This is a genomic window from Neisseria sp. RH3002v2f (genome assembly GCF_014596375.1).
Lineage (GTDB): Bacteria > Pseudomonadota > Gammaproteobacteria > Burkholderiales > Neisseriaceae > Neisseria > Neisseria cinerea.
In genome coordinates this window covers 114,990-170,095 of sequence record NZ_MAYZ01000021.1, presented here as the reverse complement: position 1 = coordinate 170,095, position 55,106 = coordinate 114,990, and the positions used below count along the sequence as shown (strand labels likewise).

Here is a 55,106-nt window from a genome sequence, read left to right as displayed (position 1 = left end):
TCGGCAATACGGATATTACCGAGGAAAAATATATTCAAGTAATCCAATATAAGACGGCAAAATTGTTCGAAGCGGCCGCACAGGTCGGCTCGATTTTGGGAAATGCCCCTCCTGAATGCGAACAGGCGTTGAAAGACTACGGCATGTATGTCGGTACTGCTTTCCAAATCATTGATGATGTACTGGACTATTCAGGCGAAACAGAAGAAATCGGCAAAAACGTCGGTGACGACTTGGCGGAAGGAAAGCCGACCTTGCCTTTGATTTATTTGATGAGGCAAGGGTCTGAACAGGTTGCAAACGATGTGCGTTCGGCTTTGGAAAATGCCGACCGCAGTTATTTTGCAAAAATCCATGAGTATGTCGTCCGTTCGGATGCGTTGGCATATTCGATAGGTGAGGCGCGCAAAGCAGTCGATTGCGCAATTGCCGCTTTAGATGCCTTACCTGACAGTGAGGCGAAAGAAGCGATGATCCGGTTGGCGCAGGAATCTTTAGTCAGGGTGTCTTGACCCGATGAATGTTAGTTTTGTTTCCCTATTTTTAGTTACGCTGATTTTTCTAGGAGTAATCAGCCAAAACAATTCGATTACGATTTCGGCAACCGTATTGCTGCTGATGCAGCAGACAGCATTGGTGCAATTTGTTCCTTTGGTTGAGAAACACGGGTTGAATATCGGTATCATTTTTTTGACTGTCGGGGTGTTGAGTCCGCTGGTTTCCGGTAGGGTGCAGGTGCCACCGGTTGCCGAGTTTTTAAATTTTAAAATAATAGCCAGTGTTCTTATCGGTATTTTTGTGGCTTGGCTGGCCGGACGTGGCGTATTTTTAATGGGGCAACAGCCGGTGTTGGTGGCAGGTCTGTTAATCGGCACGGTTATCGGGGTTGCGTTTATGGGTGGTATTCCTGTTGGCCCGCTGATTGCAGCAGGCATCTTGTCTTTTGTCGTCGGAAAGGTTTAAAATCTCCCTTTTCATTTTGGCTCGCCATAGTTCAATGGATAGAACGTATGCCTCCTAAGCGTAAAATACAGGTTCGATTCCTGTTGGCGAGGTTTAATGATTTATATTGATAAATTTTCCGTATTTAGAAATGTATGATAGGAAGCCTTTCAGTATTGGAAGGCTTTTTTGTTGGTTGGAAACGTTTTTTGCTTGAGAAACCGACCGTTAGGGCGATAAAATTATAAATTGTCTTTTGGGGTTCTAAAGGGTGTGCCGGTTTTCGGGTGGTTTTTTATTGCTGTTCCGTCAGTCGTTTATGATAAAAGTTGTATCGGTATAACAATAAATAAATTCAGGGGTAGGTCGTATGAGTGTTGGTCTTTTAAGGACTTTGGTACAAAACCAAGTGGTTACTGTCGAACAGGCAGAGCATTACTATAAGGAGTCGCAGGCAGGGAAGGAAGTTTTGCCGATGTTGTTTTCAGACGGCATTATTTCCCCAAAGTCGCTTGCTGCATTGATTGCCAGGGTGTTCAGTTATTCGGTGCTTGATTTGAGTTACTATCCGCGCCATAGGGTACTGATGGGCGTGCTGACCGAGGAACAGATGGTAGAGTTCCGTTGTGTGCCGATTTTCCGACGGGATAACAAGGTATTTTTTGCGGTTTCTGATCCGACGCAGATGCCTCAGATTCAGAAGACCGTTTTTGCGTCAGGGATTTCGGTTGAGTTGGTGATTGTCGAAGACGATCGGCTGGCCGGGCTGTTGGAATGGGTGGGTTCGCGCTCGACTGCGTTGCTTCAGGAAATCAGTGCGGAACAGGAAGAGCAGGAAAGCCATACTCTGTATATTGATAATGAAGAGGCGGAAGACGGTCCTGTACCGAGGTTTATCCATAAAACTTTGTCGGATGCTTTGCGCAGTGGGGCATCGGATATTCATTTTGAGTTTTACGAACATAATGCGCGTATCCGGTTCCGTGTGGACGGGCAGCTTCGCGAGGTAGTCCAACCCCCGGTTGCGGTGAGGGGGCAGCTTGCTTCTCGGATTAAGGTAATGTCGCGCTTGGATATTTCCGAAAAACGCATACCTCAGGACGGTAGGATGCAATTGACCTTCCAAAAGGGTGGCAAGCCTGTCGATTTCCGTGTCAGTACGTTGCCGACGCTGTTTGGCGAAAAGGTTGTGATGCGGATTTTGAATTCTGATGCTGCTTCTTTGAATATCGATCAGCTTGGTTTCGAGCCGTTTCAGAAGAAATTGCTGTTGGATGCTATCCACCGTCCTTACGGCATGGTGTTGGTAACCGGTCCGACAGGTTCGGGAAAGACTGTGTCGCTCTATACCTGTTTGAATATTTTGAATACGGAGTCGGTAAACATTGCAACGGCGGAAGATCCTGCCGAGATTAACCTGCCGGGCATTAATCAGGTTAATGTTAATGAAAAGCAGGGGTTAACTTTTGCCGCAGCCTTGAAGTCTTTTTTGCGTCAGGATCCTGACATTATCATGGTCGGTGAGATTCGTGATTTGGAAACTGCCGATATTGCGATTAAGGCGGCACAAACAGGGCATATGGTGTTTTCTACCCTGCATACTAATAATGCGCCGGCAACATTGTCACGTATGCTGAATATGGGTGTTGCGCCGTTTAATATTGCCAGTTCGGTCAGCCTGATTATGGCGCAGCGCCTGTTGAGGAGACTGTGCCCGAGTTGTAAACAGGAAGTGGTACGTCCGCCTGTTTCTGCGTTGAAGGAGGCGGGTTTTACAGATGAAGACCTTGCAAAGGATTGGAAGCTCTACCGTGCGGTTGGTTGCGACCGCTGTCGGGGCAAGGGTTATAAGGGGCGTGCCGGTGTCTATGAGGTTATGCCTATCAGCGAGGAAATGCAGCGTGTCATTATGAACCATGGTACAGAAGTGGATATTATGGACGTTGCTTATAAGGAAGGTATGGTTGATTTGCGCCGTTCCGGTTTGTTGAAAGTTATGCAGGGTATTACTTCGTTGGAAGAGGTAACGGCAAATACCAACGATTAGGTTTAAGAATGAAAATGCCGTCTGAAACATGTTTGTTTCAGACGGCATTTATTTTGAGCAGTAGAGGGGGCGGTCAGGCGGATTTTTTAAAATCAGCGGTATATACACTCAAATTCGGATATTTCCAATAAACCTTCTTCTTGGGCTGTAACCGTATATTCCTCATCTGCCCATCCGCCTAAGTCTGTCAGTTTGCAGCGTTGCGAACAGAAGGGGCGGAATGTGTTTTCCGGTTTCCATATTACTGATGTTCCGCATGTCGGGCATTTAACTGACAGGCATGTTTGTTCCGGTTCAGCCATGGTGTTTTTCCTGTATCTGTTGCATGGTGAAGATGCTTGAGTAAAATGTGTGCAACCGCCTTATTTTATCATGCAGGTGTTTAATGTTGCCATCATTAAGCAGTGCATCATCCGTAAGGAGCAGGCGGTCCCGGTCTTCGGCTTGATGGCGGATAATGTCCGATACTGCCTTACGGGACAGGCCGCTGCGTTTCATGACTCTGACAATACGCTCTTCCAAAGGGGTGCTTATTGTCAGCACGCGCTGTATTAATTTCATGAATTGACGTTTTTCTGTCAGCAGTGGGATTTCGACAATGCCGTAGGGTGCGTCGTTAAATGTTTCTTGCTGTTTTTTGATTTCTGAGAAAATCAGCGGCAACATCACAGATTCAAGCAGGGTTTTTTGGGTGTTTGAGGCAAATACTTCTTTACGCAACATGTCGCGTTTCAACACACCTTGATCATCGAAGAAGCGGTCGCCGAATAATTGTCTGATTTTTGGAAGGGCAATGCCGTCTGAATCTGTCAGTGCATGTGCTACCGCATCCGCATCGATACGCGGTACGCCTAAATCTGCAAAATATTGTGCCGCCGCCGATTTACCGCTGCCGATTCCTCCGGTCAGTCCGACCCATATAGCCATATCACAGTCCCGAATGGGTAAGCCACCAATTGACCGCACGAAGTACGGAATCGTTTGCTGCGAAGATAATCCAGCCTGAGATTGCCAGTGCGGGACCGAAGGCAAAATATTGCCCTTTGGAGATGCGCATGATGACTGCCATTGCCAAGCCGACCAGTGCGGCAAGGAACACCAGAACGGGTAGTACGGATATGCCGAGCCACGCTCCTAATGCGGCAAGCAGTTTGAAGTCGCCGTTACCCATGCCGATTTTTCCTGTAAGCAGTTTATACACTGCACATAAGAGCCATAATGAACCGTAGCCGGCAACCGCGCCTGAAACCGCCGATTGTAAAGACACGAAATCCCCGTTAAAGTTGAACAGCAGCCCCAGCCAAATTAAGGGTAAGGTCATTGAATCGGGCAGATATTGGGTATCTGCATCGATGAGGGTAAGGGAAATCAAAAATGCGGTCAGTATCAAACCACCCAGTGTAATCCAAGACCAGCCGTATTGCCATGCGACCAGGCCGAACAATATGCCGGTCAATAGTTCGATTAAGGGATAGCGTATGCTGATTTTGGTTCGGCAGGAGGCACATTTCCCGCGCAGGAATAGGTAGCTGACAATCGGAATATTCTGCCATGCGCGTACTGGTGCGCGACATTTCGGGCAACAGGAATCCGGTTTCATCAGGTTGAAGGTACGGCTTTCCTCATCGGTCAGCGGCAGGTTTAAATGTTCTTTGGCAAATGCCGTCCAACCGCGCTCCATCATGACCGGTATGCGGTAAATGACGACGTTTAAGAAACTCCCGACCAGCAGCCCGAACACCGCTGCCAACGGTACGACAAATGCCGACAATATAGACAAATCAGACATATTTTGTTCTCAGTGTATTCAATACAAAAACAAACCGGCGCAGAATGAGTCCGCGCCGGGTTTGTGCGGCAAATCAGCCGATCACACTACCCAAGTTGAACAATGGCAGATACATTGCTACTAGGAGCGTACCAATAATCAGACCTAAAACTACGATAATAATCGGTTCCATCATGGCGGACAGGCGGCCGACAGCATTGTCTACCTCGTCTTCATAAAACTCAGAAGCTTTATTGAGCATGTCATCTAAAGAGCCCGATTCTTCACCAATGGATGCCATCTGTACCATCATGTTGGGGAAAAGTTCCGTTGCACGCATCCCGGAGGTCATCGACAGGCCTTGGATTACGCGTGTGCGGATTTCATGGGTGGCCTCCTCATAAATTATGTTGCCTGCCGCACCAGCCGTAGAGTCCAATACGTCAACAAGCGGTACGCCCGCTGCAAACAATGTTGCCGTCGTCCTACCCCACCGTGCAATGGTTGCTTTGCGTACGATTTCTCCGAAAATCGGCATACGAATCAGCAATGCGTCCATACGGCGTGTATTTTGGGTGAGCGCTCTTTAAGTTTGAGGAAGCCGTATATTGAACAGCCAAGCGCAATCAGGATTATCCAGCCGTATGCGACAAAAAACTCGGAAATATCCATGACGGCCTGAGTCAGCGCGGGTAATTCGGCACCCATATTGGAATAAACTTCTTTAAACGCCGGCAGTACGAAGATCATCATGACAAATACCAAGCCGATGGCGACGGCAATTACCGATATCGGATAAGTCAGTGCAGTTTTTACTTTTTTACGGATGGATTGGGTTTTTTCTTTATAGACTGCCAGTTTATCCAGCAGGCTTTCCAATACGCCGCCCATTTCACCTGCAGAAACCAGATTGCAGTAGAAGCGGTCGAAGTATTTGGGATAGCGTGAGAATGCGCGACTCAGGGTGGTGCCCTGTTCTACTTCACTACGGATTTCCATCAACATTTCCGTCATGGACGGGTTGGCATGACCGCGCGCCACAATCTCAAATGCCTGCATCAGCGGTAGGCCCGCTTTCATCATAGTTGCCAACTGGCGAGTGAAGACGGTAATGTCTTCTTGCGTAATTTTGCGTTTTGAAGTTGTTTTTATACGGCTAATCTGTAACGGGCGGATGCCGCGTTTTGTCAGTTTCTTGCGTGCCTCTTCTTCGGTAAACGCAGATACTTCGCCGTTGACTATTTTGTCGGAGGCAGAATGCCTGCCTTCAAAGATAAAGCGTTTTTCTTTCTTTGAAAATAAAGAAAGTCCCCCGTTTTTAGCCATATCCCAGCCCCGTAAAATAATTGGAATAAAATAAATATAAGAAATACCGTTAAAACAATAATATCGGTATTTTACCGATTATATGTAACCATGAGTATGCCCATATGCGGTCGGCAAATGGGGCGTACCCGAGCGAGATTATACCTTATTAAACGGTTGTCTGGCATCTATGCGCATGCAATAAATCTTGTAGGATGTTGTTGTGGGTTAAATTCCGACCGGAGGGTATTTCGCTATATGGAAATAAGGTGCTATTGAACGCGGAGGGTGGTGTTTCGGAGATTCGCCAAAGCAGCTTTCGTTTGTTACACTGCATTCTGTTATATTTTTAATCCGAATCTAGAATCAAGGAAAATTATGGATGCTTTTACCCGGGCGTGGCGGGTGCTTGAACAACATCATCAGGATACGAGACATATTCTTTTGCGCGACCGTTTTGCCTGCGAACCGGACCGCTTTGACCGTATGCACGAACGTTTGAACGGCATGTTGTTCGATTACAGCAAGAACCGGCTTGGGGAAGATACGCTTCAACTGCTCTGTAACCTTGCAGATGCGGCAGGGCTTGGACGGAGAATGCATGATTTGCGGACGGGCGCGAAGGTTAACGGCAGCGAAGGGCGTGCCGCGCTGCATACGGCTTTGCGCCTGCCCGACGGTGCGGATGCCGTTTATGTGGACGGTAGGGACGTGTTGCCCGAAATCCGCCGCGAACTTGACCGTGCTTTGGATTTTGCACGTGGTTTGGACGACGGTTCGTACAAGGGGGCGACGGGCAGGCGGATTACGGATTTTGTCCACATCGGCATAGGCGGCTCCGATCTCGGGCCGGCAATGTGCGTTCAGGCGCTCGAGCCGTTCGGACGGCAGATTTCCGTCCATTTTGTTTCTAATGCCGACCCTGCCTGCCTGGATGAGGCCTTATGCCGTCTGAACCCTGAAACAACGGTGTTTTGCGTTGCCAGCAAGTCCTTTAAAACGCCGGAAACCCTGCTCAATGCACAGGCGGTAAAGGCGTGGTACCGCGATGCGGGATTTTCGGAATCGGAAACGGGATGTCATTTTTGCGCGGTATCGGCCGACACGGCGGCAGCGGCGGCTTTCGGTATCGCGCCGGAGCGCGTATTTGCGATGTATGAATGGGTGGGCGGACGCTATTCCGTCTGGTCGCCTGTCGGGCTTCCTGTGATGGTCGCCGTCGGCGGGGCGTGTTTTCGGGAATTGTTGGCGGGGGCGCACGCGATGGACAAGCATTTTTTCAGTACGCCGCCGCGTCATAATATCCCCGTTTTAATGGCGCTGATTGCCGTGTGGTATAACAATTTCCAACATGCGGACGGTCAGACGGCCGTTCCGTACAGCCACAACCTGCGCCTGCTGCCGGCGTGGTTGAGTCAGCTCGATATGGAGAGTTTGGGTAAAAGCCGTACTTCAGACGACAGCCCCGTAGCGTGCAAAACGGGCGGCATCGTGTTCGGAGGGGAAGGGGTTGATTGCCAGCATGCTTATTTCCAGCTTTTGCACCAAGGCACCCGGCTGATTCCTTGTGATTTTATCGTCCCTATGACTGTGCAGGGCAGGGAGGACGAACGCAGCCGGTTTGTTGTTGCCAATGCCTTTGCACAGGCTGAAGCCCTGATGAAGGGCAAAACCTTAGACGAAGCCCGTGCCGAACTGGCAGGCTTGCCCGAAACTGAGCGGGAACGCCTCGCGCCGCACAAAGAATTTCCGGGTAACCGCCCCAGCAACAGCATTTTGATTGACCGTCTTTCGCCCTATAATTTTGGTATGCTGATGGCGGCTTACGAGCACAAAACTTTTGTACAAGGCGTAATATGGAACATCAATCCCTTTGATCAGTGGGGGGTTGAGTATGGCAAACAGTTGGCAAAAACCATAGGCGGCGAATTGCAGCACGGCGCATCGGCACACGATTCCTCGACCGAAGGGTTGATGGCGTTTTATCGGGAATGCCGTCTGAAAAACGACGGCGCGGCATGAAGGTGCTGCTGTTGTTCTGTATTGATTCGGGAGCGGAAAAAGGCATATGCCCGCCGTCTGCCCGATTCCGGAACGCTAATGTTTGGCAACCGCCCGCGTATTGCTGACGAATATGCGTTTGCATGGCACAATAGCGCATTAATTCCCAATAAACGTACTGCCTGAAAATAACGGCAAACGTTCTGAAACATTTCAAATAAGGAAATACCATGTCTTTGCAAAACATCATCGAAACCGCCTTTGAAAACCGTGCGGACATCACCCCGACCACCGTTACCCCCGAAGTCAAAGAAGCTGTGTTGGAGACCATCCGCCAACTCGATTCAGGCAAACTGCGCGTTGCCGAGCGCTTGGGCGTGGGCGAGTGGAAAGTCAACGAATGGGCGAAAAAAGCCGTTCTGCTTTCCTTTCGCATCCAAGACAACGAAGTCCTCAACGACGGCGTGAACAAATACTTCGACAAAGTGCCGACCAAGTTTGCCGACTGGTCTGAAGACGAATTCCGCAGCGCAGGTTTCCGTGCAGTTCCGGGTGCGGTTGCCCGCCGCGGCAGCTTTGTGGCGAAAAATGTCGTTTTGATGCCTTCTTATGTCAACATCGGCGCATACGTTGACGAAGGCGCGATGGTCGATACTTGGGCGACCGTCGGCTCTTGCGCGCAAATCGGTAAAAACGTCCACTTGAGCGGCGGCGTCGGCATCGGTGGCGTACTCGAGCCCCTGCAAGCCAGCCCGACCATTATTGAAGACAACTGCTTCATCGGCGCGCGTTCCGAAATCGTCGAAGGCGTGATTGTCGAAGAAGGCAGCGTGATTTCTATGGGTGTGTTCATCGGTCAATCCACCAAAATCTTTGACCGCACTACCGGCGAAATCTATCAAGGCCGTGTACCGGCTGGTTCGGTTGTCGTATCCGGCAGCATGCCTTCCAAAGACGGCAGCCACAGCCTCTACTGTGCGGTTATCGTCAAACGCGTGGACGCGCAAACACGTGCGAAAACCAGCGTGAACGAATTGTTGCGCGGTATCTGATTCTGGACGGTATGTGCTCTGTTGCAGGCAATGCCGTCTGAACCCGCATCCGGATTCAGACGGCATTGCCGTTTCGTGCAAACAGGGGTATGCATACAGACAAACGGGCAATTTGCTATAATCTGCAGTTTAAGATGAACCAAACACTATCTTTAAAGGACAAAAAATGGGTTTTCTGCAAGACAAAAAAATTCTGATTACCGGCATGATCTCCGAGCGTTCCATCGCTTACGGCATCGCCAAAGCCTGCCGCGAACAAGGCGCGGAATTGGCATTTACTTATGTTGTCGACAAACTGGAAGAGCGCGTCCGTAAAATGGCGGCCGAACTCGGCTCCGAACTCGTGTTCCGCTGCGACGTTGCCAGCGATGACGAAATCAACCAAGTTTTCGTTGATTTGGGCAAACACTGGGACGGCTTGGACGGCCTCGTCCACTCCATCGGCTTCGCCCCCAAGGAAGCCTTGAGCGGCGACTTCCTCGACAGCATCAGCCGCGAAGCGTTCAACACCGCTCACGAAATCTCCGCATACAGCCTGCCTGCGCTGGCCAAAGCCGCACGTCCGATGATGCAGGGCCGCAACGCCGCAATCGTTGCACTGAGCTACTTGGGCGCCGTTCGTGCCATTCCTAACTACAACGTTATGGGCATGGCCAAAGCCAGCCTTGAAGCCGGCATCCGCTTCACCGCCGCCTGCCTGGGCAAAGAAGGCATCCGCTGCAACGGCATCTCCGCAGGCCCGATCAAAACCCTGGCCGCTTCCGGCATCGCCGATCTCAGCAAACTCTTGGGCCACGTCGCTTCCCACAACCCATTGGGCCGCAACGTTACCACTGAAGAAGTCGGCAACACAGCCGCCTTCCTGCTGTCTGACCTGTCGTCCGGCATTACCGGCGAAATTACTTATGTTGACGGCGGTTACAGCATCAATGCCTTGAGTGTTGAAGATTAAACTGATCATATAGGGATGCCGTCTGAAACGGATTCTCTGTTTCAAACGGCCTCGGTTTTTTGATCCAGAAGTATCTATATACCTCAAAATTAATAAATATCATATTGTTTTATTTAAGATTTATTTGCAAACATATTAGGAGTTAAAGATGTCTATCGCTTCAGAATTCAAACAGTTTATTATGCGCGGAAACGTTATCGACCTTGCTGTCGGTATGGTGGTCGGTACGGCGTTCAGCGGTATTGTCAAATCATTGGTGGATGATGTCATCATGCCTCCTATCGGTCTGCTGATCGGCGGCGTTGATTTCTCCAACCTGTTCATCACGTTGAAAGACGGCGCAAGCGTTCCGGAAGCCGGTTATTCGACGCTTGCCGCCGCCCAGGCAGCCGGCGCGGTTACCCTCAATATCGGTCTGTTTGTCAATTCGGTTATCAGTTTTTTGATTATTGCCGCTGCGATTTTTGCTGTGGTTAAGGTGATCAATTCGATGAAAAATGCCTCCGAATCGGAAAAGTCCGAACCTGCGGGACCAAGCGAGGAAATATTGCTGTTGCGAGAGATTCGCGATGCCTTGAACAAAAAATAATCCGGATACAAAAATGCCGTCTGAAGTTGTTTCAGACGGCATTTCCTTATTCGAAATATCAGCACACGCGAACCAGCCAGCCGTGTTTGTCTTCTGCCAAACCGTACTGGATGTCGGTAATCGCCTTACGGATGGCATAGCCGCGTTCTTGGTTCTTCACTTCGATTTCTTTGCCGTCAATCACGAAAGAAGTTACCGGGGAAATGACTGCGGCCGTACCGGTCAGAATTGCTTCCGCACCGTTTTCCACTGCAGCTTTCAGTTCGTCAACTGTGAAATTGCGTTCGCTGACGGTATAGCCCAAATCTTTGGCAACAGTCAGTACGGAATCGCGGGTAACACCGTGGAGGAATTCGTCGGTCAGCGGTTTGGTAATGATTTCATCGCCGTTAATCAAGATAAAGTTAGATGCACCGGTTTCTTGTACGTCGCCGTTCGGGCAGAACAGGACTTGATTTGCGCCATATTCGGCTTTCGCCTTCAGCACCCAGTGCATGGCGGAAGCGTAGTTGCCGCCGCATTTGACGCGTCCCATGTGCGGGGCGCAGCGGATGTGTTCGGTTTCCACCAGAATATTTACGGGGGAGCCGACTTTGAAATAGTCGCCGACGGGGGAAGCTAAAATATACAGCAGGGCGGTTTCGGAAGGAGAACCGGCTTTGCCGATAACGGGATCGGTACCGATTAAGGTCGGGCGCAGGTACAGGGCGGCAGGTGCATCGGGAATTTCATCGGCGGCGCGTTTAACCAATTCAACCAGCGCATCTAGATAAGCTTGGGTTTCGGGGCGCGGTAGGTGCAAAATGTCCGCACTTTGCTGCATGCGCGCGATATTGGCAGTCGGACGGAACAGTACGATTTTACCGTCTGCCTGACGGAAGGCTTTCAGTCCCTCGAAACATTCGCTGCCGTAGTGCAGGGCGTGCGCGCCGGGTGCGAGGGTGAGGTCTTGCGAGGATTGCCATTCGGCAGCCTGCCATTTGCCTTCGCGGTATGCAAGGACGGGCATTTGGGCGTGAAAAACGCTGCCGAATACGGCGGGTACGGGTCTGCTCATGATGAAAAGCCTTTCTTATTCTGATATGAACGGTTTAAATTTGAAGACTGTAAAGATACGCCTGCAAACGGGGTTTTGACAAGTGTGCCGTGGGTTTTTCTGTTGTCTGGATATTCAATCCTTTTCTTTTCAAATGGAAAGATAAGAGCGGTTTGAAAAATTGTCGGTAATTTTTGATGTTTATAAGGCAGGGGTGGCAGGCGGATGCCGTTCGAAACACGCTTGCGTGTCCTATCCGAAACCGTTTAAATCGTTTAAACTAGCACAACCCTTAGTCAGAATGTAAAGCTGTCTGCGGCGGCATTTTTATTTGTGGAGCAATCATGAAACTTATTTATACAGTCATCAAAATCATTATCCTGCTGCTCTTTTTGCTGCTTGCCGTTATTAATACAGATGCGGTTACCTTTTCCTATCTTCCGGGGCAGAGTGTCAATTTGCCGCTGATTGTCATATTGTTTGGCGCATTTGTAGTCGGTATTGTTTTTGGAATGTTTGCATTGTTCGGACGGTTGTTGTCGTTACGTGGCGAGAACGGAAGGTTGCGTGCCGAAGTAAAGAAAAATGCGCGTCTGACGGAGAAAGAGCTGACCGCACCACCGGCGCAAAATGCGCCCGAATCTGCCAAACAGCCTTGAGAAAGCCGATATGGACAATGAATTGTGGATTATCCTGCTGCCGATTATCCTTTTGCCCGTTTTCTTCGCGATGGGCTGGTTTGCCGCCCGCGTGGATATGAAGACCGTATTAAAGCAGGCAAAAAGCATACCGTCGGGATTTTATAAAAGTCTGGATGCACTGGTTGACCGCAACAGCGGACGTGCCGCCAGGGAATTGGCAGAGGTCATCGATCAGCAGCCTCAGTCATACGACCTGAACCTCACCCTAGGTAAGCTTTACCGTCAGCGTGGCGAAAACGACAAAGCCATCAATATGCACCAAACATTGCTTGACTCTCCCGATACAACCGGAGCCAAGCGTGCGCGCGTGTTGTTTGAATTGGCTCAAAACTATCAAAGTGCTGGGTTGGTTGACCGTGCCGAACAGATTTTTCTCAGTCTGCAAGACGGTGAAATGGCGCGTGAAGCCAGACAGCACCTGCTCAATATCTACCAGCAGGACAGGGATTGGGAAAAAGCGATTGAAACCGCCCAACTCCTCAGTCACGACGAACAGACATATCAGTTTGAAATCGCGCAGTTTTATTGCGAACTTGCACAGGCTTCATTGTTTAAGTCCAATTTTGATGTTGCACGTTTTAATGTCGGTAAAGCCCTTGAGGCCAACAAAAGATGTACCCGTGCCAATATGATTTTAGGCGACATTGAATACAGGCAGGGCAATTTTCCTGCATCGGTTGAAGCGTATGCCGCTGTCGAACAGCAAAATCATGCCTATTTGAGCATGGTTGGAGAGAAACTTTATGACGCTTATGCGGCGCAAGGAAAGCCTGAAGAAGGATTAAATCGCCTGATAGGGTATATGCAGACCTTCCCGGAACTTGATTTGATTAACGTCGTGTACGAGAAATCCTTATTGCTCAGGGGGGAGAAAGAGGCTGCACAAACTGCTATCGAGCTTGTTCGGCGCAAACCGGACTTGAACGGTGTTTACCGCCTGCTCGGTTTGAGAATCAGCGATATGGATCCGACTTGGAAAGCCGATGCGGACATGATGCGTTCTGTGGTGGGCAGGCAGCTCCAACGCAGCGTGATGTACCGGTGCCGAAACTGCCATTTCAAATCCCAAGTCTTTTTTTGGCATTGTCCTGCCTGCAGCAAATGGCAGACGTTTACACCAAACAAAATTGAAGTATAAAACATAAAAGGAACATAAAGAATGCGTTTACTCCATACCATGCTACGTGTGGGCAATCTTGAAAAATCCCTTGATTTTTACCAAAACGTCTTAGGTATGAAATTGTTGCGCCGCAAAGACTATCCCGAAGGCAGGTTTACCCTTGCCTTTGTCGGTTATGGCGATGAAGCCGACAGCACTGTTTTGGAGCTAACCCACAATTGGGATACGGAGCAATATGATTTGGGTAATGCCTACGGACATATTGCCGTTGAAGTCGACAACGCCTACGAGTCTTGCGAACGTGTTAAAGAAAAAGGCGGAAAAGTCATTCGTGAAGCAGGTCCGATGATGCATGGCACTACAGTCATTGCCTTTGTTGAAGACCCGGACGGTTACAAAATCGAATTTATCCAGAAACAAAGCGGGGATGATTCGGTTGTTTATACGGATATCTGATACAGGTTGAGAAATGCCGTCTGAAATCTGATAGGGTTTCAGACGGCATTTTTATTTGCAGGTCTCGGTTCTAGGGTATCAAACATAAAAAAGATGCCGTTTAAAGCGGCATCTTTTGTTTGTGAAAGGGTGGTTTGGGGTGATTACATAATGCCCAATTCTTGCGCCAATGCTTGAGCACGTTTGAGTATGTCGCCCTCTGCTTCTTCCAGCAATTCTTTCACTGTTTCGGCAGCGGCATCACGATCGTCAATTTCAAGATACATTTTGGCAAGATCGTATTTCGCTTCGAGTGGTGCGTCGGAACCTACGGATTCCGAGGTAATTGCTGTTTTGTATGCACCGTTTTGGATATTTTCTTCAGGGAGTGAAATGTTCCAGTCTACCGTTTCTGTTTCACTGTCTTTTAGAAAATCGTGCAAATCATTTTCTGCAGTTGTGTTGGACTTAAATACTTCAGAAATATTTTCTGGTGCAGCATCTTCGACGGCAGGTGTTGCAAAAGGTTGCAGCAGGGCGGATAAGTCGTCTGCGGCAGTATTGAAGTTAGCTGCCTTTTCAACGTTTTCACCGATTGCCTCCTTGGTTTCACCTGTTTTCAGGAAGTTATTTAATTCTTCCTGTGTCGGGGCTTCAGCGACAGGTTCTTCCAAGACGGTTTCTGATGAAGATGCCTTCAGGAAGCCTGACAGTCCGGATAGAGCATGTATGTCTGATGCAGGTTCTTCAGCTTCTGTTTTTTCCGAGACAAGGGTGTTGCTTGGGAACAGGTTGTTGTAGAAATCAGTGTCGATTTCCGCCTGTACGCTTTCCTGTTCGGCAGGTTGTGGTTGAGGTGTATCGATTATGATCTCGACAGGGTTATACGGATTGACGGGTTCGGGCTCGTACACGCTGTCAGTGGATTCTATATCGTTCCAATCGGCATGTTCACGTTTTTGGGTTTCTTCATCCTGAGTGAGCGCACTGGACAAGATGCCGTTTTGGGCGGTTTCCAAATTATCGAAATTTAAGTCGATGTGGTTGGAAGGTGTATCACTCTCTAAATTGAATGTTTGCGTTTTCGATAATTCTTCTTCGGATTCTTCACTTAATGCGAGAGGGATATTTCCGCCGGTTTCTTGGGTGGGTGTGCTTTCGGTTTCGGTAAAGGTAATTTCTATGCCGTCGTCAGCCGCGTCGTCGAGGCCAAACCCTGCTTCTTTTTCGAAAACAGGTTCTTCCGTACGGCGTGCGCGTTTGGATTGTGCAAGGCGCAAAAGCAACAGCAGGATAATCAGAGCCGCACCGCCGCCGGCAAGCAGCATGGTGTACGAGCCGTCGAACAGTTCGCTCAACAGTCCGTCGGCGGTTTCCCCTTCGGCAGATGCCTGTTCGACAGGTTCGGCAGCAACTTCGCTGGCAGGTTCGGCAATAGGCTCAGATACGGCATGATTGGTTTCGTCAGCCAATGCATTGATAGTAGAAGCGGCAGTTTCCCCGGATGCGGGTTCGGCAGTGATGGCAGACGCTGCTTCCGGTATTGCGGTGTTTTCGGCAGGTACGGGGTTGCGTTCAACCGCTGCCGAAGCAGGCGCTTCCGTGGCGGCAGGTTTGGCGGCGGGTTGGACAACCGGTTTGTCTGTTTTTTCTTCGGTAGGTACCGTTGCTTGTTTTTCAAGAGGTTTTTCTGTCGGAGCCGGTTGAGATATTTCAGACGGCATGGTGTCGGTTTTGGATTTTTCCGTTTGCGGCTTGCTGTATTCTTTTCTAACTTTTTTGGGGGCTGCCGCTTTAATTTTGTTCAAATTCGGAATCTGAAGCATGCTGCCTGCACGCAGTTTGCCGTGTCGGGAAATATCCGGGTTCGCTTTAAGCAGCGCATCGATAACTTGTTCGATTGTAAGGTGTTTCGGACGGATGGCGGCAGCTATCCCTTTGACTGTTTCACCTTTGCGGACGGTATGGGTTTTGCTGTTGCGTACCGGTTTTGCGTGTTGTACGTTGGTTTTGCCGGCTGTATTTGCCTCATCTTTTTTATTGGTTTCGCGGTAGGCTTTGTCAGTTTGGCTTTCTTTGGTTTCTGTTCCCGGTGCGGTTTTATGGTTTGCAGAGTGGTTGTCCGAAGAGGGCGTGGGTTTGGTTGTGGCGGATGAATAGCCGACAGGGTCGAGGATGGCGGTGTATTCGCGCACTTGGGCACCTGCGTTAACGCGGAATACCAAAACAGGATCGCGGACGGCTTGCGAGGAGGAAACGGTAATGACGGCTTTATTGCCGAGTTTACGGACTTTGGCGGTCATGCCTTTTTCGGAAACGGTAACGCTGCCGCCGTTGAGCAGGGCTTTGGCTTCTTCTCCGGTTACGGCAATATTGCCGGAAAAGGGTTCGTCAAGATTGGAACGGACATCAAGCCCACCCAGTCCTGCATATGCCTGGAAGGATGCCGCCATGGCAATGGAGGCGGCAATCAGTTTGATTTGTATGTTTTTTTTCAAGATGTATCCCCTAATAGGTTGGCGACTGAATACGGTCTGGACGCGTACAGCCTCATAATTTGGCATTGAAACACAGTCGGGCGGCAGGATATTCGGTATGTGAATGTACTGACCGAAGCTGCATCTGGATGACGGTAATGCACCATTTTTACAAATTATGACATATCTCCATCTTTTTTCAAAAACATCTGTACAGATTTGCACAGGTCAAAACAAAATTTGTTGGTTTTGCAGGTGCAAAAGCAGGGTTCTGCCTGTATGATTAGCGGTTATTTGATTTGCTTTATCATTTGGATATGAAATTTGTCAGCGACCTTTTATCCGTCATCTTGTTTTTTGCTACTTATACCGTTACCAAAAATATGATTGCTGCTACGGCGGTTGCCTTGGTTGCAGGCGTGGTTCAGGCAGTTTTCCTGTATTGGAAGCATAAAAGGCTGGATACGATGCAGTGGGTTAGTCTGCTGCTGATTGTCGTATTCGGCGGCGCAACCATTATTTTTGGCGACAGCCGCTTCATTATGTGGAAGCCGACAGTATTGTTCTGGTGCGGGGCGTTATTCCTGCTGGGCAGCCACCTTGCGGGCAAAAACGGTTTAAAGGCGAGTATCGGCAGGGAAATCTCACTTCCGGATGCCGTATGGGGAAAATTGACGTATATGTGGGTCGGTTTTCTGATTTTTATGGGTATTGCCAACTGGTTTGTGTTTACTAGGTTTGAAGCGCAATGGGTTAACTATAAGATGTTCGGTTCGACTGCGCTGATGCTTGTTTTCTTTATTATTCAGGGTATTTATCTGAGTACCTATCTGAAAAAGGAGGATTGACTGTGGAATATTTTATGTTGCTGGCAACAGACGGGGAGGATGTGCATGAAGCGCGTATGGCGGCACGTCCCGAACACCTCAAACGGCTGGAAACGCTGAAATCGGAAGGACGGCTGCTGACCGCAGGCCCGAATCCTTTGCCGGAGGATCCGAACCGCGTTTCGGGCAGTCTGATTGTGGCGCAGTTCGAGTCTTTGGATGCGGCGCAGGCTTGGGCGGAAGATGATCCCTATGTTCATGCCGGCGTGTATAGCGAAGTGCTGATTAAGCCGTTTAAAGCCGTGTTCAAGTGATGCAGACGGTCGAGCTGATACGCGAACGCCTGCAGGCGCTTGCTCCCGACATCTTGGAAATCGGCGATGAAAGCCACCTTCACAGGGGGCATGCCGGAAATACGGGCGGCGGGCATTATGCCGTACTAGTCGTCAGCCGGCATTTTGAAGGCGTAAGCCGCCTGAACCGTCAGAAAACGGTGAAATCCCTGCTTAAAGATTTGTTTGCAGACGGCATGATTCACGCGCTCGGCATCAGGGCGGCTACTCCTGACGAGTATTTTCATGTTCCGGACTGACTTTGTCCGTCCGAATATTTCAATTAAAGAGAGAAGACTATGAAAGCAAAAATCCTTACTTCCGTTGCGATGCTTGCCTGTTCAGGCAGCCTGTTTGCCCAAACACTGGCAACCGTCAATGGTCAAAAAATCGACAGCAGCGTCATTGATGCCCAGGTTGCCGCGTTCCGTGCGGAAAACAGCCGTGCCGAAGATTCTCCCCGGTTGCGCCAAGCACTGCTGGAAAACGAAGTGGTCAATACCGTGGTTGCGCAGGAAGTCAAACGTTTGAAACTTGACCAGTCGGCAGAGTTTAAAGACACGCTGGCCAAATTGCGTGCCGAGGCGAAGAAGTCGGGTGATGATAAAAAACCGTCTTTTAAAACCGTCTGGTCGGCAGTGGAATATGAATTGAACGGTAGGGCATACGCGCTGCATATCGCCAAAACCCAACCGGTTTCAGAGCAGGATGCAAAAGCCGCATATGACAATATCAGCGGTTTTTATAAAGGTACGCAGGAAGTACAGCTGGGCGAAGTCTTGACCGACAAGGAAGACAATGCGAAAAAAGTGGTTGCCGACCTGAAGGCGAAAAAGGGTTTCGATGCCGTCTTGAAACAATACTCGCTCAATGACCGTGCCAAGCAGACCGGCGCGCCGGACGAATATGTGCCTCTGAAGAATTTGGAACAAGATGCCCTTCCGCTTTATCAGGCAGTGAAAGACTTGAAGAAAGGTGAGTTTACGGCAGTTCCGCTGAAAAACGGCGACTTCTACGGCGTTTATTATGTCAACGACCGCCGCGATGTGAAAGTGCCTTCTTTTGATGAATTGAAAGAACAGATTGCCGGCGATCTTCAGGCAGAACGGATTGACCGTGCCGTCGGTGCATTGTTGAACAAGGCGGATATCAAACCTGTCAAATAAATTTGACAACAGGGTACGGCGGCAAAGACGGCAGGCGAGCGTCCTGCTGCCGTATGAAACCGGGAGTATTATGAAACAGAAAAAAACTGTTGCCGCCGTTCTTGCAGTCGTGTTGGCGGGTATAGCGGCAGCCAAAGCACCCGAAGTCGATCCGGCTTTGGTGGACGAGGTAGTGGCACAAGTCATGCGGCAGCCGGACCGGCATACGGAACAATCCCAAAAACCGGACGGACAGGCAATCCGAAACGATGCCGTCCGTCAACTGCAAACTTTGGAAGTTTTGAAAAACGGGGCGTTGCAGGCCGGATTGGATAAGGATAAAGGCGTTCAAAACCGCTTTAAAATTGCCGAAGCGTCTTTTTACGCCCAAGAATACGTCCGCTTTTTGGAACGTTCGGAAACGGTTTCCGAAAGCGAACTGCATCAGTTTTATGAGCGGCAGACCCGCATGATTAAATTGCAGCAGGTCGGTTTTGCCACAGAGAATGAGGCGCGTCAGGCGCAGCAGCTCCTGCTCAAAGGGTTGTCTTTTGAAGGGCTGATGAAGCGTTATCCGAACAACGAGCAGGCGTTCGATGATTTCATTATGGCGCAGCAGCTTCCTGAGCCGCTGTCTTCCCTATTGGCCGACATGAATCGCGGCGACGTAACCCGAGATCCGGTCAAATTGGGCGAACGCTATTACCTGTTCAAACTCGGCGCGGTTGAGAAAGACCCGGAAGCGCAGCCTTTCGAATTGGTCAAAAACCAATTGGAGCAGGGTTTGAAACAAGAAAAAGTCCGCTTGAAAATCGATGCCCTTTTGGAAGAAAACGGTATCAAACCGTAATGGCATTTTCGATATCGATGCCGTCTGAATCCTTTTCAGACGGCATTATCCGCTTTTAGACAAGGAGGACGGCCGATGCGTGCGGTCATACAGAAAACGGTAGGTGCAAAGGTGGATGTCGTGTCCGAAGCCAGCACGGAAACCTGCGGCAAAATTGACGGCGGGTTTGTCGTGTTGCTCGGTGTAACACATGATGATACCGAGAAAGATGCGCAATATATTGCCGACAAAATTGCCCATTTACGCGTGTTTGAAGACGGTGAGGGCAAGTTGAACCTGTCTTTGAAAGATGTCGGGGGCTCCGTGCTGCTGGTGTCGCAGTTTACGCTTTATGCCGATGCGACAAGCGGCCGGCGGCCGTCATTTTCGAAAGCCGCACCTGCAGAACAGGCAAAACGGCTTTATCTGCATACGGCAGAACTGTTGCGCGGGCACGGGATTCATGTCGAAACGGGACGTTTTCAGACGCATATGCAGGTATCGCTCTGCAATGACGGGCCGGTAACCATCCTGCTGGATTCCGGCAGGCTGTTCTGACTGGATTCCCGGTCGGCCGTATCCTCAAACCTATTTCATCATACCGATAATGAACGACAATACACACACCCTTCCTCCCCGCCGCCTGTCCGTTGCACCGATGCTCGACTGGACGGACCGGCACTACCGCTACCTCGCCCGCCAGATTACCCGCAACACATGGCTTTACAGCGAAATGGTCAATTCCGGCGCGATTGTTTATGGCGACAAAGACCGCTTTTTGACGTTCAACGAAGGCGAGCAGCCCGTCGCCCTGCAACTGGGCGGCAGCGATCCGTCCGATTTGGCGAAAGCGGCCAAAGCCGCCGAAGAATACGGCTACAACGAGGTCAACCTCAACTGCGGCTGTCCCAGTCCGCGCGTGCAGAAAGGTTCGTTCGGCGCGTGCCTGATGAACGAAGTCATGCTGGTTGCCGACTGCCTTAACGCCATGCAGGACGCGGTCGGCATCCCCGTTACCGTCAAACACCGCATCGGCGTGGACAGGCAGACCGAATACCAAACCGTTTCCGATTTCGTCGGCACGCTGCGCGACAAAACCGCCTGCAAAACCTTTATCGTCCACGCCCGCAATGCTTGGCTGGACGGTCTTTCCCCCAAAGAAAACCGCGATGTTCCGCCCTTGAAATACGATTACGTTTACCGTCTCAAGCAAGAGTTTCCCGAGCTGGAAATCATCATCAACGGCGGCATCACCACCAACGAAGCCATCGCCGGACACCTGCAACACGTTGACGGCGTGATGGTAGGGCGCGAGGCATACCACAACCCGATGGTCATGCACGAATGGGACAGGCTGTTTTACGGCGATACCCGCAGCCCGATCGAATACGCCGATTTGGTGCAGCGCCTCTACATATACAGCCAAGCCCAAATCCAAGCCGGACGCGGCACAATCTTGCGCCACATCGTCCGCCACAGCCTCGGGCTGATGCACGGTCTGAAAAACGCCCGCACTTGGCGGCGTATGCTTTCTGACGCAACGCTCTTGAAAGACAACGACGGCAGCCTGATTCTTGAAGCATGGAAAGAGGTTGAGCGGGCAAATACGCGCGAATAGGGCGGGGCTGTATGTGTGAAATGCCGTCTGAAGGTTTCAGACGGCATTTGTGCGTTTGTCGGGCGGTGTTTAGGGAGCGGTAATGGCGTGTTTCGGCACTTTGTCCATATCCCAGTGTGCCACCGCCCAGTCGAGCAGTTCGGCAGGGCGGTCGGTTTCCGGTGCTTCGGGCAGGTTGAGGTAACGGAACACTTGGCGGAGGAGTTGTTCGCGGCGGTTTAAATCCAATGCGGGGGCGAGCGTCTGTTTCGACCATTTCTGCCCTTGTGTGTTGGTCAGGAGCGGCAGGTGGGCATATCGCGGTGTCGGAACGCCCAAACACTGCTGCAAATAGATTTGGCGCGGCGTGGAAACGAGCAGGTCTTGTCCGCGGACGATGTGGGTAACGCACTGTTCGGCATCGTCGGCAACGACGGCGAGTTGGTATGCCCAGTAACCGTCTGCACGAAGTAGGACGAAATCGCCGATGTCGCCGGCGAGGTTTTGGGCGTAACCGCCGACAATGCCGTCTGAAAAACTGATAACGCGGTCGGGGACGCGGATGCGCCACGCCGGCTGTTTGCCTTGCAGTGCAGGGCGTTGGTCGAGGTGGCGGCAACGTCCGTTATAGACGAACCCGTCTGCGCCACGCTTTGCCCCGGCCTGCCAGTCTTTGCGGCTGCAATGGCAGGGATAGACCAGTCCGGCGCTTTTCAGACGGCATAGTGTTTCTTCATACAGGGCGTAACGGCGGCTCTGATAGGCGACTTCTCCGTCCCACTCGAATCCGAATGCCTCAAGCGTGTGCAGGATATGGCTTGCCGCCCCCGGCATTTCGCGCGGCGGATCGAGGTCTTCCATGCGGACTAGCCATTTGCCGCCGTTTGAGCGTGCATCGGCATAGGAAGCGACGGCGGTCAGCAGCGAGCCGATGTGGAGCAGCCCGGTCGGGCTGGGGGCGAAACGTCCTGTGTACATATCCGGTACAGCCCCTTTATTTAAGACTATTAATCAAAACCATTATCTCATCTTTATTCAGTTCCATCCCGGGCTCTTCAAGCAAGGTTAAATCATATAGGGCATTATATTGCTCTTCGGTAGCTGAATCATCCATAAGACCGGGAGAGAAAAAATCGAAGGTTCTATCTGCAATTCTCTCATTACTTGCATTTCTACCAACCAGTTTCATCAATTCTGTATATATTGTATGGGGAGATACCGGATCCTTAAAAATCAGATCTGAATAAATTTCATTGGGTGAAATGATTTCGAGTGCTTTTGCCATGATTCTATTTCCTTTTGTGTCGGCTGATAATGTCGTGCATTAACTTCTTGTTGATTAATATTTTTAGGGAGAATCCTTGATATGCCGCACTGTGTCCGGTCAAAAGGGCGATGCCGTCTGAAAGCCTTTCAGACGGCATCGGGGATGAAAAGTTTAAACCAACGGTGCGAGCAGTTTTTCAAACGCTTCTTCAAATTGTTTCAAACCGTCTTCCTGCAAACGCGCCGCCAAGGTTTCGACATCTATGCCGAGCGCGGCGGTTTCGGCGAGCCGCGCCCGTGCTTCATCCGCACCTTCGGTCAGCGAGGCTTTGGCTGTGCCGTGGTCGATAAAGGCTTTGAGCGTGGCATCGGGAACGGTGTTGACGGTGTGCGCGCCGATCAGGCTGTCAACGTAGAGCGTTTCGGGATAGGCCGGGTTTTTCACGCCGGTAGATGCCCATAAAAGCTGCACGCGGTTTGCGCCTTTGGTTTCCAGCGCGGCAAATTCCGAGCTGCCGAAGTATTGCGCCCAGTCTTGGTAGGCGGCTTTGGCAAGGGCGATGGCGATTTTGCCTTTGAGGTGGTCGGGCAGTGTTGTGTCCAGCGCGCCGTCCACACGGGAGATGAAGAAGCTGGCGACGACGTGGATATGGGCAACGCTTTGTCCGGCTGCCAAGCGTTTGGCAATGCCGCGCGCGTAGGCGGCGTAGGCTTTGAGGGTTTGGGCGCGTGAGAACAGCAGGGTCAGGTTCACGCTGATGCCGTCTGAAACGAGGGTTTCGAGCGCATCGATGCCTGCGTCGGTGGCAGGAATTTTAATCATGGCGTTTTTACGCGCGATGGCGGCATGGAGGCGGCAGGCTTCCTTTACCGTGCCTTGCGCGTCTTTGGCAAGCTCGGGAGAGACTTCGAGGCTGACGAAACCGGTTTTGCCGCCGGTGGATTCGTGTTCGGCAAGGCAAACGTCGCAGGCTGCCCGTACGTCGGCAACCGCCATGGTTTCGTAGCGTTGTTTGGGGCTGAGGTTTTGCTGCTTGAGGACGGCGATTTCATCGGCGTAAAGCGCGTCGCCGGCGAAGGCTTTTTGGAAGATGGCGGGATTGGAAGTGACGCCGCACACGCCTTGTTTCAGCATTTGCGCCAATTCGCCGCTTTGCACGAGCGAGCGGGAAAGGTTGTCCAGCCAGATTTGTTGTCCTAATGCTTTAACGTCCGATAAAATAGTCATTTCTGATTCCTTTGGACAGATGTGTATGTTTCAAAGGTTTATGCTACCCCGATTCGGAAATTTTGGGTAGTTTTATTACAGCAAAGGCGGATGGCGATGGCAGGAAACGAAAAATATCTCGATTGGGCGCGCGAAGTGTTGCACACCGAAGCGGAAGGCTTGCGCGAAATTGCAGCGGAATTGGACGAAAACTTCGTCCTTGCGGCAGACGCGTTATTGCACTGCAAAGGCAGGGTTGTTATCACGGGCATGGGCAAGTCGGGACATATCGGGCGCAAAATGGCGGCAACCATGGCCTCGACCGGCACGCCTGCGTTTTTCGTCCACCCTGCGGAAGCGGCACACGGCGATTTGGGCATGATTGTGGACAACGACGTTGTCGTCGCGATTTCCAATTCCGGCGAAAGCGACGAAATCGCCGCCATCATCCCCGCACTCAAACGCAAAGACATTACCCTCGTCTGCATCACTGCCCGCCCCGATTCAACCATGGCGCGCCATGCCGACATCCACATCACGGCGTCGGTTTCCAAAGAAGCCTGCCCGCTGGGACTTGCCCCGACCACCAGCACCACCGCCGTCATGGCTTTGGGAGACGCGTTGGCGGTCGTCCTGCTGCGCGCACGCGCGTTCACGCCCGATGATTTCGCCTTGAGCCATCCTGCCGGCAGTCTCGGCAAACGCCTGCTTTTACGCGTTGCCGACATTATGCACAAAGGCGGCGGCCTGCCTGCCGTCCGACTCGGCACGCCCTTGAAAGAAGCCATCGTCAGCATGAGCGAGAAAGGTTTGGGCATGTTGGCGGTAACGGACGGGCAATGCCGTCTGAAAGGCGTATTCACCGACGGCGATTTGCGCCGCCTGTTTCAAGAATGCGACAACTTTACCGGTCTTTCGATAGACGAAGTCATGCATACACACCCTAAAACTATCTCCGCCGAACGCCTCGCCACCGAAGCCCTGAAAGTCATGCAGGCAAACCATGTGAACGGGCTTCTGGTTACCGATGCAGACGGCGTGCTGACAGGTGCGCTGAATATGCACGACCTGCTGGCGGCACGGATTGTATAAGGCGTTGCAGCCGTTTCAGACGGCATTTGTGGTAAGATATGCCGTCTGAAAATAAGGAAATCCCATGCAGGCAATTTCTCCCGAATTACAGGCGCGCGCCGCCAAAATCAAACTGCTGATCCTGGATGTGGACGGTGTTTTGACCGATGGGCGCATCTTTATCCGCGATAACGGCGAAGAAATCAAATCGTTTCACACACTGGACGGACACGGTCTGAAAATGCTTCAGGCAAGCGGCGTGCAGACTGCGATTATCACAGGTCGGGACGCGCCCTCCGTCGGCATCCGCGTCAAACAGTTGGGCATAAATTACTACTTCAAAGGCATTTCGGACAAACGCGCCGCGTATGAAGAGCTGCGCGTTCAGGCAGGCGTGGAAGAAGCCGAGTGTGCCTTTGTCGGCGACGACGTGGTCGATTTGCCGGTGATGGTGCGCTGCGGATTGCCGGTTGCCGTCCCCGACGCGCATTGGTTTACGCTGCAACACGCCGCCTATATTGCTAAACGCCCCGGCGGTGCGGGCGCGGTGCGCGAAGTGTGCGACCTGATTATGCGCGCGAAAGGTACGCTGGGCGCGGCTTTGAACGAGTACATCAAATGAAAGTAAGATGGCGGTACGGAATTGCGTTCCCATTGATATTGGCGGTCGCCTTGGGCGGTCTGTCTGCATGGTTGGGTCGTATCAGCGAAGTCGAGATTGAAGAAGTCAGGCTCAATCCCGACGAACCTCAATACACAATGGACGGCTTGGACGGCAGGCGGTTTAACGAACAGGGATACTTGAAAGAACATTTGAGCTCGAAGGGCGCGAAACAGTTTCCGGAAAGCAGCGATATACATTTCGAGTCGCCGCACCTTTCCTTCTTCCAAGAAGGCAGGCTGTTGTACGAAGTCGGCAGCGACGAAGCCATCTACCATACCGAAACCAAACAAGTTCTCTTTAAAAACCATGTCGTCCTGAACAAAACCGGCGACGGCAGGCGGCAGGCGGGTACGGTAAAAACCGACAAGCTTCATGTTGATACCGAATCGCAATATGCCCAAACCGACACGCCCGTCAGCTTTCAATACGGCGCGTCGCACGGTCAGGCGGGCGGCATGACTTACGACCACAAAACAGGCCTGTTGAACTTCTCATCTAAAGTGAAAGCTACGATTTATGATACAAAAAATATGTAAAATTTTTGTTTTAATAGCATTTTTTTCGGCATCCCCCGCTTTTGCCCTTCAAAGCGACAGCAGGCAGCCTATTCAGATTGAGGCCGATCAAGGTTCGCTCGATCAAGCCAACCAAAGCACCACATTCAGCGGAAACGTCGTCATCAGACAGGGGACGCTCAATATTTCCGCCGCCCGCGTCAACGTAACGCGTAATGGCAAAGGCGAACAGTTTATGAAGGCCGACGGCTCGCCCGTACGTTTCAGCCAAACGTTGGACGGGGGCAAAGGGACGGTGCGTGGTCAGGCAAACAACGTTGCTTATTCGTCTGCAGGCAGCACCGTAGTCTTAACCGGTAATGCCAAAGTACAGCGCGGCGGCGATGTCGCCGAAGGCGCGGTGATTACCTACAACACCAAAACCGAAGTCTATACCATCAGCGGCAGCACAAAATCCGGCGCAAAATCCGCTTCCAAATCCGGCAGGGTCAGCGTCATCATCCAGCCTTCGAGTACGCAAAAATCCGAATAATCCCAAAATGCCGTCTGAAACATAAACCCGGTTCGGACGGCATATGCCGACCGAAGATATTGAAGAGATATTTATGAGCGCAAACGTCAGCCGCCTTGTTGTTCAAAACCTGCAAAAAAGTTTCAAAAAACGCCAAGTCGTTAAAAGCTTCTCCCTCGAAATCGAGAGCGGTGAAGTCGTCGGCCTGCTCGGGCCCAACGGCGCGGGTAAAACCACCAGTTTCTACATGATTGTCGGACTCATTGCCACCGATGCGGGCAGCGTGATGCTGGACGGGCAGGAATTGCGCCACCTGCCCATACACGAACGCGCCCGCCTGGGTGTCGGCTACCTGCCGCAGGAAGCCTCGATTTTCCGCAAAATGACCGTCGAACAAAACATCCGCGCCATTTTAGAAATCAGTACCAAAGACAAAAGCCTCATCGACGGCGAAGTTGAAAAACTGCTTGCCGACCTGAATATCGAGCGTTTGCGCAATAATCCTGCCCCATCTTTGTCGGGGGGCGAGCGTCGACGCGTCGAAATCGCCCGCGTACTCGCCATGAAACCGCATTTTATTTTGCTGGACGAGCCTTTTGCCGGCGTCGATCCTATCGCTGTCATCGACATCCAGAAAATCATCGGATTTCTCAAGTCGCGCGGTATCGGCGTATTGATTACCGACCACAACGTACGCGAAACCCTCAGCATCTGCGATCGGGCCTACATTATTTCAGACGGCACGGTGTTGGCATCGGGAAAACCTGATGATTTGGTCGGAAACGAACAGGTTCGTTCTGTTTATCTGGGTGAGAACTTCAAATATTGAAAATATTTTTCAGACGGGCGGCCTAATATCGTCGAGCAGGCGGCAAAAATACGGATTTATGCTGTTTTTACATAAATTAATTCAAATTTAAAACATTGACTTAAACCTGTTTTCAAAGAATATTGCCCGATATGCTTGCATGTCGTCCCGTAATTTGGTTTAATACGCATCTCTTAACGAGACAGACAAAGGCCAGATAGCTCAGTTGGTAGAGCAACGGATTGAAAATCCGTGTGTCGGCGGTTCGATTCCGCCTCTGGCCACCAAAAAACCGCTTATAAGCGGTTATTTTTTTGCCTGCCGTTTTTGGGAAGTTGTCCGTGTCGGACACGTTTTGTGTTTGACCGTTATGTAGAAGGACAAAAGCGATAATGACCGCTCTGTTGCATTTTGGAGAAGAGGATAAAGGCAGAAAGCATATGCCGTCTGAATGATATTTCAGACGGCATTTTATATTGCGGCGGCACTCAGTCCGTGTCGTCTTCAGGCAATTCTGCCGAACCCATGCGTTTGAGCACGATATTGGTTTTGTTGCGCAGCCGTTTGCTTTTCGGATGGTCGGCGTAGTAGAGCGGGGCGGGGACGCGGGCAGTCAGTTTCGCCGCCTGCTGTTTGGTCAGGTCTGCGGCCGGTTTTTTATAAAAGTATCGGGACGCAGCTTCCGCGCCAAACACCCCGTAGTGCCACTCGATTGAATTCAGATACAGTTCGAAAATCCTGTCTTTGTCGGTAACGGCTTCCATCATCGCCGTAATGGCCGCCTCTTCCCCTTTGCGCAGATAGCTGCGGCTTTCGTTGAGGAAGAGGTTTTTGGCAAGCTGCTGGCTGATGGTCGATCCGCCCGCCTTCACTTCGCCGCTGTTCCGGTTGCGTCTGATAGCGTTTTGAATTCCGCCCCAATCGAAGCCGCCGTGTCCGGCAAAATGGGCATCTTCGGAAGCAATCAGGGCTTTTTTCAGGTTGGTGGAAATGCGGTCGTAGGGAACCCAACGGTAATCCAGGGCGACATTGCGTCCTTCTTGTTCAAACTGCTTCATCCGCATCGACATAAAGGCGGTTTGATGCGGCGCGACGGCACGGTAGGTAATGATGTTGCCGTACACATAAGCGTTGAAGAAAATGAAGATGCCGATAGGCAGGGCAATCAGCCATTTGATGATGCGGAACATGGTTACAGGGCTTTCATGTATTCGATAACAGGGCGGATATCGGGCGTAAATCCGCGCCAGAGGGAGTAGGAAGCGGCAGCCTGACCGACCAGCATGCCCAGGCCGTCTGAAACTTCGGCCGCGCCGTTGCTTTGGGCAAAGTTCAAAAACGCCTGCGCCGCGTCGCCGTAAACCATATCGTAGGCAAGGCGGCAGTTGCGAAAAATTTCAGGGCTGACGGCAGGAAGCTGACCGCTCAAGCCGCCGGACGTGCCGTTGATGATGATATCAAAACCGCCGTTCAAATCCGCCATCGGGACTGCTTCAATGCCGAAAAGCCGCGCCAATTCCTCGGCCTTGGCGTGGGTACGGTTGGCAATGACGATACGGGCAGGGCGGTGTTCTTTCAAAACAGGAATCACGCCGCGCACCGCGCCGCCTGCGCCCAAAAGTAAAATGGTTTTGCACTCGATGGCAATGTTTTTGACCTGCGTGATGTCGTTGGACAAACCGATACCGTCGGTATTGTCGCCACGCAGCTTGCCGTTTTCCAACAGAATCAGCGTATTGACCGCACCTGCCGCCGATGCGCGTTCGGAATACTCGTCCGCCAGCGCAAAAGCTTCCTGCTTGAACGGTACGGTAACGTTTGCCCCGCAACCGCCTGTTTCAAAAAATATCGAAACCGCCTGCGCGAAACCGCCGATGTCGGCGCAAATGCGCCCATATTCGATGTCGACGCCTTCCTGAAGGGCAAACTGCTGATGGATTTGCGGCGACTTGCTGTGGGCGACGGGATTGCCGAAAACGGTGTAACGGGAGATAGTTGTCATGGTTGTATTTCAAAAATAGGACAGCTATTTTATAACGACGGAGGGAAGATGGGAACGCTGGGGGGGAATGCGCTTTACAACGGCATGATATAATTTTTTGCTACCTGAAAAATCCATTTTTTATAATACAACTTTATTTTTTGATAAAAATTACAGAGGTTTGGCATGAAAAAGATGTTACTTTTAGCATTATTAACGGTGGGATTAGCAACTCAGGCTGCAGCGACAGATTGGGTAGGATTAAGCTTTAATGATGATGGTGTTACATATGGCGATGTGGATAGCCGCACCCATAATCGGGCTTGGTTTGAGGATAGGTATAAGAAACCCCAAAAATATCTTAATAATAAATTTATTATTCAAATGAAATCACTAAGAGAAATGGATTGCAGTAATAGGAGATATCGGATATTAACTTTTGCAGTGTATTCAAAATCAGCAAAGTTGGTTGACTCTTCTACTCCTCCTTATGTAAGCAAATGGGAATATGTTTTTCCTGAAACATCTGGGGAGTATATGTACAACTTTGTCTGCAACCATGAGCCGCGATAACTGTTTTATCGGCACAGGATGAATGATTGGCTTTTCTATTTTAAGCCACTATAAACTCGGACAAAAGACGGTAATACAGATTAGATTTCGGTTTTCAAGAATACAGTAAGAGAAGGATTGTTGACAATCTTGCCGTCTGAAACTATATTTCATTACGTAAAAACGGGTGCCCTGATGTATTTCAGACGGCCTTACCGTGGTAGAATAACAACTTAAACCTATTCCCTCAGGAGCTGAAGATGTCCATCAAAGACGCTGTAAAATTGATTGAAGAAAGCGAAGCCCGCTTTGTCGATTTGCGCTTTACCGATACCAAAGGCAAGCAGCACCACTTTACCGTGCCTGCGCGCATCGTGTTGAAAGACCCCGAAGAGTGGTTTGAAAACGGTCAAGCGTTTGACGGTTCGTCCATCGGCGGCTGGAAAGGCATTCAGGCTTCCGATATGCAGCTGCGTCCCGATGCGTCTACAGCCTTCGTCGATCCTTTTTATGATGATGTTACCGTCGTTATTACCTGCGACGTCATCGACCCTGCCGACGGTCAGGGTTACGACCGCGACCCGCGCTCCATCGCACGCCGTGCCGAAGCCTATTTGAAATCTTCCGGTATCGGCGACACGGCATACTTCGGCCCCGAACCCGAATTCTTCGTCTTCGACGGCGTAGAATTTGAAACCGATATGCACAAAACCCGTTACGAAATCACGTCCGAAAGCGGCGCATGGGCCAGCGGTCTGCATATGGACGGTCAAAACACCGGCCACCGCCCTGCCGTCAAAGGCGGTTACGCGCCCGTTGCGCCGATTGACGCGGGACAAGACCTGCGCTCCGCGATGGTAAACATTTTGGAAGAACTCGGCATCGAAGTCGAAGTCCACCACAGCGAAGTCGGTACCGGCAGCCAAATGGAAATCGGCACGCGCTTCGCCACCTTGGTCAAACGCGCCGACCAAACCCAAGACATGAAATATGTGATTCAAAATGTCGCCCACAACTTCGGCAAAACAGCCACCTTCATGCCCAAACCCATCATGGGCGACAACGGCAGCGGTATGCACGTTCACCAATCCATTTGGAAAGACGGTCAAAACCTGTTTGCAGGCGACGGCTATGCCGGCTTGAGCGACACCGCGCTTTACTACATCGGCGGCATCATCAAACACGCCAAGGCCCTGAACGCGATTACCAATCCGTCCACCAACTCTTACAAACGCCTCGTGCCGCACTTCGAAGCGCCGACCAAACTGGCCTACTCCGCCAAAAACCGTTCCGCTTCCATCCGCATTCCGTCTGTGAACAGCAGCAAGGCGCGCCGCATCGAAGCGCGTTTCCCCGATCCGACCGCCAACCCGTATTTGGCATTTGCCGCCCTGCTGATGGCGGGTTTGGACGGCATTCAAAACAAAATCCATCCGGGCGACCCTGCCGATAAAAACCTCTACGACCTGTCGCCGGAAGAAGATGCATTGGTGCCGACTGTCTGCGCTTCTTTAGAAGAAGCTCTTGCCGCGCTCAAAGCCGACCACGAATTCCTCCTGCGCGGCGGCGTGTTCAGCAAAGACTGGATCGACAGTTACATCGCCTTCAAAGAAGAAGATGTCCGCCGTATCCGCATGGCACCTCATCCGCTGGAATTTGAAATGTATTACAGCTTGTAAATTCTCAGGTTTCAGTAGAAATGCCGTCTGAACAAAGTTTCAGACGGCATTTTGCATTTGAACGGCAAAACGGCGGAGCAGGGGCGGTGTTTTTCAGCGGTTGGGCGATATTTGCTACAATAGGCTTTTATTTCTTGGCTGTTTGAACCATGACTGTATCGAAATCAGGTTTTATCGGGCAAATCTTTTCTCGCAATATGCTTGTCTGTATTTTTACGGGGTTTACCTCGGGGCTGCCGCTGTACTTTCTGATTAACCTGATTCCGGCATGGTTGCGCAGCGAGCAGGTGGATTTGAAGAGCATCGGGCTGATGGCGCTGATCGGTCTGCCGTTTACTTGGAAATTTTTGTGGTCCCCACTGATGGACGCGGTCAGGGTTCCCATTTTGGGCCGGCGGCGCGGGTGGATGCTGTTGACGCAGGCAGGGTTGCTGGCGGCTTTGGCGGCATATGCCTTTTTAAACCCCCGGAATCATCTGCCGCTGATTGCCGGTTTGTCGGTGCTTGTCGCTTTTTTTTCCGCCAGTCAGGATATTGTATTGGATGCATTCAGGCGCGAGATTTTGTCGGACGAGGAATTGGGTTTGGGCAACTCAGTCCATGTGAATGCCTACCGGATTGCTGCTTTGGTTCCGGGTTCATTGAGTTTGGTGCTGGCAGACAGGATGCCGTGGTCAGAAGTATTTGTTATCACTTCATTATTTATGCTGCCCGGCCTTCTGATGACGCTGTTTCTCGCGCGTGAACCCGTGTTGCCGCCTTCCGTTCCTAAAACGTTGAAGCAGACCGTGGTAGAGCCGTTTAAAGAATTTTTTACACGTAAAGGCATCGCTTCGGCGGTATGCGTGCTGCTGTTTATCTTCCTTTACAAACTCGGCGACAGTATGGCAACCGCGTTGGCAACGCCGTTTTATCTGGATATGGGTTTCAGTAAGACAGACATCGGTTTGATTGCAAAAAATGCAGGACTGTGGCCGGCAGTAGCGGCAGGTATCTTGGGCGGCGTGTGGATGCTGAAAATTGGCGTAAACAAAGCCTTGTGGATATTCGGCGCGGTGCAGGCTGTAACCGTTTTGGGGTTTGTATGGCTGGCAGGGTTTGGACATTTCGACACAGTCGGTACGAGCGAGAGGCTGATGCTGGCGGCAGTTATCGGCGCAGAGGCAGTCGGCGTGGGGTTGGGGACGGCGGCGTTTGTATCGTATATGGCGCGCGAGACCAATCCCGCATTTACCGCAACGCAGCTCGCACTGTTTACCAGCCTGTCCGCTGTTCCCCGTACGGTCATCAATTCCTTTGCAGGTTATCTGATCGAATGGCTCGGTTATGTACCGTTTTTCCAGTTGTGTTTCGTACTTGCCCTGCCGGGTATGCTGTTGTTGCTGAAAGTTTCGCCTTGGAACGGGGAAAAAACTCAGGATACAGGCAGATGAACGCGTCAAACTGGAGCGTTTACCTGATATTGTGTGAAAACAGCGCGTTCTATTGCGGCATCAGCAAGAATCCGCAACAGCGGCTTGCCGCCCACACGGCCGGAAAAGGCGCGAAATATACCCGCGTATTCAAACCGGTAGCGATGCGTATCGTTGCAGGCGGCATGGATAAAGGCATGGCGCTCAAACAGGAAATCGCCGTCAAAAAACTGACCGCCGCACAAAAACGGCAATTGTGGGAACAGGCAGAAAAAATGCCGTCTGAAACCTGACGGTTCAGGTTCGAACGGCATGGTTACAGCAGTTGGCAACAATCAGGACAAAGCAGGGCAGGCGACGCTGTCGTTTTTGATAAAGACAATAGGTTTGTAACGGCAATGAAGATAAGTGGAAAACAGTGCGAGCATTATTTGAATACGGATTATCTGCAATGAAAAGAACGGTTTTTTCCAAGATGGCGCAAGATTTCTTCGACGGGAAAACGGATGTCGAAACGTTTTACAACCGGTTTATGGACGATTGGATTGCCAACAGTAGCAAGCCGGATGACGTGCGTGTGCCTGTTCCCTATATCGAACAGTCTTTGAGTTTGGCTGTCGACAGTTATTGTCCTGTGGAGTTTCGGGATGATATGCAGCCGTATGATTATGATGAAGAGCAGTTGAAGCGGGTTGTCGGTATTTATCTGCAAACCGATGATGTGGATGAGGCTTATCGGATGATGAGGCGGCAGGGTTTGATTTGATGGCTTGATGCCGTCTGAACTTGGTTTCAGACGGCATTTTTATTGCCTTTTGTTTGGAAAAACGGGGCGTTTTGCGGCGGATGCCGCTTTTTTTACGGAGTTTTGAAAAAGGAAAACCGATGTTTCAACACACAGGACGGCACATAAAGCGTCGCCCTATGAAAGTGAAGGCATATATCAGTATTTTTTATACGCCAACAGAAAAGAATACGATGAACTGTTGGTTAGATTTGTATTAATCAATCAGTATATTTTTTATACCGAGGTATTTTTCCTTATCGGTATCCCTTCTTTTATGAGGATGCCTGCCGCTCATATAAAGAACGGGGAAGATATGATGGGAAAATACGGTACAGCCCTCGATATCACACAATATATCAACTTATTTGTTTGTTTGATAATGTGTATTTCTGTTTTTTGGATTGTGGTTTTCAATTTGTAGCGAATTGGATTCGGTATATACGGCATTGCAGAAAGCGTTTGACTCTCCAATGCCGTCTGAAAACCGGTTTCAGACGGCATTTGCGTTCAGTAAGAAAAGCCGCGCTTGCCGCCCGAACGTCTCGCCGCAGCCTCTGCATAACGGCGCACCTCTTTTTCCAAGTCTTCCAAGTTCAAAGGAAAATCAGGCAGTCTGTCTCCCTGTTTCTCTTCGAGGATAATCCGCCCGCCATCCAAATACCACGTCTGTTGCGCATGATAGGTCTGCATATCCGCCGTTACGCCATCCGCTTTCAATGCTACCGTCGAAGATTGTGCAATAAAAAGATTTCCGTTTTTCAAATAATATTCGAAATCCTGGCGTTTTTTCCCATTGTCGAAACTCCAATAGACTTTCTGCGGCAGACCGTCCGCATCATAGCCAACCACAAGACTGTTCGCCTTCATCCCTCGGGGCATCAATTCCCGCATATTCTGATAAAACACATAATCGCGCGAGTCCGATGCAATCCGGTTGCTCTCTTCGCGGAAGTCCCAAACCTTCTGCTCGTCATTCGCGACATCTCGGTATTTCGCCAAATATACCTGGGCCATCTGATAACACCCGAGGCAATGCTCATAAACATCTTCCCCGATTTTCCCGCGCCCCGACGCATCAAATACCGAACCGTCCGGTTGCCAAACAACCCGATATTCTCCTGTCGTTTCATAATTTTCCCCGTGAGCCATTCCACCGTACACATTTACAGAAAACGGACGATCGTTCCGATACAGATACTCGGCATTAACAAACGCTTCCGGCGAGCGTTGCGAAAGCGAAACCGCAACCAAACCGCCCTCGCCGATATAGTAATCCAGCCAAACCTCTTCCCCATGTTCCTGCTCCGTTACGTGAAACCATTTCGCCTTTTCTTTCAAACGACTGAGCCAGATAGCGAGCGCGAGATAATCCTTCTCCGACTGCAACGGACCGTCATCCACAGTTCCGGCAAGACTTTCCTCCGTCCTCATCGATTCCTTCACGATGACAACCGCCCTGTCGGCATTTCGGAACAGGCGGGCAAGTTTCGCCACAAAAGCATTCGGATTTTCAGGTACTTCAGTTGCCGTATCGCTCAAAAACCAACGCGGATTAATCTCATAGGCAATACCCGTTCCCAGCCAAAAGGCAAATGCAAGTGCAAAAAATGACAACAATACCGGTTTGAATTTTTTAAACATATTTATTTTTCGTTTAACAGGATATATCGATTATATTAGACGATCTTTTAATCTAATCTACGGTTGCTACCGTACTTTAAAAACCCCTATGCAGGCTGCGGCTTGTTACTCTTGTTTGCTTCGGTTCAATTTTTTGACTAATTCAAATGCTTCAGATTGATATTGATCTTTCCATTTTTTCCAATCTAACGGTTTTCCCGAGCGTTCCCAATCTTCTAAAACCGACATTTTGAACATTTCCATTTCCCACCAATATTCGGCATATAAACGTGATTGATTGGGAATGTCGGCTTCTGCCCGATCGGCAAAATGCAAAAAATGAGAAATATCGCAAACTATATTATTTTCAGAAACTCTTTCAGCCAATATGTTTTTGACTAACTGCCGCGCCCCGGTCTGATATTTTTCTGTCCATCTCTCCCATTTTTCAGGCTTTCCTGATGTTTCCCAATCTTCCAATGCAGAGGCATTCAAGACTTCCAATTCCCACCAGCAATCGTAGTAATGAGAGGATTGGTTGGGAATCTCATTTTCTGCTTCGGAAACAAATTGGATAAAACTAAAAATATCCTTAACGATTTTTTCAAATCTATTTTCCATAGGTTGCCGCCCCCTCCAAATTGCGTGCCAACAACTTCGGCAAAATCAAGCCGGCAAGCCCCAGCATCCTGTGCCAATTGGAGAAAATGCCGTCTGAAAGCCGAATACCGCTTCAGACGGCATTTGCCAGATTTGACCTTGCCGGTGCTTACGGACGCTTTTTAAATATAAAGAAGGAAATATCGTCTAACGCATCTTCGGCAAAACCTTGCAAATCCGGATTACCTTGTTTTGAGCGCAATAAAGCAATCACTTTATCGCAATCGCCGATATTTTCATGCATCCTGGCGAGATGTCCGAAACAGGTTAATGACAATCTGGCAATATCCAAGTCTTTATGCTTCGACAACTCCGTCAATTTCTCAGAAATCCAAGGGATTTCATCCTCCTCCGAGTTGAAGGTCATGCCGAGCATACCGTCAATAACACAATCTTTATTTTCAGAATAAATCATCTTTTCTACTTGATTCTTATCAGCCATCATTTTTTAATTTTTCCTTTTGAATGAACCGACATTGCTTTTTTAAAACATCTTTTCCGGCGGGCAGAACCGTTATGAAACATTTGCGCCCGGTCTCAGGCAAAACGATTTCCTTATCGGTTTATCGGCAACGATGCGGACGGTTTGGGTTTTGCCGCTTTCAGATAACAGCCTGATTCCCGCCTTTAAGTCTTCCGCCTTAATCCATTTGCCGTCCGAATAAAACGGGTGGATGCGGTTGGAAATCAGGGTTTGGCTGTTGCTGATGCCGTCTGAAAGCCGAATATCGTTTCAGACGGCATTTTGATTGCCGGGTTTTGCTATTTTTTGTTGTAATAATCAAATTGCACGTTGACTATGTCTTTCTCGGTAAAAATATAACGGAGCATTGTTGTGAATCTTTCATAACGTTCATGAATTCCCACGCTATCAGGTAGCCAAGGGGAAGCTTTAATTTCGAAAAGCTCCCAATTTGGAACCATTAAAAAATCAATAAGGGTACCGATTCCAATCACAATATCCCTTGGTATATCCATCGGATAAGGATATTTTCTCCTAACCTCGATTAAATCATTCTCTAACTTCCAATATTCTTCATCATCCCACACCCCGTCATCATACCATTTGCCAATAAATGAATTTTCGTCATATCCCTCAAAACAAGTAATATTTCTTCTGAAGTTTTTTAACTCACACATAATACACATAATAATTAATCTCCAATACGATTTAGGTTTTTATCATGGAATGCCGTCTGAAGGGCGGAACGGTCTTTCAGACGGCATCGGATTGCCGGATTTTTAACCTAACCCGCACTTGTTAATCAAAATTCCATTTTTCCGATATAGTATTTCTCCAAGCGTAACCACCAAGGGGTAAATTACTTAGGAGATTGACTGAGGAATCAATAGTGACAATTTCTTTTAAACTGACTATCACAGCATCTCCTTCATGAATTTCATTGCCATCTAAGAATTGCCACATTCCATCATCAGCATCATGCCATACTTCTAAGATTCCGTTTTTTTTAGACAAAATTCTTCCAGTGGTAATAACAGCAGTATTTTGAGGGTCTTCAAATTTCCATTGCATATTGATGCCTGTTTATTTGATTTCTTAATATTTTTCTTCCGGATAAAACCTGCGCGGTTTTATGACTATTGCCCCTTTCAAATGAAGGAAAGGTCGTCGAAAATCAAACACATTTTCAGACGGCCTTTTGATTGTTGGGTTTTCACCTCAATCTACCTTTACTATGTTTTATTGGAAAATAAAAAAATTTCCAGTCATCTACATCTACATCAGTAAAAATATAACGGAGCATTACTCTGAACCTTTCATAACGCTCATTAATTTTGACACTTTTAGGCAACCAAGGAGAAGCTTTAATTTCGAAAAGTTTCCAATTTGGAACCATTAAAAAATCAATAATAGTACCGATTCCAATCACAATATCCCTTGGTATATCCATCGGATAAGGATATTTTCTCCTAACCTCGATTAAATCATTCTCCAACTTCCAATATTCTTCATCATCCCACACCCCGTCATCATGCCATTTACCAATAAATGAATTTTCGTCATACTCCTTAAAACAAGGGATGTTTCTTCTAAAATCCTTGAACTCGCACATAATAATTAATCTCCAATACGGTTAAGATTTTCATCATGGGATGCCATCTGAACGGCAGGGTGGGTTTTCAGACGGCATTTGCGCTCAATAATAATATCCCGCACCCAGAATACACGGTTTGGATGCGCCGGTTGCTTTGTGCGGACTACTGGGAATGCGGTTGACCCAACACGCCGCCAACCACGCAAATGCGGCCGCCTCCACCCATTGCGGATCGAGATTCAGGTCGGCGGTGCTGTGTAAGGAAACGCGTGTGCCGAAACATTCTGCCAAATCCGCTGTCAAGACGGGATTGCGGATGCCGCCGCCGCAAATATACATTTGACGGGTATCTGCCGCTGCGTGTGAGACGGCGTCGAAAACGGTTTGCGCGGTAAAACGGGAAAGCGTCCGTAATACGTCGTATCGGTTTTCGCCGCCGCCAAGATAGGTTTCGAGCCAATTTAGGGCAAACAGTTCGCGCCCCGTGCTTTTTGGGTGGGGTTGTGAGAAATACGGGTGGGCGAGCAGCCTGTCGAGCAGTTGCGGCAATATGTTGCCTTGTGCCGCTTTTGCACCGTTTTTGTCGTAAGGCAGCTGCCAGTGTGCCTGCGTCCATGCGTCCATCAGCATATTGCCCGGCCCCGTGTCGAAGCCGAAGGCGGGTGTGTCGGGGGGGAGTACGCTGATGTTGGCAATCCCGCCGATGTTCAGTACCACGCGAGTTTCTTTATCGTCGCGGAACAGGGCTTCGTGAAAGGCGGGGACGAGCGGCGCACCTTGTCCGCCGGCCGCAAGGTCGCGGCTGCGGAAGTCGCCGACGGTAAAAATCTGAGTCAGTTCCGCCAGCAGCGGCAAATCGGCAAGCTGTACGCTGTAACCGTGTTCCGGTGCATGTCGGACGGTTTGACCGTGGCAGCCGACAGCGGTAATGTCGTACGGCGCGAGGTTTTGACTGCATAGCAGTTCGGCGACGGTTTGCGCATACAGGTGGCTGAGTTCTTGCGACAAAATCCTGCTGCGGTGCAGTTCGTCTGCGCCTGTGTCCTGTAAATCCAGCAATTTGCGGCGTAACCGGTCAGGGTAGGGTATAAAGGCGTGTCCCTCCGCGCCCAGCCATTTCCCGCCGTCCATACGTATCAGTACGGCATCCGCCCCGTCCATGCTTGTTCCCGACATGATGCCGATGTAAAGCTGTGTTTCCATCATCACTCCCAAACTGGTGCAAAACGCCATTTTAACGTGTATTGACGCCCGTATACCGATTTGCTGGCGTAGTGTAAATAAATGTTTCAAGAAGGATTGCAAAAGGTTACAATATCCGCGAAAACCCTTCTGTGTCCACTAAGGAATCTTCCATGGCTCAAACTCAAATGAGTGCGAACTTGAAACTGATTAACGCTGTCTTTGCCGCCATGCTGGTCGGCATGGTCAGCTATTTTATCTATTGGGGTTTGGGTTATACCCACTACAATAACAGCGTGCTTTTCATTATTGCCACCATGTTCGGCGTGTTCATGGCGTTCAATGTCGGCGGCAACGATATTGCCAACTCTTTCGGTACCAGCGTCGGGTCCGGGACGCTGACGATCCCGCAGGCTTTGCTGATTGCAGCGGTATTTGAGGTCAGCGGTGCGGTCATCGCGGGTGGAGAAGTAACCGATACTATACGCAAAGGTATCGTCGATCTGAACGGTATGAACCTCGAGCCCATGCAGTTTGTGTTTATCATGATGTCTGCACTCTTGGCGGCGGCTTTGTGGCTGCTGTTCGCTTCCCACAAAGGCCTGCCGGTTTCGACGACACACGCGATTATCGGCGGCATCGTCGGCAGTGCGTTGTGTATGGCGGTTATGAAACATGCCGACTGGGGAACGTTGATTCAGTGGGGAAAATTGGGAGAAATCGGGATATCTTGGGTGCTGTCGCCTGTTTTGGGCGGTGCGGTTTCCTATTTCCTGTTTTCCCGCGTTAAGAAAAATGTCTTAGATTACAATGCTTGGGCCGAAGGTACGCTCAAAGGCATCAAGCAGGAGAAAAAGGCCTATAAAGAACAGCACCGCCTGTTTTTCGAGGGTTTGTCTGAGGCTGAAAAAGTCGAATATGCCACTAAAATGGCGCACGATGCACAAATTTACGATGAGCCCGAATTTGATCCGCAAGAGCTGCAATCGGAGTATTACCGCGGTCTTTATACGTTCGATAACCGTAAAAACAATGTCGATTCTTACAAGGCGTTGCACTCTTGGGTTCCCTTTATCGCTTCGTTCGGCGCGATGATGATTTCTGCCATGCTGATTTTCAAGGGTCTGAAAAACCTGCATCTGGGCATGAGCAATGTCAACAGCTTCCTGACTATCTTTATGATAGGTGCGGCGGTGTGGATGGGTACGTTTGTTTTTGCAAAAAGCCTCAAACGTAAAGATTTGGGTAAATCGACCTTTCAGATGTTTTCATGGATGCAGGTCTTTACCGCATGCGGTTTCGCATTCAGCCACGGGGCGAACGATATCGCCAACGCCATCGGTCCGTTTGCCGCGATTATGGATGTTTTGCGGACTAACAGCGTTGCCGCGCAAAATGCCGTTCCTCCGATTGCCATGCTGACATTCGGTATCGCGCTGATTGTCGGTTTGTGGTTTGTCGGTAAAGAGGTGATTAAAACCGTCGGTACGAGTTTGGCTGAAATGCATCCTGCTTCGGGATTTACCGCCGAACTGTCCGCCGCCTCCGTTGTGATGGGTGCGTCGCTGATGGGGCTGCCTGTTTCCAGTACGCATATCTTGGTCGGTGCGGTACTCGGTATCGGTCTGGTCAACCGTAATGCCAATTGGAAACTGATGAAGCCCATCGGCCTGGCTTGGGTCATTACCCTGCCTGCAGCCGCTGTATTGTCGGTTGCCTGCTACTTGGTTTTACAGGCAGTATTCTGATTGTTAAACGGTTATGCCGTCTGAACTTCCTTCAGACGGCATTTTTGTTTGCAAGTCCGGTTTGGCGGGAATATGGGTTTATAGGTCAGACAGGGAGCAGGCTGCCGTATCGTTATGAGATGGCGTCGCCCTTCCGGAAAACAGGTTGTAAAAAATAAAATGCCGTCTGAACCTCTTTCAGACGGCATCCGTATATTTGAAATACAATCAGACGGTTTGTGAGTATTTCGCCCTGGTTTCTTTATGGCGCAAGTGGTAGTCGAATACCATGGCGATGTTGCGGATGAGGAAGCGTCCCTTCGGAGTAACGGTCAGTCCTTGGTCGTTCAGGTTGACGAGTCCCAAGTCTGCAAGTTTTTCCAGATCGGCGAGCTCGTCTTTGAAGTAACGGTCGAACGGAGTGCCGGATATGTCTTCGTAAACACGGTAGTCGAGTGCGAAACGGCACATCAAATCCTGAATGATATTGCGGCGCAGGATATCGTCCTGATTAAGCTGGTAGCCGCGCATGATGGGCAGTCTGCCTTCATCGATGGCGGCATAGTAGGCATCGATGTCCCGTTCGTTTTGAGAGTAGGTGTTGCCGATTTTACCGATGGACGACACGCCGATAGCAACTAGGTCGCAATCCGCATAAGTTGAATAACCTTGGAAATTGCGTTGCAGCAATCCTTCTTCGAGTGCGACAGACAATTCGTCGTCCGGTTTGGCAAAATGATCCATGCCGATGAAGACATAGCCGCGTTCGGTCAGGGTTTGGACGCAGTATTGCAGCATATCGAGTTTTTCCTCACTGCCGGGAACGGCGGCGGTATCGATGCGGCGTTGCGGTTTGAAAACATGCGGCAGGTGGGCGTAGTGATAAAGGGCGAGACGGTCGGGATCAAGCGACAAAACGGTATCGATGGTGGTTTTAATGCTTTCGGAAGTCTGGTGTGGTAGGCCGTAAATCAAGTCCACACTGACGGATTTGAAGCCTGCTTCACGGGCGGCATCGATGACTTCCTTGGTTTCTTCGTAACTTTGGATGCGGTTGACGGCCGCCTGTACTTTAGGGTCGAAATCCTGAATACCGACACTCATACGGTTGAAACCGAGTCTGCCGAGCATGAGGACGGTATACCGGCTGACTTTACGCGGGTCAATTTCGATGGAATATTCGCCGGTGGGGAACAACTCGAAATGTTTGCGGATCATGCGGAAAACACGTTCGATTTGGTCGTCGCTTAAGAAGGTTGGCGTACCGCCGCCGAAGTGGAGTTGGGCAAGCTGGTGTTTTCCGTTTAAATGCGGGGCAAGCAGCTCCATTTCTTTTTCAAGGTATTCGATATAGGCATCGGCGCGGCTCTTGTCTTTGGTAATGATTTTATTGCAGCCGCAGTAGTAGCAGATGGTATTGCAAAAGGGGATGTGAATGTAAAGGGAGAGCGGTTTATTTAACATTCCCGTGCTACGTAAATGTAAAGCTTTGATGTACTCCCCTTCTCGGAAGCCGTCATGGAAACGGTCTGCAGTAGGGTAGGAGGTGTAGCGCGGACCGCTGGACGGCAGGCTGGCAATCAGCTCGCGGTCGAACTCGGGACGGTTATTGGCATTGTGATTGTTCTGTATCTGTATAATTTTCATGGTGCGTGTTCGATTTTATGATGTTAGTCAAATTTTGGATAGTTTGGTAGAATGCCGCAGTATGATAAACCTGTCTTGATATGTGTCAATAAGCACATAATCATGATGGGGCAAAACGCACGAAAAGGTACGGTATGGCTTCGCATAATACTACACATCAGATGAAAACGCTGTGTTCTTCCTGTTCTTTGCGGGAACTCTGTCTGCCTGTCGGATTACTGCCTAACGAGTTTACCCAGCTCGATGCCGTTATCCGCCAAAGCCGCCGTTTGAAAAAGGGCGAATACCTGTTCCGTGCCGGCGAAGCCTTTACTTCGCTCTTTGCCATCCGTGCAGGCTTCTTCAAGACAACCGTCGCCAGTCAGGATGGCCGCGATCAGGTAACAGGTTTTTTTATGTCGGGCGAACTCATCGGCATGGACGGCATCTGTTCCCATGTGCACAGTTGCGACGCGGTCGCTTTGGAAGACAGCGAGGTATGCGAGTTACCGTTTACCCATATCGAAGAGCTCGGTCAGAATATCCCAAGCCTGCGTACCCACTTTTTCCGCATGATGAGCCGCGAAATTGTGCGCGATCAGGGCGTGATGTTGCTTTTGGGTAATATGCGTGCAGAAGAGAGGATTGCCGCCTTTCTGTTAAACCTCTCCCAACGCCTTTATTCCCGCGGTTTTGCTGCCAACGATTTCATCCTGCGCATGTCTCGTGAAGAAATCGGCAGTTATCTCGGGCTGAAACTTGAAACCGTCAGCCGCACATTATCTAAATTTCATCAGGAAGGGTTGATTTCCGTCGAACACAAGCACATCAAAATCCTCAATCTGCAAGTGTTGAAGAAGATGGTGTCCGGCTGCTCGCACGCCATTTGAGCCATTGTCGTCCGGGATAATGCATATAGGCAGGATATTTGTTCTTCCCATAATTTCAGATAGTATGGGAAAGCAAATATCCTGCCTTTGTTTTACAGACAAAATGCCGGCTGAAGGGAAAACACTAAATAGAGAAATCTTCGCTGACGGGTGTGTACAGGATTTTGTCCACCTTTTCACGGGTCAGGTGCGGTGCAAATGATTGGATAAAGTCATACGCATATCCGCGCAAATAAGTATCGTTGCGTAAGGCAATCCATGTTGGAGAAGGTTCAAACAAATGTGCGGCATCCACAAGTTGCAAATCGTCATCCGTATCCGGGTTGTAGGCCATCTTTGCCATCAATCCCACGCCCAAACCCAAGCGGACGTAAGTTTTTAATACGTCCGTATCTGCCGCAGCCAATGCGACATCGGGTTGTTCCAAACGAGCTTTGGCGAATGCCCGTGCAATGCTGCTGCCCGTGTTGAATGCAAATTCATAGGTAATTAGTGGAAATCTTGCCAAATCTTCAATGCGGAGGGGGTTTCTGCATTCGAGCAAGGGGTGGTCGTTCGGTACGATAACCGCATGAGTCCAGTCATAGCAGGGGAGTTTTCCCAGTTCGGGATGGTCGTCTATACGCTCTGTAACAATTGCCAAATCAGATTCGCCCGAAGTAACCATTTGGGCGATGGCGGCAGGGCTCCCCTGTTTGATGGTCAGGTTGACTTTCGGATAGCGTTTCACAAAATCGGCAACAATCAAGGGCAGGGCATAGCGTGCCTGAGTATGTGTTGTGGCTACCGTCAGCGAACCGCTGTCCTGTCCGGTAAACTCGCTGCCGATATTTTTAATGTTTTGTACATCACGCAAAATACGTTCGGCAATATCTAAAACCGCTTTGCCCGGCTGAGAGACGGAAACCACGCGCTTTCCGCTGCGGATAAAAATCTGAATGCCGATTTCTTCTTCCAATAATTTGATTTGTTTGGAAATACCGGGTTGCGAGGTAAACAAGGCTTCGGCTGCTTCGGAAACATTCAGGTTGTGCCGGTAAACTTCCAAAGCGTATTTTAATTGCTGTAATTTCATGGCGGGTGGGTATGCATCGGTGACAGGGTCTGAATATCGTTTTTAATTTATCATACTTTTTTAAGTATATGATATGGGCTCTGTCGCCATATTTGTTGTTTTTATGCAACGACAATTTCCATATATGGAAAAAATCACCCTAAACTAATGACACAGAATTGATTTTTCGGCATGATTGGCAATTAGGAAACAGGCTGTGTTACTGTTGTTTTCTAGGGTTGAGTATTGACAGTCTGCACCCGGCTTCTTTATAGTGGAGACTGAAATATCCAATTTGCCGCCATATTCTTACAGCGGCCTGTATGTTGGCAATCCAGCAGCTGCTCCTGTATCTGCTGTACAAATTTAATGAGGGAATAAAATGACCAAACAGCTGAAATTAAGCGCATTATTCGTTGCACTGCTCGCTTCCGGCACTGCTATGGCAAGCGAAGCACATACCAAACATGGTTACACTGTAAGCAGCAAATCTCAAGAAATCGTACGTAACAACTACGGCGAGTGCTGGAAAAACACCTATTTCAATAAAGCGGAACAAGGTCGTGTGGAATGTGGTGATGCTGCTCCGCAGGCTCCTACTGTTATCGAACAGGCTCCTCAATATGTTGACGAAACCGTTTCTCTGTCCGCTAAAACTCTGTTCGGTTTCGATAAGGACGTATTACGTGTTGAAGCTCAAGAGAATCTGAACGTATTGGCACAGCGTCTGGGTCAAACCAATGTACAAGCCGTACGTGTAGAAGGTCATACCGACTTTATGGGTGCCGAGGCATACAACCAGGCATTGTCTGAACGCCGTGCCAACGTAGTTGCAAATTACTTGGTAGGTCGTGGTGTTCCTGCTGCTAAAATTTCTGCAGCCGGCTTAGGTGAGTCTCAAGCTCAGATGACCCAAGCTTGTGAAGCCGAGGTAGCTAAACTGGGTGCTAAAGTTTCTAAAGCTAAAAAACGTGAAGCCTTGATTGCATGTATCGAACCTGACCGTCGCGTTGATATCAAAATCCGTAGCGTGGTAACTCGTCAAGTTTCCCCAGGTTACGTTCAAACACAACAGGCTCAGGCTGAGCATCCTGCCGCTGAGCAAGGTTGGATTCCTGCTCCATACAATGGTGTACACGGTTACGCAAAACCTTAATTGGTTGATTTAAATAAACCCCGCATTTGCGGGGTTTATTTTATTTTATTTGTCAGATTGCTTTGGCTATTCTTAGTGAAGGATATAAAATCTGTACTGCATCATTTGTCATGGATATTTTAAATAATGAAAGAATTTGATTTCATCAGGCGGTATTTGCAGACAGACGGTGATCGTGATGTTGTTTTAGGAATTGGCGATGATGCGGCAATTATCCGCCCGCGAGAGGGTTTCGATTTGTGTTTCAGTGCGGATATGCTGCTGAGGGACAGGCATTTTTTTGCCGATGTAGAACCGGAGGATTTGGCTTGGAAGGTTTTGGCTGTCAATATTTCAGATATGGCGGCAATGGGTGCCATACCGCGTTGGGTGCTGCTAAGCGCGGCATTGCCGCAATTGGACGATGTGTGGTTGGAACGGTTTTGCAGTAGTTTTTTTGATTTGGCAAGAAAGTTTGGCATCACCTTAATCGGCGGTGATACGACCAAGGGTGATATGGTTTTCAATGTAACCATTATTGGCGAGTTGCCGAAGGGGAGGGCATTGAAGCGTAATGCGGCGGCAGTGGGCGATGATGTTTGGGTGTCCGGGTATATAGGGATGGCGGCGGCGGCTTTGAACTGCCGTCTGAAACAGTGTGTTTTGCCTGACGATGTATTTGCCGCGTGCGAACAGAAGTTGCTCCGTCCTGAACCAAGGGTTGAACTGGGACTTGCCTTATTGCCTGTCGCCCATGCGGCACAGGATGTTTCCGATGGGCTGGCTCAGGATATAGGGCATATTTTGACCGCTTCCGGTGTGGGTGCGGAAATTTTTGCGGATAAATTGCCGTCTTTATCCGTATTGAAAGATATTTTGCCACGTTCTCAATGGCTGTCTTATACTTTGGCCGGCGGCGATGATTACGAACTGGTATTTACCGCATCGGAAAGTTGCCGCGAAAGCGTGCTTGCCGCAGCGGAACGATGCGGCGTGCCGGTAACGCGTATCGGTAAAATCAATGGGGAATGCCGTCTGAAGATTTTGGATAATGACGGCAGGGAATTGAAACTTCACTCTTCGGGATTTGATCATTTTGGCTGATTTTAAACCTAACTTTGCATGGCTGCTCAAACGGCCGTTGTGTTTTTTGGCATTTGGTTTCGGCAGCGGGCTTGCTCCGTTTGCGCCGGGTACCTTCGGTACTTTGGCGGCGTTACCTTTGGCGTTCGTATTGATTTTGACGGGTGTGGACGGCCTGTTGTTGGCTTTTTTATGTATGGTGCTGTTTATGTGGGGCATACGCATTTGCGCGTATGCGGAAAAGGAAACAGGGGTATCCGATCATGGCGGTATTGTTTGGGATGAAATCGTCGCCATGATGTTTGTACTGGCTTTCGTTCCGTTCAAGTGGGTGTGGTGGCTGGCGGCGTTTATCCTATTCCGTCTATTTGACGCGCTTAAACCGCCTCCGGTCAGCTGGTTTGATAAAAATCTGCATGGTGGGCTGGGTATTATGGCGGACGACATGGCTGCGGCGGTAATGACGTTGATTGTCTTGCAGATTGCGATGCTGTTTTAACGGGGTTATCTTACAGAAATGCCGTCTGAATGGTTTCAGACGGCATTTTGTTTAACGCGTTACCGGTTTATATTTAATCCGTTTCGGTTTCGCGCCTTCTTCGCCGAGTCGGCGTTTCTTATCGGCTTCGTATTCCTGATAGTTGCCGTCGAAGAACACCCATTTAGAGTCGCCTTCACAAGCCAAGATATGCGTAGCGATGCGGTCGAGGAACCAGCGGTCGTGCGAAATGACCATCACGCTGCCGGCAAATTCCAGCAATGCGTCTTCCAGTGCGCGCAGGGTTTCCACATCGAGGTCATTGGACGGTTCGTCCAGCAGCAACACATTGCCGCCGCTCAACAAGGTTTTTGCCAAGTGCAAACGTCCGCGTTCGCCGCCGGAAAGGTTGCCGGCGATTTTGCTTTGGTCGCTGCCTTTGAAATTGAAGCGTCCCAAATATTGGCGGGCTGGAATTTCAAACTGACCAACCTGCAAAATGTCGCGGCCTTCGGCGATGTTGTCGAATACGGTTTTGTCGTTTTGTAAACCTTCGCGGCTTTGGTCAATCAGACTCATTTTCACGGTTTGCCCGATTTTCACTTCGCCGGAATCAGGCTGCTCTTTGCCCGAAATCATTTTGAACAGCGTAGATTTACCCGCGCCGTTCGGACCGATGATGCCGACAATCGCGCCCGCAGGCACTTTGAAGCTCAAATCGTCAATCAGCACTTTATCGCCAAACGATTTGGAAACATTCACAAATTCAATGACTTCATTACCCAAACGCTCGGCAACAGGGATAAAGATTTCCTGAGTTTCGTTGCGTTTTTGGTATTCGTAGTTGCTCATTTCTTCAAAACGCGCCAGACGCGCTTTGGACTTGGCTTGGCGGCCTTTGGCATTCTGGCGCACCCATTCCAATTCCTGCTTCATTGCTTTCACGCGCGCAGCTTCGGATTTCGCCTCGTTTTCCAAGCGTTTTTCTTTCTGCTCCAGCCAAGACGAGTAATTGCCTTTCCACGGAATACCGTGTCCACGGTCGAGTTCCAAAATCCATTCGGCGGCGTTGTCCAAGAAGTAGCGGTCGTGCGTTACGGCAACGACTGTACCTGGGAAGCGTACCAAGAATTGCTCCAGCCATTCGACAGATTCCGCGTCCAAGTGGTTGGTCGGCTCGTCCAGCAAAAGCATATCGGGTTTGCTCAACAACAGTTTGCACAAAGCAACGCGACGTTTTTCACCGCCGGACAAATTGCCGATTTTGGCATCCCAATCAGGCAGGCGCAGCGCGTCGGCAGCGATTTCCAATTCATGCTCTGCACCGCCGCCGGTAGACGAACCCGCCGCAATAATCGCTTCCAAGCGGCCTTGTTCTTCCGCCAACGCGTCAAAATCCGCATCAGGATTGGCATACTCAGCATACACTTCTTCCAAGCGTTTTTGTGCGGCAGCCACTTCGCCCAAACCGCTTTCCACTTCCTCGCGCACGGTTTTCTCAGGATCAAGCTCAGGCTCTTGCGACAGGTAGCCGATTTTAATGCCGCCCATCGGCACGGCTTCGCCCTCAAATTCTTTATCCACGCCCGCCATAATTCTCAGTACAGTAGATTTACCCGCACCGTTCAAACCGAGCAAACCGATTTTTGCACCAGGAAAGAATGAAAGGGAAATGTCTTTAATAATGGTTTTTTGCGGCGGCACAACCTTGCTCACGCGCAGCATAGAATAGACGTATTGTTGGGACATGGTTTTCTCAATTCGGTCAAATAAATTTCAGACGGCCCATTTTAACCGATTGTATTGATTATTGCTTGCACGGATGATATTTGGAGGAACAGCTGACGGAATGACTAAAGAGTTTGTGAATCGTTTGATATTTATTTTGATTGGCGAACGTGTTTGCCTGCCATACATGCATAAACGGCAATAATTCTTTGGCAATGTATTGATATGAAAGTAAATCTGTTTAGTAAAAGGAAAAGTCAGGAGGAAGGAAGGCGGCATTGTGTCCATTTGGGTTGATGACGCAAGGAGTGTTGAATAAAGGCCGTCTGAAACCTTTTCAGACGGCCTTTCTTCATTTTTCACAGGAATATCTCAAATCCCCGCGTATCCTGCCCTTCAGTCTGCTGCCTGCTTTTTCCAATCGACACACTCTGCCAAATCGGTATTGAAATGCGCGCCGATGTTGTGCCGCCTTGCGTATGCGGCTTGGGCGACGGCGAGGCTGCATTCGAGCAGGTTGCGGTTTTCGTATTCGGACGCAGTGTGCGGTTCGGTTTGGTTTTGCTTCCAAAGCCACAGCTGGGCGATGGCGCGGCGCAGGCCGGTATCGTTGCGGAGGATGCCCAGATGGCGTTGGTTGAACGCTTGCAGGACGGGACGGCTGAAGGTGTTTTGAAGGTCGTCTGCAAAGATGCCTGCTTCGGCGGTGGGGTTTTCAGACGATCTTTGGGACGGTACAGCTTGGAATGCTTGTCCGTCTGCGATGGTTTGGGCGCAGAGCCTTGCGGTCACGACGCATTCGAGCAGGGAGTTGCTGGCGAGGCGGTTGGCTCCGTGCAGCCCTGTGCAGGCGGTTTCGCCTAAGGCGTAGAGCTGCGGTAGGGAGGTTCTGCCGCAGGGGTCGGTGTGGATGCCGCCGCAGGTGTAGTGTTGCACGGGGCGGACGGGGATGGCTTGGCGCGTGATGTCCAAGCCGCATTGGGATAAACAGTGTCGATGGATGGACGGAAAATGCTGACAGACGAACGCTGCGGGTTGATGGCTGATGTCGAGCGAGACGAAGTCTTGCGTTTGCTTGGCGATTTCGGCGGCGATGGCGCGGGCAACGATGTCGCGCGGCGCAAGTTCGGCGCGGAGGTCGTAATGCGGCATAAACCGTTCGCCCGATTGGTTGGTCAGGATGCCGCCTTCGCCGCGCACGGCTTCGGAAATCAGGAAGGTGCGGCCGTTTTCAGACGACCTTGCCAAGCCTGTGGGGTGGAATTGGATAAATTCGAGGTTTTCGACTGCGCAGCCTGCGCGTATCGCCATGGCGATGGCGTCTCCCGTGCATTCGGGCGGCGTAGTGGTGGTGGCGTAAATCTGTCCCAAGCCGCCGCCTGCGAGTACGGTATGGCGGGCGCGGATGCGGTAGGTTTCTTGCGTTTGGCAGTCGAGGACGGTCAGTCCGCACGCCGCGCCTGATTCGGTTTGGATGTCCAACGCCATCTGCTGCTCGTAAACGCGGATGTTCAGGCGGCGGCGTATTTGGGCAATCAGGCTCTGCATGACGGCTTCGCCCGTGTAGTCGGCGACGTGGGCGATTCGGCGGCAGGTATGCCCGCCTTCGCGCGTCAGGTGCAGGTCGTTATGATTCCGGTCGAACGCCACGCCCTGCGCCAACAGCCATTCGATTGCCGGTTTGCCCTGCGACAGGATGGCGCGGACGGCGGCTTCGTCGCACAAACCCGCGCCCGCTTCTAAGGTATCGGCAACGTGTTTTTCGATGTCGTCCTCTCCCGACCACGCCGCCGCAATCCCGCCTTGCGCATGACGGCTGGCGGTGTCGTCCAGCCGGTTTTTGCACAAAATGACGATGCGGAACGATTCAGGCAGCGACAGGGCGAGCGTCAGTGCCGCCAGCCCGTTTCCGGCAATCAATACGTCGCAATCGGTTTGCATGGTGTTGTCCTTATTTGAGAGGTCGTCTGAAACGGCAATATTGACGGCAAATCAGGCGGGCCCCATGCCGTTGAACACATCCCCGCGTTTGAGTCCCGCCGCGAAGTCGAGCATACGCTGCAAAGGCAGTTTGGCGGCTTCGCCCAGCTTTCCGTCCAACAGGATTTCGTTGTATCCGCCCGTCAGGGCGTATTTGATGCCGCCCAGTGAATTCATCGCCATCCACGGGCAGAATGCGCAGCTTTTGCAGCTTCCGCTGTTGCCCGCAGTCGGCGCGGCGATAAATTCTTTGTCGGGCGCCTGCTTTTGCATTTCGTGCAGGATGCCCAAATCGGTCGCTACGATAAATTTTTTTTCAGGGCGCGATACGGCGGCTTTGAGCAGTTTGCTGGTCGAGCCGACCACGTCGCCCAGTTCGATGACGCTTTGCGGCGATTCGGGATGAACCAGCACCACCGCGTCGGGGTGTTCCGCTTTCAACGCCGCCAGCTCCTGCCCTTTGAATTCGTTATGGACGATGCACGAACCCTGCCACAACAGCATATCCGCGCTCGTTTCGCGGCGGATGTAGTCGCCGAGGTGGCGGTCGGGCCCCCAAATCAGTTTCTCGCCGCGCGATTTCAGATACGACACGATTTCCAACGCCACCGAAGACGTTACCACCCAATCGGCACGCGCTTTCACGGCGGCGGAAGTGTTGGCGTACACTACCACCGTACGGTCGGGGTGTTGGTCGCAAAACGCCGAAAACGCTTCTTCCGGACAACCCAAATCCAAAGAACATTCCGCTTCCAAATCAGGCATCAGCACCGTTTTTTCAGGGCAGAGGATTTTCGCGCTCTCGCCCATGAAGCGCACGCCCGCCACCACCAATGTACCGGCTTCATGTTCCGCACCGAAGCGCGCCATTTCCAGCGAATCGCCCACGCATCCGCCCGTTTCCAAAGCCAAATCCTGAATCAGCGGATCAACATAATAATGCGCCACCAAGACCGCGTTTTTCTCCTTCAGCAAAGCCTTGATTTCATCTTTCAGACGGCCTGCCGTCTCGCGGTCGGGCGTATCGGCAACCTTCGCCCACGCCTGACGGATTTGGCAGGCGGAAGTCGGCGTTTGGATGAGGGGCATATCGTAATCGAACGAACGGCGGGCGGCGGTTTGCATGATGTTTCCTTGTGGCTGTTTTCAGACGGCATGAAGGTTTGCCGTTTATATTTTGAAATAGTTTTATATTATGCTCAAGTTGAGTATAATATGCAAGGTCGTCTGAAAACAGGTTTGCGATACCGTAAAACCGACCCGCTTCGTTCCGACAAACCGCTTTGGTTTACAATAAAGCCTTTCCCACCCGCAGAAAGCCGAGCATGGACGCCTACCCCGAAGCCGAAGCCCCACCGCAAAGCATCGTCGAGCTGGTTCCCGTATTGATTGCCGTTACCGACGGCGGCCTGCGGGTGTTGACCGTCGCCCAAGGCACGCTCCTGCCCAACGGCCCGCTCTCCCCCCTGCGCAATTCCCTGCAGGCGGGCGTGAAACTGTGGGTCGCCAAGCAGACTTCGCAGCCTATGGGCTATGTGGAACAGCTTTACACCTTTGTCGATACTCACCGCCGCAACGAACACGGCATGCCCGTCTTGTACGTCAGCTACTTGGGGCTGGTGCGCGAGGCAGCCGACAGCATCCTGCATCCCGACGCGAAATGGCAGGACTGCTACGACTATTTCCCGTGGGAAGACCTGCGCACCGACGGCAGGCAGCGCGACGCCGTCGTCAGCCGCCTGCGCATTTGGGCAAACTCGGCGGACACGGAGGAAGTCCGCCAAAAGCGGCTCAAGCGCATTCATTTGTGTTGGGGTGTCGAACCGGAAAACTGGTCGGAAGAATACGTTTTGCAACGCTATGAAATGCTGTATGAAAGCGGCCTGATAGCGGAAGCCGCCGAGCCGCAGGCAAACTTCGACTTCGCACTCACGGGGCAGCCCATGCGCCACGACCACCGCCGCGTACTGGCGACCGCCCTGTCCCGCCTGCGCGCCAAAATCAAATACCGCCCCGTGATTTTCGAACTGATGCCGCCCGAATTCACGCTGCTGCAACTGCAAAACAGCGTCGAAGCCATCAGCGGCAGATTGCTGCACAAGCAAAACTTCCGCCGCCAGATTCAGCAGCAAAACCTCATCGAGCCGTCGGATACCGGCGTATCGGGCAGCAAAGGCCGTCCCGCGCAGCTTTACCGCTTCCGTGACGACGTCCTGCCCGACAGGCTGATTTCGGACATCGGACTGCCGCTGGGCAGCGGTTAGCCCGTTTTCAGACGACCTCAAACGAAGTTTTGCCCCATCGGTGCAACATCCATCTTTTTCAACAAAGGAAACTCCATGCCGTCTGAAAACACCCTCTTTCCCCTGCACGACACCCTGTTGCACCCCATGGTGGAACAAGCCTTGAGCGAAGACTTGGGCAGGCGCGGCGACATTACGTCCGCTGCCGTCATCGCGCCCGATAAAACCGCCAAACTCTTCCTCGTCAGCCGCGAAGACGGTGTTATCGCCGGTATGGACTTGGCGCGCCTCGCCTTTCAGACGATGGATCCGTCTGTCCGCTTCCAAGCTGAAATCCGAGACGGGCAAGCCGTCCGCGCAGGTCAGACGCTTGCCGCCGTCGAAGGCAACGCCCGCGCGTTGCTCGCCGCCGAACGCACCGCGCTCAACTACCTCACGCACTTAAGCGGCATCGCCACCGCCACCGCGCGTGCCGTTGCCGAAGTCGCCGAATACGGTACAGACATCGTGTGCAGCCGCAAAACCATCCCCCTGCTGCGCGTCCTGCAAAAATACGCCGTCAGAGCAGGCGGTGGCGTGAACCACCGCATGGGTTTGGACGACGCCGTACTCATCAAAGACAACCACCTCGCCTATTGCGGCAGCATTGCCCAAGCAGTTCGTCAGGCAAAACAGGCGGTCGGACCGTTGACCTGCGTGGAAATCGAAGTGGACACGTTGGCACAACTGGATGAAGCCATCGCAGCGGGCGCGGAACGGATTTTGCTGGACAACATGGACGACGAAACCCTGAAAGAAGCGGCAAACCGCTGCCACACGCAAACCGCCCACCCCCACACCATCTATTGCGAAGCATCGGGCGGCATCGGCTTCGACCGCTTGAAGCGCGTAGCACAAACCGGCGTGGACGGCATCGCCCTCGGCTATCTGACCCACAGCAGCCGTTCGTTGGATATAGGTTTGGATTTCGTGGCATGAGGTTTAGGGTGAGGGCTGCTGTTTGGTGTGTCAGGAAAGGAACCGCTTAACCGTAATCCGGTTATTGCCTCAGGGAGGAAATGCCGTCTGAAATATTCTTCAGACGGCATTTTTCGTGAAGGTCGTGATGCTTTAGAAAAAACAGCATTTCAGGCAGGCGCGATTTAGGCATTTCGGCATTGGAACCATTTGATGAACGGTAGCCGAAAGATACGGCAGTAACGGAGCGGTCAGCCGGAACACCTATCCAATGCATCCATATCTGCCCATACCGCCACCGCGTCTTTCACTACCGCCGGCAACGCTAAAGCCATATCGGTATGTATCTGGTTTTCCTTGTCGAGGATGCGGTGCATCGTCAGGAAGGCACGACCGATACGCATTTTGCCCGTATCGTCGGCGGCGATGATGAAATACCGAACCGGATGTTGGCGTTGGACAGCCTGTCGCGCAGAACGGCCTTGATTCACGGAAAATATCCATAATGGTTTTCTTAAAAAATACGGATGATTCCGTTCGGCAACAGGGTGGGGCAGGGTAGGGGCGGAGGTTTTATGCCGTCTGAAAGCCTGTCTTTACGCTTGTTTGCAAAAATAGTGGGAAAAGGAACATACAATCCTGTACAATTAGCTATAAATAATTGATTTATAATATAATTTATAAAGATAATCAAAATCATCTATATCGTCTGCCACCTGCCGGACAGTTCGGAGGGAAGACGGCGGCCTCAGGAATACTTATGAAAACAATACCTCTACCCACCATACTCAAACTTATTGCCAATCCCGAGCGTATGGCGATACTGCTCCAACTTTTGGACGGCGACCGCAATATTGCGGAGATGTCCGAATCTTTATCCCTGCCCGCAACAGTGGTTTCCAGTCATTTAAACCGTTTGAGGGTCGACGGTTTGATTGATTTTACGCGTTACCACCGCATTATCGAATACCGCCTGGTTTCCGAAGAAGCGGCGGCGATTCTGCACACGGTTCGCGATTTGGAAAACAAACGTGCGGCATAGTGTTAGAATCCTTTCCTTTTTTCCGTCCCCGTGTCG

At 50.7% G+C, this 55,106-nt stretch carries 59 protein-coding genes, 2 tRNA genes and 2 pseudogenes (1 of these 63 only partly in view); 37 read left to right on the top strand and 26 right to left on the bottom strand.

Annotated features, from left to right (window positions below):
- The 4 genes from BBW69_RS05995 to pilB all read left to right on the top strand — a co-directional run.
- Positions 1-512, top strand: the 3' portion of a protein-coding gene (locus BBW69_RS05995; protein ID WP_188210738.1) for a polyprenyl synthetase family protein. Its footprint begins 463 nt before the window's first position; 512 of the gene's 975 nt are visible here — the last part of the coding sequence; its start codon lies off the left edge, out of view; the stop codon is at positions 510-512.
- 4 nt (positions 513-516) lie between these two features.
- Positions 517-963: a DUF441 domain-containing protein gene (locus BBW69_RS05990; RefSeq protein WP_003676595.1), complete on the top strand. Its 447-nt coding sequence runs from the start codon at positions 517-519 to the stop codon at positions 961-963.
- A 20-nt stretch (positions 964-983) separates the two neighbouring features.
- A tRNA-Arg gene (locus BBW69_RS05985) sits at positions 984-1,055 on the top strand.
- A gap of 257 nt (positions 1,056-1,312) precedes the next feature.
- The gene (pilB, locus tag BBW69_RS05980; RefSeq protein ID WP_108043478.1) at positions 1,313-2,989 is read left to right on the top strand and encodes a type IV-A pilus assembly ATPase PilB; all 1,677 of its coding nucleotides are present in this window, start codon (positions 1,313-1,315) and stop codon (positions 2,987-2,989) included.
- Positions 2,990-3,081: 92 nt separating this feature from the next.
- Here the strand turns inward: pilB and BBW69_RS05975 are convergent, their stop codons facing one another.
- The 4 genes and pseudogenes from BBW69_RS05975 to BBW69_RS05960 all read right to left on the bottom strand — a co-directional run bounded on the left by BBW69_RS05975 (position 3,082) and on the right by BBW69_RS05960 (position 6,083).
- On the bottom strand, positions 3,082-3,291 hold the full coding sequence (locus BBW69_RS05975) for a DNA gyrase inhibitor YacG (protein WP_039854241.1): 210 nt from the start codon (positions 3,289-3,291) through the stop codon (positions 3,082-3,084).
- Positions 3,284-3,916 (bottom strand): dephospho-CoA kinase, encoded by a 633-nt coding sequence (gene coaE, locus BBW69_RS05970; RefSeq protein WP_003676589.1) that lies wholly within the window; start codon positions 3,914-3,916, stop codon positions 3,284-3,286. Before coaE ends, BBW69_RS05975 begins: the two co-directional genes overlap by 8 nt.
- A 1-nt stretch (position 3,917) precedes the next feature.
- The gene (locus BBW69_RS05965; protein ID WP_107959658.1) at positions 3,918-4,778 is read right to left on the bottom strand and encodes an A24 family peptidase; all 861 of its coding nucleotides are present in this window, start codon (positions 4,776-4,778) and stop codon (positions 3,918-3,920) included.
- Positions 4,779-4,851: 73 nt separating this feature from the next.
- Positions 4,852-6,083, bottom strand: a pseudogene (locus BBW69_RS05960) (type II secretion system F family protein).
- Between the two features lie 357 nt (positions 6,084-6,440).
- Between BBW69_RS05960 and pgi the strand changes: the two are divergent.
- The 4 genes from pgi to mscL all read left to right on the top strand — a co-directional run bounded on the left by pgi (position 6,441) and on the right by mscL (position 10,656).
- The gene (gene pgi / locus BBW69_RS05955; protein ID WP_188210737.1) at positions 6,441-8,084 is read left to right on the top strand and encodes a glucose-6-phosphate isomerase; all 1,644 of its coding nucleotides are present in this window, start codon (positions 6,441-6,443) and stop codon (positions 8,082-8,084) included.
- 209 nt (positions 8,085-8,293) lie between these two features.
- On the top strand, positions 8,294-9,115 hold the full coding sequence (dapD, locus tag BBW69_RS05950; RefSeq protein WP_003676582.1) for a 2,3,4,5-tetrahydropyridine-2,6-dicarboxylate N-succinyltransferase: 822 nt from the start codon (positions 8,294-8,296) through the stop codon (positions 9,113-9,115).
- 166 nt (positions 9,116-9,281) lie between these two features.
- On the top strand, positions 9,282-10,067 hold the full coding sequence (fabI, locus tag BBW69_RS05945; RefSeq protein WP_188210736.1) for an enoyl-ACP reductase FabI: 786 nt from the start codon (positions 9,282-9,284) through the stop codon (positions 10,065-10,067).
- Positions 10,068-10,215: 148 nt separating this feature from the next.
- Complete coding sequence (gene mscL / locus BBW69_RS05940) at positions 10,216-10,656, top strand: large conductance mechanosensitive channel protein MscL (protein ID WP_188210735.1); 441 nt, start codon at positions 10,216-10,218, stop codon at positions 10,654-10,656.
- Between the two features lie 58 nt (positions 10,657-10,714).
- Here the strand turns inward: mscL and ilvE are convergent, their stop codons facing one another.
- Positions 10,715-11,713 carry a branched-chain-amino-acid transaminase gene (gene ilvE, locus BBW69_RS05935; protein ID WP_188210734.1) on the bottom strand — a complete coding sequence of 333 codons (999 nt, stop codon included), beginning with the start codon at positions 11,711-11,713 and terminating at the stop codon, positions 10,715-10,717.
- 323 nt (positions 11,714-12,036) lie between these two features.
- Here ilvE and BBW69_RS05930 point away from each other — a divergent pair, with 323 nt between their 5' ends.
- From BBW69_RS05930 to gloA, 3 genes are read left to right on the top strand one after another with little or no spacing between them, the layout of a single operon-like run.
- Entirely contained in the window at positions 12,037-12,351 is a 315-nt protein-coding gene (locus BBW69_RS05930; RefSeq protein WP_107859474.1) for a lipopolysaccharide assembly LapA domain-containing protein, read from the top strand.
- A gap of 10 nt (positions 12,352-12,361) precedes the next feature.
- Positions 12,362-13,531: a lipopolysaccharide assembly protein LapB gene (lapB, locus tag BBW69_RS05925; protein ID WP_107996515.1), complete on the top strand. Its 1,170-nt coding sequence runs from the start codon at positions 12,362-12,364 to the stop codon at positions 13,529-13,531.
- Positions 13,532-13,552: 21 nt separating this feature from the next.
- On the top strand, positions 13,553-13,969 hold the full coding sequence (gloA, locus tag BBW69_RS05920) for a lactoylglutathione lyase (RefSeq protein ID WP_107859473.1): 417 nt from the start codon (positions 13,553-13,555) through the stop codon (positions 13,967-13,969).
- 143 nt (positions 13,970-14,112) lie between these two features.
- Here gloA and BBW69_RS05915 read toward each other — a convergent pair whose 3' ends face one another.
- Positions 14,113-16,446, bottom strand: a complete 2,334-nt coding sequence (locus BBW69_RS05915) for a FimV/HubP family polar landmark protein (protein WP_188210733.1) — start codon at positions 16,444-16,446, stop codon at positions 14,113-14,115.
- Positions 16,447-16,742: 296 nt separating this feature from the next.
- Between BBW69_RS05915 and BBW69_RS05910 the strand changes: the two genes are divergently transcribed.
- From BBW69_RS05910 to dusA, 7 genes are all read left to right on the top strand, one after another.
- Positions 16,743-17,273: a septation protein A gene (locus BBW69_RS05910; RefSeq protein ID WP_188210732.1), complete on the top strand. Its 531-nt coding sequence runs from the start codon at positions 16,743-16,745 to the stop codon at positions 17,271-17,273.
- 2 nt (positions 17,274-17,275) lie between these two features.
- On the top strand, positions 17,276-17,566 hold the full coding sequence (locus tag BBW69_RS05905) for a YciI family protein (RefSeq protein WP_181778420.1): 291 nt from the start codon (positions 17,276-17,278) through the stop codon (positions 17,564-17,566).
- Positions 17,566-17,844 carry a BolA family transcriptional regulator gene (locus tag BBW69_RS05900; protein ID WP_003676560.1) on the top strand — a complete coding sequence of 93 codons (279 nt, stop codon included), beginning with the start codon at positions 17,566-17,568 and terminating at the stop codon, positions 17,842-17,844. Before BBW69_RS05905 ends, BBW69_RS05900 begins: the two co-directional genes overlap by 1 nt.
- Positions 17,845-17,883: 39 nt before the next feature.
- The gene (locus BBW69_RS05895; RefSeq protein ID WP_188210731.1) at positions 17,884-18,750 is read left to right on the top strand and encodes a peptidyl-prolyl cis-trans isomerase; all 867 of its coding nucleotides are present in this window, start codon (positions 17,884-17,886) and stop codon (positions 18,748-18,750) included.
- Between the two features lie 70 nt (positions 18,751-18,820).
- Complete coding sequence (locus BBW69_RS05890) at positions 18,821-19,579, top strand: peptidyl-prolyl cis-trans isomerase (protein ID WP_188210730.1); 759 nt, start codon at positions 18,821-18,823, stop codon at positions 19,577-19,579.
- 75 nt (positions 19,580-19,654) lie between these two features.
- The gene (gene dtd / locus BBW69_RS05885; protein ID WP_188210729.1) at positions 19,655-20,116 is read left to right on the top strand and encodes a D-aminoacyl-tRNA deacylase; all 462 of its coding nucleotides are present in this window, start codon (positions 19,655-19,657) and stop codon (positions 20,114-20,116) included.
- A 49-nt stretch (positions 20,117-20,165) separates the two neighbouring features.
- Complete coding sequence (gene dusA / locus BBW69_RS05880) at positions 20,166-21,176, top strand: tRNA dihydrouridine(20/20a) synthase DusA (RefSeq protein WP_188210728.1); 1,011 nt, start codon at positions 20,166-20,168, stop codon at positions 21,174-21,176.
- A gap of 69 nt (positions 21,177-21,245) precedes the next feature.
- Here dusA and gluQRS read toward each other — a convergent pair whose 3' ends face one another.
- From gluQRS to tal, 3 genes are all read right to left on the bottom strand, one after another.
- Positions 21,246-22,133, bottom strand: coding sequence for a tRNA glutamyl-Q(34) synthetase GluQRS (gene gluQRS, locus BBW69_RS05875; protein WP_188210727.1), 888 nt, complete (start codon positions 22,131-22,133; stop codon positions 21,246-21,248).
- A gap of 16 nt (positions 22,134-22,149) precedes the next feature.
- Positions 22,150-22,440, bottom strand: a complete 291-nt coding sequence (locus tag BBW69_RS05870; RefSeq protein WP_188210726.1) for a hypothetical protein — start codon at positions 22,438-22,440, stop codon at positions 22,150-22,152.
- 153 nt (positions 22,441-22,593) lie between these two features.
- Positions 22,594-23,649 carry a transaldolase gene (gene tal / locus BBW69_RS05865; RefSeq protein ID WP_188210725.1) on the bottom strand — a complete coding sequence of 352 codons (1,056 nt, stop codon included), beginning with the start codon at positions 23,647-23,649 and terminating at the stop codon, positions 22,594-22,596.
- 96 nt (positions 23,650-23,745) lie between these two features.
- On the opposite strand from tal, the gene BBW69_RS05860 reads away from it, so the two are divergent.
- The 6 genes from BBW69_RS05860 to BBW69_RS05835 all read left to right on the top strand — a co-directional run bounded on the left by BBW69_RS05860 (position 23,746) and on the right by BBW69_RS05835 (position 27,484).
- A complete protein-coding gene (locus BBW69_RS05860) occupies positions 23,746-24,720 on the top strand; it encodes a KpsF/GutQ family sugar-phosphate isomerase (protein WP_188210724.1) in 975 nt (324 codons plus the stop codon).
- Between the two features lie 64 nt (positions 24,721-24,784).
- Positions 24,785-25,321 (top strand): HAD family hydrolase, encoded by a 537-nt coding sequence (locus BBW69_RS05855; protein ID WP_003676541.1) that lies wholly within the window; start codon positions 24,785-24,787, stop codon positions 25,319-25,321.
- A complete protein-coding gene (gene lptC, locus BBW69_RS05850) occupies positions 25,318-25,899 on the top strand; it encodes an LPS export ABC transporter periplasmic protein LptC (RefSeq protein ID WP_188210723.1) in 582 nt (193 codons plus the stop codon). The genes BBW69_RS05855 and lptC overlap by 4 nt, the downstream gene beginning before the upstream one ends.
- Positions 25,880-26,410 carry a lipopolysaccharide transport periplasmic protein LptA gene (gene lptA, locus BBW69_RS05845; protein WP_003676538.1) on the top strand — a complete coding sequence of 177 codons (531 nt, stop codon included), beginning with the start codon at positions 25,880-25,882 and terminating at the stop codon, positions 26,408-26,410. The genes lptC and lptA overlap by 20 nt, the downstream gene beginning before the upstream one ends.
- A gap of 73 nt (positions 26,411-26,483) precedes the next feature.
- A complete protein-coding gene (lptB, locus tag BBW69_RS05840; protein ID WP_188210765.1) occupies positions 26,484-27,218 on the top strand; it encodes an LPS export ABC transporter ATP-binding protein in 735 nt (244 codons plus the stop codon).
- Positions 27,219-27,408: 190 nt separating this feature from the next.
- Positions 27,409-27,484 (top strand) — tRNA-Phe (locus BBW69_RS05835).
- A 201-nt stretch (positions 27,485-27,685) separates the two neighbouring features.
- Here the strand turns inward: BBW69_RS05835 and mtgA are convergent.
- Positions 27,686-28,387 carry a monofunctional biosynthetic peptidoglycan transglycosylase gene (gene mtgA / locus BBW69_RS05830; RefSeq protein ID WP_107996255.1) on the bottom strand — a complete coding sequence of 234 codons (702 nt, stop codon included), beginning with the start codon at positions 28,385-28,387 and terminating at the stop codon, positions 27,686-27,688.
- Between the two features lie 2 nt (positions 28,388-28,389).
- The gene (aroE, locus tag BBW69_RS05825; protein WP_188210722.1) at positions 28,390-29,199 is read right to left on the bottom strand and encodes a shikimate dehydrogenase; all 810 of its coding nucleotides are present in this window, start codon (positions 29,197-29,199) and stop codon (positions 28,390-28,392) included.
- A 165-nt stretch (positions 29,200-29,364) separates the two neighbouring features.
- Between aroE and BBW69_RS05820 the strand changes: the two genes are divergently transcribed.
- The 5 genes from BBW69_RS05820 to BBW69_RS05800 all read left to right on the top strand — a co-directional run bounded on the left by BBW69_RS05820 (position 29,365) and on the right by BBW69_RS05800 (position 33,587).
- Positions 29,365-29,751, top strand: a complete 387-nt coding sequence (locus BBW69_RS05820; protein ID WP_188210721.1) for a surface-adhesin E family protein — start codon at positions 29,365-29,367, stop codon at positions 29,749-29,751.
- Positions 29,752-29,990: 239 nt separating this feature from the next.
- Complete coding sequence (gene glnA, locus BBW69_RS05815; protein ID WP_188210720.1) at positions 29,991-31,409, top strand: type I glutamate--ammonia ligase; 1,419 nt, start codon at positions 29,991-29,993, stop codon at positions 31,407-31,409.
- Between the two features lie 149 nt (positions 31,410-31,558).
- The gene (locus BBW69_RS05810) at positions 31,559-32,842 is read left to right on the top strand and encodes an MFS transporter (protein ID WP_188210719.1); all 1,284 of its coding nucleotides are present in this window, start codon (positions 31,559-31,561) and stop codon (positions 32,840-32,842) included.
- Positions 32,839-33,114, top strand: coding sequence for a GIY-YIG nuclease family protein (locus BBW69_RS05805; RefSeq protein WP_188210718.1), 276 nt, complete (start codon positions 32,839-32,841; stop codon positions 33,112-33,114). Before BBW69_RS05810 ends, BBW69_RS05805 begins: the two co-directional genes overlap by 4 nt.
- Positions 33,115-33,272: 158 nt before the next feature.
- Positions 33,273-33,587, top strand: a complete 315-nt coding sequence (locus BBW69_RS05800; protein ID WP_188210717.1) for a colicin immunity domain-containing protein — start codon at positions 33,273-33,275, stop codon at positions 33,585-33,587.
- Between the two features lie 528 nt (positions 33,588-34,115).
- Here BBW69_RS05800 and BBW69_RS05795 read toward each other — a convergent pair.
- The 8 genes and pseudogenes from BBW69_RS05795 to BBW69_RS05760 form a co-directional block, all read right to left on the bottom strand.
- Entirely contained in the window at positions 34,116-35,249 is a 1,134-nt protein-coding gene (locus BBW69_RS05795) for a hypothetical protein (RefSeq protein ID WP_188210716.1), read from the bottom strand.
- Positions 35,250-35,354: 105 nt separating this feature from the next.
- A complete protein-coding gene (locus BBW69_RS05790; protein WP_188210715.1) occupies positions 35,355-35,849 on the bottom strand; it encodes a hypothetical protein in 495 nt (164 codons plus the stop codon).
- Positions 35,850-35,997: 148 nt separating this feature from the next.
- A complete protein-coding gene (locus BBW69_RS05785) occupies positions 35,998-36,333 on the bottom strand; it encodes a hypothetical protein (RefSeq protein WP_188210714.1) in 336 nt (111 codons plus the stop codon).
- 114 nt (positions 36,334-36,447) lie between these two features.
- Positions 36,448-36,615: pseudogene (locus BBW69_RS05780) on the bottom strand (polymorphic toxin-type HINT domain-containing protein); the annotation flags it as partial.
- 35 nt (positions 36,616-36,650) lie between these two features.
- Positions 36,651-37,028: an immunity 41 family protein gene (locus tag BBW69_RS05775; protein ID WP_188210713.1), complete on the bottom strand. Its 378-nt coding sequence runs from the start codon at positions 37,026-37,028 to the stop codon at positions 36,651-36,653.
- Positions 37,029-37,149: 121 nt separating this feature from the next.
- On the bottom strand, positions 37,150-37,422 hold the full coding sequence (locus BBW69_RS05770; RefSeq protein WP_188210712.1) for a hypothetical protein: 273 nt from the start codon (positions 37,420-37,422) through the stop codon (positions 37,150-37,152).
- Positions 37,423-37,564: 142 nt separating this feature from the next.
- A complete protein-coding gene (locus BBW69_RS05765) occupies positions 37,565-37,963 on the bottom strand; it encodes an immunity 41 family protein (protein ID WP_111726236.1) in 399 nt (132 codons plus the stop codon).
- An 84-nt stretch (positions 37,964-38,047) separates the two neighbouring features.
- Positions 38,048-39,148 (bottom strand): anhydro-N-acetylmuramic acid kinase, encoded by a 1,101-nt coding sequence (locus tag BBW69_RS05760; protein ID WP_188210764.1) that lies wholly within the window; start codon positions 39,146-39,148, stop codon positions 38,048-38,050.
- 152 nt (positions 39,149-39,300) lie between these two features.
- Between BBW69_RS05760 and BBW69_RS05755 the strand changes: the two genes are divergently transcribed.
- Positions 39,301-40,875, top strand: a complete 1,575-nt coding sequence (locus tag BBW69_RS05755; protein WP_188210711.1) for an inorganic phosphate transporter — start codon at positions 39,301-39,303, stop codon at positions 40,873-40,875.
- A 207-nt stretch (positions 40,876-41,082) separates the two neighbouring features.
- Here the strand turns inward: BBW69_RS05755 and hemN are convergent, their stop codons facing one another.
- On the bottom strand, positions 41,083-42,501 hold the full coding sequence (gene hemN / locus BBW69_RS05750) for an oxygen-independent coproporphyrinogen III oxidase (protein WP_188210710.1): 1,419 nt from the start codon (positions 42,499-42,501) through the stop codon (positions 41,083-41,085).
- Positions 42,502-42,635: 134 nt separating this feature from the next.
- Between hemN and fnr the strand changes: the two genes are divergently transcribed.
- On the top strand, positions 42,636-43,370 hold the full coding sequence (gene fnr, locus BBW69_RS05745) for a fumarate/nitrate reduction transcriptional regulator Fnr (RefSeq protein ID WP_107859447.1): 735 nt from the start codon (positions 42,636-42,638) through the stop codon (positions 43,368-43,370).
- A 124-nt stretch (positions 43,371-43,494) separates the two neighbouring features.
- Here the strand turns inward: fnr and BBW69_RS05740 are convergent, their stop codons facing one another.
- The gene (locus tag BBW69_RS05740; RefSeq protein WP_003676476.1) at positions 43,495-44,445 is read right to left on the bottom strand and encodes a CysB family HTH-type transcriptional regulator; all 951 of its coding nucleotides are present in this window, start codon (positions 44,443-44,445) and stop codon (positions 43,495-43,497) included.
- A 361-nt stretch (positions 44,446-44,806) separates the two neighbouring features.
- On the opposite strand from BBW69_RS05740, the gene BBW69_RS05735 reads away from it, so the two are divergent.
- The 3 genes from BBW69_RS05735 to BBW69_RS05725 all read left to right on the top strand — a co-directional run bounded on the left by BBW69_RS05735 (position 44,807) and on the right by BBW69_RS05725 (position 47,141).
- Positions 44,807-45,580 (top strand): OmpA family protein, encoded by a 774-nt coding sequence (locus tag BBW69_RS05735; protein WP_188210709.1) that lies wholly within the window; start codon positions 44,807-44,809, stop codon positions 45,578-45,580.
- 126 nt (positions 45,581-45,706) lie between these two features.
- Positions 45,707-46,663, top strand: a complete 957-nt coding sequence (thiL, locus tag BBW69_RS05730; RefSeq protein ID WP_188210708.1) for a thiamine-phosphate kinase — start codon at positions 45,707-45,709, stop codon at positions 46,661-46,663.
- The gene (locus BBW69_RS05725) at positions 46,656-47,141 is read left to right on the top strand and encodes a phosphatidylglycerophosphatase A (protein ID WP_188210707.1); all 486 of its coding nucleotides are present in this window, start codon (positions 46,656-46,658) and stop codon (positions 47,139-47,141) included. The genes thiL and BBW69_RS05725 overlap by 8 nt, the downstream gene beginning before the upstream one ends.
- A 51-nt stretch (positions 47,142-47,192) precedes the next feature.
- Here the strand turns inward: BBW69_RS05725 and ettA are convergent, their stop codons facing one another.
- The 3 genes from ettA to nadA all read right to left on the bottom strand — a co-directional run bounded on the left by ettA (position 47,193) and on the right by nadA (position 51,953).
- Complete coding sequence (gene ettA / locus BBW69_RS05720; RefSeq protein WP_188210706.1) at positions 47,193-48,869, bottom strand: energy-dependent translational throttle protein EttA; 1,677 nt, start codon at positions 48,867-48,869, stop codon at positions 47,193-47,195.
- Positions 48,870-49,244: 375 nt separating this feature from the next.
- Complete coding sequence (gene nadB / locus BBW69_RS05715; RefSeq protein WP_188210705.1) at positions 49,245-50,789, bottom strand: L-aspartate oxidase; 1,545 nt, start codon at positions 50,787-50,789, stop codon at positions 49,245-49,247.
- Between the two features lie 51 nt (positions 50,790-50,840).
- Positions 50,841-51,953, bottom strand: a complete 1,113-nt coding sequence (nadA, locus tag BBW69_RS05710) for a quinolinate synthase NadA (protein WP_188210704.1) — start codon at positions 51,951-51,953, stop codon at positions 50,841-50,843.
- A gap of 200 nt (positions 51,954-52,153) precedes the next feature.
- On the opposite strand from nadA, the gene BBW69_RS05705 reads away from it, so the two are divergent.
- Both BBW69_RS05705 and nadC read left to right on the top strand, forming a co-directional pair.
- Positions 52,154-53,092 carry a hypothetical protein gene (locus tag BBW69_RS05705; protein ID WP_188210703.1) on the top strand — a complete coding sequence of 313 codons (939 nt, stop codon included), beginning with the start codon at positions 52,154-52,156 and terminating at the stop codon, positions 53,090-53,092.
- A gap of 75 nt (positions 53,093-53,167) precedes the next feature.
- Positions 53,168-54,049: a carboxylating nicotinate-nucleotide diphosphorylase gene (gene nadC, locus BBW69_RS05700; RefSeq protein ID WP_188210702.1), complete on the top strand. Its 882-nt coding sequence runs from the start codon at positions 53,168-53,170 to the stop codon at positions 54,047-54,049.
- 61 nt (positions 54,050-54,110) lie between these two features.
- On the opposite strand, the gene BBW69_RS05695 is transcribed toward nadC, so the two are convergent.
- Together BBW69_RS05695 and BBW69_RS05690 are read right to left on the bottom strand one after the other, a co-directional pair.
- Positions 54,111-54,305 carry a hypothetical protein gene (locus BBW69_RS05695; RefSeq protein WP_188210701.1) on the bottom strand — a complete coding sequence of 65 codons (195 nt, stop codon included), beginning with the start codon at positions 54,303-54,305 and terminating at the stop codon, positions 54,111-54,113.
- Complete coding sequence (locus tag BBW69_RS05690; protein WP_107859439.1) at positions 54,280-54,519, bottom strand: hypothetical protein; 240 nt, start codon at positions 54,517-54,519, stop codon at positions 54,280-54,282. Before BBW69_RS05690 ends, BBW69_RS05695 begins: the two co-directional genes overlap by 26 nt.
- Positions 54,520-54,788: 269 nt before the next feature.
- Between BBW69_RS05690 and BBW69_RS05685 the strand changes: the two genes are divergently transcribed.
- Positions 54,789-55,070, top strand: a complete 282-nt coding sequence (locus BBW69_RS05685) for a helix-turn-helix transcriptional regulator (protein ID WP_107959749.1) — start codon at positions 54,789-54,791, stop codon at positions 55,068-55,070.
- Positions 55,071-55,106: the final 36 nt, after the last annotated feature.

What these genes read in the sequence shown, in the direction of transcription:
- BBW69_RS05775 (WP_188210713.1), bottom strand. Translation starts at nt 37,028, where the DNA reads ATGTGTGAGTTAAAAAACTTCAGAAGAAATATTACTTGTTTTGAGGGA.
- BBW69_RS05965 (WP_107959658.1), bottom strand. Translation starts at nt 4,778, where the DNA reads ATGTCTGATTTGTCTATATTGTCGGCATTTGTCGTACCGTTGGCAGCG.
- BBW69_RS05855 (WP_003676541.1), top strand. Translation starts at nt 24,785, where the DNA reads ATGCAGGCAATTTCTCCCGAATTACAGGCGCGCGCCGCCAAAATCAAA.
- mtgA (WP_107996255.1), bottom strand. Translation starts at nt 28,387, where the DNA reads ATGTTCCGCATCATCAAATGGCTGATTGCCCTGCCTATCGGCATCTTC.
- coaE (WP_003676589.1), bottom strand. Translation starts at nt 3,916, where the DNA reads ATGGCTATATGGGTCGGACTGACCGGAGGAATCGGCAGCGGTAAATCG.
- lptC (WP_188210723.1), top strand. Translation starts at nt 25,318, where the DNA reads ATGAAAGTAAGATGGCGGTACGGAATTGCGTTCCCATTGATATTGGCG.
- BBW69_RS05895 (WP_188210731.1), top strand. Translation starts at nt 17,884, where the DNA reads ATGAAAGCAAAAATCCTTACTTCCGTTGCGATGCTTGCCTGTTCAGGC.
- BBW69_RS05770 (WP_188210712.1), bottom strand. Translation starts at nt 37,422, where the DNA reads ATGCAATGGAAATTTGAAGACCCTCAAAATACTGCTGTTATTACCACT.
- aroE (WP_188210722.1), bottom strand. Translation starts at nt 29,199, where the DNA reads ATGACAACTATCTCCCGTTACACCGTTTTCGGCAATCCCGTCGCCCAC.
- BBW69_RS05740 (WP_003676476.1), bottom strand. Translation starts at nt 44,445, where the DNA reads ATGAAATTACAGCAATTAAAATACGCTTTGGAAGTTTACCGGCACAAC.
- ettA (WP_188210706.1), bottom strand. Translation starts at nt 48,869, where the DNA reads ATGTCCCAACAATACGTCTATTCTATGCTGCGCGTGAGCAAGGTTGTG.
- nadA (WP_188210704.1), bottom strand. Translation starts at nt 51,953, where the DNA reads ATGCAAACCGCCGCCCGCCGTTCGTTCGATTACGATATGCCCCTCATC.
- glnA (WP_188210720.1), top strand. Translation starts at nt 29,991, where the DNA reads ATGTCCATCAAAGACGCTGTAAAATTGATTGAAGAAAGCGAAGCCCGC.
- dusA (WP_188210728.1), top strand. Translation starts at nt 20,166, where the DNA reads ATGAACGACAATACACACACCCTTCCTCCCCGCCGCCTGTCCGTTGCA.
- BBW69_RS05695 (WP_188210701.1), bottom strand. Translation starts at nt 54,305, where the DNA reads ATGCATTGGATAGGTGTTCCGGCTGACCGCTCCGTTACTGCCGTATCT.
- BBW69_RS05810 (WP_188210719.1), top strand. Translation starts at nt 31,559, where the DNA reads ATGACTGTATCGAAATCAGGTTTTATCGGGCAAATCTTTTCTCGCAAT.
- BBW69_RS05930 (WP_107859474.1), top strand. Translation starts at nt 12,037, where the DNA reads ATGAAACTTATTTATACAGTCATCAAAATCATTATCCTGCTGCTCTTT.
- BBW69_RS05900 (WP_003676560.1), top strand. Translation starts at nt 17,566, where the DNA reads ATGCAGACGGTCGAGCTGATACGCGAACGCCTGCAGGCGCTTGCTCCC.
- fnr (WP_107859447.1), top strand. Translation starts at nt 42,636, where the DNA reads ATGGCTTCGCATAATACTACACATCAGATGAAAACGCTGTGTTCTTCC.
- BBW69_RS05990 (WP_003676595.1), top strand. Translation starts at nt 517, where the DNA reads ATGAATGTTAGTTTTGTTTCCCTATTTTTAGTTACGCTGATTTTTCTA.
- gluQRS (WP_188210727.1), bottom strand. Translation starts at nt 22,133, where the DNA reads ATGTACACAGGACGTTTCGCCCCCAGCCCGACCGGGCTGCTCCACATC.
- BBW69_RS05975 (WP_039854241.1), bottom strand. Translation starts at nt 3,291, where the DNA reads ATGGCTGAACCGGAACAAACATGCCTGTCAGTTAAATGCCCGACATGC.
- gloA (WP_107859473.1), top strand. Translation starts at nt 13,553, where the DNA reads ATGCGTTTACTCCATACCATGCTACGTGTGGGCAATCTTGAAAAATCC.
- BBW69_RS05890 (WP_188210730.1), top strand. Translation starts at nt 18,821, where the DNA reads ATGAAACAGAAAAAAACTGTTGCCGCCGTTCTTGCAGTCGTGTTGGCG.
- nadC (WP_188210702.1), top strand. Translation starts at nt 53,168, where the DNA reads ATGCCGTCTGAAAACACCCTCTTTCCCCTGCACGACACCCTGTTGCAC.
- pilB (WP_108043478.1), top strand. Translation starts at nt 1,313, where the DNA reads ATGAGTGTTGGTCTTTTAAGGACTTTGGTACAAAACCAAGTGGTTACT.
- BBW69_RS05735 (WP_188210709.1), top strand. Translation starts at nt 44,807, where the DNA reads ATGACCAAACAGCTGAAATTAAGCGCATTATTCGTTGCACTGCTCGCT.
- BBW69_RS05805 (WP_188210718.1), top strand. Translation starts at nt 32,839, where the DNA reads ATGAACGCGTCAAACTGGAGCGTTTACCTGATATTGTGTGAAAACAGC.
- BBW69_RS05860 (WP_188210724.1), top strand. Translation starts at nt 23,746, where the DNA reads ATGGCAGGAAACGAAAAATATCTCGATTGGGCGCGCGAAGTGTTGCAC.
- dapD (WP_003676582.1), top strand. Translation starts at nt 8,294, where the DNA reads ATGTCTTTGCAAAACATCATCGAAACCGCCTTTGAAAACCGTGCGGAC.
- pgi (WP_188210737.1), top strand. Translation starts at nt 6,441, where the DNA reads ATGGATGCTTTTACCCGGGCGTGGCGGGTGCTTGAACAACATCATCAG.
- BBW69_RS05760 (WP_188210764.1), bottom strand. Translation starts at nt 39,148, where the DNA reads ATGGAAACACAGCTTTACATCGGCATCATGTCGGGAACAAGCATGGAC.
- BBW69_RS05685 (WP_107959749.1), top strand. Translation starts at nt 54,789, where the DNA reads ATGAAAACAATACCTCTACCCACCATACTCAAACTTATTGCCAATCCC.
- BBW69_RS05800 (WP_188210717.1), top strand. Translation starts at nt 33,273, where the DNA reads ATGAAAAGAACGGTTTTTTCCAAGATGGCGCAAGATTTCTTCGACGGG.
- lptB (WP_188210765.1), top strand. Translation starts at nt 26,484, where the DNA reads ATGAGCGCAAACGTCAGCCGCCTTGTTGTTCAAAACCTGCAAAAAAGT.
- BBW69_RS05755 (WP_188210711.1), top strand. Translation starts at nt 39,301, where the DNA reads ATGGCTCAAACTCAAATGAGTGCGAACTTGAAACTGATTAACGCTGTC.
- BBW69_RS05765 (WP_111726236.1), bottom strand. Translation starts at nt 37,963, where the DNA reads ATGTGCGAGTTCAAGGATTTTAGAAGAAACATCCCTTGTTTTAAGGAG.
- dtd (WP_188210729.1), top strand. Translation starts at nt 19,655, where the DNA reads ATGCGTGCGGTCATACAGAAAACGGTAGGTGCAAAGGTGGATGTCGTG.
- BBW69_RS05705 (WP_188210703.1), top strand. Translation starts at nt 52,154, where the DNA reads ATGGACGCCTACCCCGAAGCCGAAGCCCCACCGCAAAGCATCGTCGAG.
- mscL (WP_188210735.1), top strand. Translation starts at nt 10,216, where the DNA reads ATGTCTATCGCTTCAGAATTCAAACAGTTTATTATGCGCGGAAACGTT.
- thiL (WP_188210708.1), top strand. Translation starts at nt 45,707, where the DNA reads ATGAAAGAATTTGATTTCATCAGGCGGTATTTGCAGACAGACGGTGAT.
- lapB (WP_107996515.1), top strand. Translation starts at nt 12,362, where the DNA reads ATGGACAATGAATTGTGGATTATCCTGCTGCCGATTATCCTTTTGCCC.
- ilvE (WP_188210734.1), bottom strand. Translation starts at nt 11,713, where the DNA reads ATGAGCAGACCCGTACCCGCCGTATTCGGCAGCGTTTTTCACGCCCAA.
- BBW69_RS05910 (WP_188210732.1), top strand. Translation starts at nt 16,743, where the DNA reads ATGAAATTTGTCAGCGACCTTTTATCCGTCATCTTGTTTTTTGCTACT.
- fabI (WP_188210736.1), top strand. Translation starts at nt 9,282, where the DNA reads ATGGGTTTTCTGCAAGACAAAAAAATTCTGATTACCGGCATGATCTCC.
- hemN (WP_188210710.1), bottom strand. Translation starts at nt 42,501, where the DNA reads ATGAAAATTATACAGATACAGAACAATCACAATGCCAATAACCGTCCC.
- BBW69_RS05870 (WP_188210726.1), bottom strand. Translation starts at nt 22,440, where the DNA reads ATGGCAAAAGCACTCGAAATCATTTCACCCAATGAAATTTATTCAGAT.
- BBW69_RS05790 (WP_188210715.1), bottom strand. Translation starts at nt 35,849, where the DNA reads ATGGAAAATAGATTTGAAAAAATCGTTAAGGATATTTTTAGTTTTATC.
- BBW69_RS05785 (WP_188210714.1), bottom strand. Translation starts at nt 36,333, where the DNA reads ATGATGGCTGATAAGAATCAAGTAGAAAAGATGATTTATTCTGAAAAT.
- tal (WP_188210725.1), bottom strand. Translation starts at nt 23,649, where the DNA reads ATGACTATTTTATCGGACGTTAAAGCATTAGGACAACAAATCTGGCTG.
- nadB (WP_188210705.1), bottom strand. Translation starts at nt 50,789, where the DNA reads ATGCAAACCGATTGCGACGTATTGATTGCCGGAAACGGGCTGGCGGCA.
- lptA (WP_003676538.1), top strand. Translation starts at nt 25,880, where the DNA reads ATGATACAAAAAATATGTAAAATTTTTGTTTTAATAGCATTTTTTTCG.
- BBW69_RS05795 (WP_188210716.1), bottom strand. Translation starts at nt 35,249, where the DNA reads ATGTTTAAAAAATTCAAACCGGTATTGTTGTCATTTTTTGCACTTGCA.
- BBW69_RS05820 (WP_188210721.1), top strand. Translation starts at nt 29,365, where the DNA reads ATGAAAAAGATGTTACTTTTAGCATTATTAACGGTGGGATTAGCAACT.